We start from the raw sequence: 57671 nt of genomic DNA on the forward strand, positions 1-57671 counted from the left end.
CTAAAGTTGTGTTGTACTTTAATATTGAGAAATCTAATGTCTTTAATGAAGAAGAAAAAGAACGTTTAAAAGCATTTTTCAAAAACAGAATAAATAAACAAGGGGTTTTAATACTGAATTCTGGAGAAAGTCGGAGCCAGTTTAGAAACAAAGCACTGGTGACACAACGTTGTTTAGAACTCATTGAAGAAGGTTTAAAGCCAGAAGAAGAAAGAAAAACAACTAAAGTACCAAAAGCTGTAAAGCGAAAGCGTTTAGAAAATAAACGTAAAAATTCTGAAAAAAAGACCAATAGGAAACCACCTAAGGTTGATTGATAATCTTTAAATCATTTGAGATTTGAGTTCGATTATTACTATACCCATAAGGTTTTTGAAACCTTGCAGGATATTCCTGTCTAACACTAGGCGTTGATAGTTAGTTGGTTGTAAAGTGAAGTTAATCGAAACTGAGCTTCTAAGTGACAATAGTACTTCACTTAAAAAATAATTCATCAGTATTCATTTGCCATTATTTATTTCTAGATTATATTTGCACTGTTCTCAAAAAAGGGGTGCTTTTTTAAGTATGCAGTCCCAAGTATACACAGTCTACAGTTTTACTGATGACTGTTTATTTGCTGTCAACTGCTCACTGATAAGGCTGAGATCATACCCATTGAACCTAGAACAGGTAATGCTGTTTAGGAAGCGAGCGTTAAGAAATGCCTAGTTGGCATTTCTAGCGAGTGCGATTAGGTCATCAATGTTGGTTTTTACTTCTGAATCTAAAATGACCTAATTTATTCACTTTTAGTATTCAAATAAAAATCAAGATTGACTTTATCTTATGCTTGCAATGCTCAATTAATCAATTATTAATAAAGAATAATGACCTCTTTTTATTCGATTATTTTATTTAATCGTAATGAAAAATGTATTCAATAATCTCTCAAAAAATAGTTGGCAGAGATTAACAACAGTTATCTTTTTACTATCCTTTTGTTCATCATTCGGACAAAAAAAAGAGCAAGATTCAACCAAGGTTGAAAAACTAGACGAAGTTTTAGTAAAGTCTGTTCGTGTAAAAGAAAAAGCACCAATCACGCATTCAAACGTAACAAAAAAAGAAATTGCAAAACGAAACTTAGGTCAAGACATACCTATTTTACTCAACTTTTTGCCTTCTGTAGTCACTACATCAGATGCTGGTGCGGGAGTAGGTTATACGGGCATTAGAGTGCGAGGTGTAAGCCCGCTTTCTACCAATATTACTATTAATGGAATTCCCTATAACGATGCGGAATCTTTAGGAACGTTTTGGGTCAATCTTGGCGATTTTGCATCTTCTGTAGAGAGTTTGCAATTGCAACGTGGTGTAGGTACATCTACCAATGGTTCTGGGGCGTTTGGTGCCAGTATTAATGTATTAACAGATGCCGTTTCAAAAGAAGCTTCAGGTGAAATTTCTAATTCTTTTGGGAGTTTCAATACCAGAAAGCATACAGTGAAATTTAGCACAGGTTTAATGAACGACCACTTTGAGATTGCTGGTCGCTTATCTAATATTGCATCAGACGGCTACATAGATAGAGCTTCAGCAGATCTCAAATCATATTTTCTTCAAGGTGCTTATGTAGACGGAAATACCTTGATTAAGGCTATCGTTTTTGGTGGTAATGAAGTGACGTATCAAGCGTGGAATGGTATCACTGCAGAGCAACTTAGAGAAGATCGTACGTTTAATCCGTCTGGTGAGTATACTGACGACGATGGAAACACTCAATTTTACGATAATGAAGTGGATAATTACAGCCAAGATCATTATCAGTTACACTGGAATCAGAAGTACAACAACAACTGGTCAACTACCCTAGGTCTTAACTACACTTATGGTCGCGGTTATTTTGAACAATTTAGAGAAGATGACGATTTTTCTACTTACGGTTTTGAAGAATTAACAGTAAACGGTGAAGTGGTGAATGAGACAGATTTGATTCGTCGTCGTTGGCTAGATAATGATTTTTATGTTATCAATGCTAGTGCCAATTATAGAAACGATGAGCTCGATATGATTTTTGGAGGTTCCTTTAGTCATTATGACGGTGATCATTTTGGTGAAGTCATTTGGGCAGAATTTGCCAGTCAAAGTGATATTAGAGATCGCTATTACGATGGTAATAGTTTAAAAAATGATTTATCAGTTTTTACAAAGGCTAACTATCAATTAAACGATAAGTTAAGTTTGTATGGTGATTTGCAAGTGCGTAATGTGACTTACAAAACTTATGGAAATACTTCAGATCTAGTAGATTTTGAAGTTGATAAAAAGTTTACATTTTTTAATCCAAAAGCTGGTGTTACTTACGAATTGAACAATTCTAACAGTTTTTACTTTTCTTATGCTAGAGCCAATAGAGAACCAAACAGAACTGATTTTGAAAGTGATAATGATATTAAACCAGAGCAATTGAATGATTTTGAATTAGGATGGAGGCATAAAAAAGGAAACTTTGTTTTTAATGCTAACGCCTATTATATGTTGTATAATCAACAATTGGTGCTTTCAGGTAGATTAGACGATGTAGGTAATCCTATAAGAACAAATAGTGGAGAAAGTTATCGATTAGGTTTGGAGTTAGAAGCAGTGATTCCTGTTACTTCTAAGTTTACCCTTCAACCTAATATGACACTGAGTTCTAATAAAAATACAGAGACAATTGTATCAATAGATGGAAGGTTTCAAAACTTAGGTAGTACAGATATTTCTTTCTCTCCGGAGATAGTTGCTGCCAATGCTATTGTGTTTCGACCTATCAAAGATCTTCAAATGTCTTTATTAAGTAAATATGTAGGTGAGCAATTTATGGGTAATACTGAGAATCCTGAGTCTAAGTTAGACAGCTTTTTTGTTAATGATTTTAATGTTACATACACGATGTCATTCGAAGGAAATGAAGCAAATGAAGAATCCAAACCGTTCTTTAAATCTATTGTTTTTACCGGTCTAGTCAACAATATTTTTAACGAAAAGTATGTGTCCAATGGGTATTTTGGATCTTTCGATTTTGAAGATTCTGATAGTCCCACAGGAATTTCAACAGGTTTTTTCTCAGGATTTTACCCACAAGCAACGACAAATTTCTTAGCCGGAGTGACTTTAAATTTTTAATTAGTAACCAAAAAGGTATTGTTTCCTAAATTATCAACTCGGTAAGGTTGTAAGGTGCAAGGTTCTGTATTGCCATCAAGACCAACACCAGTAGATAGGCTATACCTGTTTTCATCATCGCAACCACAAACTACAATATCAAATTCACCAGTATCGGTTAATGTTGAGCACGCTCCAGGGGCATGACTTGGGTCTGCTGCATCCCATGCGAGAAGTGTAGATGAGTTAAGTCTCCATAGCCAAATACCATTGTTTCCTTGGTTAGGTACATATACACCATTGCTGGTAGACTGTAGCTGGTTAAATTGAGGTAAATTAGTATTTACTGTTAGATTTACACCAGCATCAAATAAGAAGTTACATCGGTTTCTATTATCATCGTCTCCACTACACGTAAATAAAAGAACAGATAGAATTATAAATAGCTTTTTATTGCAAAATTTCATGGCTCAATTTACGATTATTTATACTATAACGTAAATATTTTATATATTTGCATAGTAATCTCGTTGGCGCGAGATTTTTTGTTTACGCTGAACTCGTTTCAGCGTCTTTTGTATATACAAAAACGAACGAATTATGAGTAAAGTATCTTACTACACCGCAGAAGGGTTAAAAAAATTAAGGGAGGAATTAAACCAGTTAAAGGATGTTGAACGTCCAAAAGCATCGCAGGCTATAGCCGAAGCTAGAGATAAAGGGGATTTGAGTGAAAATGCAGAATACGATGCAGCAAAAGAAGCCCAAGGTATGTTAGAAATGCGGATTTCTAAAATGGAAGAAACTTTAGCTAATGCTAGAGTTATTGATGAATCTCAATTAGACACTTCAAAAGTATTGGCATTATCTATTGTTAAGATTAAGAATCAGAATAATGGTATGGAAATGACCTACACTTTAGTGGCAGAAAGTGAAGCTGATTTGGCTGCAGGTAAAATTTCAGTGAATTCTCCAATAGGCAAAGGCTTATTAGGAAAATCTGTTGGAGATACTGCCGAAATACAAGTGCCCAATGGTATTATGAAGTTTGATATATTGGAGATTTCTAGATAAAGTTAACAAATGGATCACACTGAACTCAGTTGTAGTTCTTTTAAAAATGATTACATGAAAAAAGATTCCTTTCTCAAGGAATCTTTTTATCTTTATAGGATAATCTTCAATTTATGGCCACACTTTTTACCAAAATAATTAATGGTGAAATCCCATCATACAAAGTAGCTGAATCGGAAGATTTTTACGCATTTTTAGACATCAACCCAAATTCCAAAGGTCATACACTTTGCATACCAAAAAAGGAGGTTGATAAAATTTTCGATTTAGATGAAGCTACCTATACGGGCTTAATGCAATTTTCAAGACGTGTTGCCGTTGCTATCGAAAACGCTGTGCCTTGCGAACGGGTTGGTATGTCAGTTATTGGCTTAGAAGTGCCTCATGTACATGTACATTTAATTCCGTTGCACACCATGGAAAATGCACGTTTTACACACAAAGAAAAATTAAGTCCTTCTGAGTTTGAAACTATAGCCAAAAAAATAGCTTCATATTTGTAGTTAAAGGGATATAATACCCATTGCAACCAGTACAATAAACACTGCAATAATTATATCTAAAAGAATAATTATCCAAGCCAAAGGTTTCAATTTTATGGATTTAGACTTTGGTTGTATGGCACGTTTTTGATAATCAACAACGCGGTCAATATCTTCAGTCCACTGTATTGGATAAATAGGCGTATCGCAATTGTAGCAATGGATATCGTAAAGCGTGTCGTTAGTTATGGCCTTGTAAAAAGTGTTTTCAGTAAATTTTTGTTTAAACGTAATTTGTAACCCATCTGTAGAATAACATTCTGGGCAATTATTGTTAAGTTTGGCTTCTTTGAGTGTAAAGTATTTTGATGAACCCATATTCAAATTTAAAATAAATTTTTCACACTTCTAAATCCCATCAAAGGGACAATATTTTCAGTAAGTTTTGTAGATGAACGCTTCAGGACATTTAAGGGTTTTTGTAGTTTGTTAAAAAACGCTACTTTAATGCCTATTGAGTTTTTAAACTTATTTGAATAGTTGTGCCTTTGCCAATCTCAGAACTAAGTACCTTTATTTTCCCGTTGTGGTAATCTTCAATAATACGCTTAGCTAACGAAAGTCCAAGTCCCCAACCACGTTTTTTTGTGGTATAACCCGGTTCGAAAATTTTGTTGAATTGATTCTTGGGAATCCCTTTACCTGTATCGGAAATATTAATATATACCTGTTTTTCATCAGAATAAATATTAAGCTTTAAATTTCCCTTTCCTTTCATGGCATCAATGGCATTTTTAACCAAATTCTCAATGGTCCAACTAAAAAGTTGAGAGTTGAGGTCAACCATAATGGCTTTTTTAGGACTTATGAGTTCAAAATGGATAAGTTTAGACGAACGCGATTTTAGATAATCAAAAGAAGATTGTGTTGCCTCAACAATATCTAATTGCTTCAAGGTTGGTGCAGAACCAATTTTGCTGAATCGTTCGGTTATGGTTTGCAATCGGTCTATGTCTTTTTCAATTTCTACAATGTAATCTGGGTTAATGTTTTCGGATTTTAAAATCTCGGTCCAACCTACTAATGATGATAACGGAGTACCAATTTGGTGAGCGGTCTCTTTTGCCATACCTGTCCAGAGCTTATTCTGCTCTGCATTTTTAGAACTTCTATAAAAGAAATATACCACAGCGGCAAAGAGAATTATTATCAATAATAAAGCTAGAGGATAATATTTTAACTTGTTAAGCAATGGAGAGTTACCATAATACAACTTCCCTTTTTCGTTATTAGGTAAATCGACTTCAATAGGTTCATTTTGAGAAATGAGTCTATTAATAAAACGAATTAACTCTTTCGGGTTTTTAAGTATTACAGAATCTATATTTCTTTCATTTCGAATTTTGTTATCCTTATCTAACAAAACCATCGGAATAGTAACTGTGGTATCTATTACTATTCGTTCTGCAATTGAGTTTAATTCTACGTTATCTTGATAAAAATATTTATTGTATTCTGGGTAAGCTAATGTCCATGTTTCCATTTTCTTTCGCTCTTCAGCCTTAAATTTTTGAAAAAAGGAATATGTATTCCAAAGTATGGAGGAGACAATGATAAATGAGGATAATATAATAATCCAACGGATTACATTTCTGTTTGTGCTAAATGTCATTGGCTAATGTAATTTTTTAAATATAATGTAAAACTGTTGATAATATTGTGCTTATATCAACAAAACACTTTCAATAGAATACCAATATAATTATATTTGTTAAAAATCAGTTGATTAGATGATTTCCTTCGACCCAAAAGAACTTTCCACAGGCAGATTGCACGGTTATTTATTAAGTGCCGTGGCACCTAGACCAATTGCGTTTGCAAGCACTATGGATGCTAATGGCAATCCTAATTTGTCGCCTTTTAGCTTCTTTAATGTATTTAGTGCCAACCCACCTATTATGATATTTTCTCCAGCCAGACGTGTTAGGGACAATACAATAAAACATACTTTAGAGAATGTAGAAGCTGTAAAGGAAGTGGTCATTAATGTGGTTAACTATGATATTGTTCATCAAATGTCCTTGAGCAGTACGGAATATCCTGAGGATGTCAATGAATTTGAAAAAACGGGATTAACAATGTTGCCATCAGATATGGTAAAACCGTTTAGAGTGGCAGAATCTCCAGTACAGTTTGAATGTAAAGTTAACGATATTATACACTTAGGAACTGAAGGTGGTGCAGGGAACTTGGTAATATGTGAGGTGGTTAAACTCCACATTGCAGACGAAGTAATGAATGCAGATAACACCATAAATCAAGAAGCATTGGATTTAGTGGCAAGAGCAGGAGGTAGTTATTATAGTAGAGCAAAAAAAGGATTTTTTGAAATACCAAAACCATTACGAACCTTGGGAATTGGTGTTGATAGCTTACCAGAGCATGTAAGAAATAGTATGATTTTAACAGGGAATAATCTCGGAATGCTAGCTAATGTTGAAGCCTTGCCTAGTGAGGAAGAAGTCAATCAATTTATAAAAGATATCAGTAAACGCTATCCCGAAATAGAAACGGCATCGCATAGAGAAAAACATAAAATAGCACGAAATTATTTAAGCTACGGAGACGTGGAAAGTGCATGGAAGTTATTACTTTCGTAGCTCAAAAAAGAACATAAATTTAAATTATATAGATTAAGACAAAATGGAAGTACAAGGACGAATTAAGCTGATTGGTGAGACGCAAACCTTTGGGAATAATGGATTTAGAAAAAGAGAAATCGTGGTGACTACAGAAGAGCAATATCCACAACATATTATGGTAGAGTTTGTTCAGGATAAAACAGATTTGTTGAATAATTACCAAGTAGGTCAACAGGTTAAAATTAGCATTAACCTTAGGGGACGTGAGTGGGTTAATCCACAAGGGGAAACCAAATATTTTAACTCTATACAAGGTTGGAGAATAGAAGCCTTGCAATCTGAAGCACCAAGTGGAGACATGCCACCAGTACCACCTACTGAGGCATTTGAGCCAGTAAATGATTTAAACGAAGACGAACACGACGATTTACCGTTTTAACGTTTAAAATAGGAAGAAGAAACTTAAAGACTTGTTTTTATGAAAGGCAAGTCTTTTTTAATGAAAAAGTCCCAATGGTTAGTTGGGACTTAGTATTTTGGTTTTAGGTTTTGATCTTTATAAACAAATTAAAAAAAAGCAATGATGAACAAAATTTATCATATAAAGATCAAAACAAATATTAAAAAAAAACTTAGGCTATCAAAGCACAGCACTATATTTAACAGTAAAAATCGCTTAAATAGTTAATTAATGCACTTTTTAACTCAAAAAATAGAGTTTCCTGACCTGTCTGAAGCCACAAGTGAAGGTTTATTGGCTGTTGGAGGAGATTTATCTTCAGAACGCCTTCTTCATGCGTATAAGAATGGAATTTTCCCCTGGTTTGATACAGACGAACCTATACTTTGGTGGTCGCCAGATCCTCGTTTTGTAATATTTCCTGAAGCGTTAAAGGTCTCAAAAAGTATGAAACAGATATTAAGAGGAAATAAATTTAAAGTTACGGTAAATAAAAGTTTTGATGCCGTAATAGAAAATTGTGCCAAAGCCAAGCGAGAAGGTCAAATGGGTACTTGGCTTACTGACGATATGATTAATGCCTACATTTCACTTCATAAGCTGGGTTATGCAAAATCTGTTGAAGTATGGGAAAATGATGAGTTGGTTGGTGGTCTATACGGAGTGGATTTAGGAAATAGAGTATTTTGTGGAGAAAGTATGTTTGCTAAGGTAAGTAATGCCAGTAAAGTCGGTTTTATAACTTTTGTACAAAACTCAGATTATAAGCTTATTGATTGCCAATTACATACAAAACATTTGGAGAGCCTTGGAGGCAAGCATATTTCTCGGCAAGAGTTTGTAAAGTTTCTCTAAACCTCATTATATCTAAAACAAGAGACTTCATGGTCATTGACCATACCTGTGGCTTGCATGTGTGCGTACATCACTGTTGTGCCAACAAATTTAAAACCTCGCTTTTTTAAATCTTTGCTAATCGCATCGCTAAGTGGAGTATTTGCAGGTGCTTTTTTGTAATCTTTAAAATTATTTTTAATGGGCTTGCCATCTACAAAAGCCCATATATATTTAGAAAACGACCCAAATTCATCTTGAATTTTCATAAAAGCCTGAGCATTGGTAATCGTCGCATTTACTTTTAATTTGTTTCTAATAATACCTTTATCTTGAAGTAATTTGTCAACTTTATTTTGCTTATAGTTTGCGATTTTTTTATAGTCAAAATTATCAAACGCCTTTCTAAAGTTTTCACGTTTTCTCAATACAGTAATCCAGCTTAAGCCAGCCTGAAAGGTTTCGAGGATTAAAAACTCAAACAAGGTGTCATCATCATATATAGGTACTCCCCATTCTTCGTCATGGTATGTTTCGTAAAGAGGATCACCAACACACCAACCACATCTTTGTTTTTCCATCTTGTAAGTTTTTAAATTTTGTACTACTAATAAGTTTTTAAATTTTGTACTACTAAGGTAACAAATGTCACATAATTTGTAGTTGTTCAACACTAATTTTGTATTATGGAAACAGTAAAGCAACCTATGGTAAATAAAATAATTTCAGAGAGTATAGAAAAATCTATTAATTATCAAGATTATCGCAATTTGGTTACAAGGCTAGTTGAAGAAAATTCAACAACGGGAAATGAAAAAACCGAAGCTTTGGTCAATTATACAAGGCTTAATGATAAGCGTATGAAGCGTTGGGATAAAACGATAAAACTTTCTGAAGAAGCTAAAGTTAAGATTCAGGGTTTTGATAAAAACGTAACCTGGTTGGTCATTACCGAAAGTTGGTGTGGTGATGCGGCACATGTAATGCCTGTGATTAATAAAGTTGCAGCGCTTAACGCTACTATTGATTACAGAATTGTACTTAGAGATGAAAATGATGAACTGATGAACCAGTTTTTAACCAATGGTGGGAGAGCGATTCCGAAGTTAATTATGATAGACAATACTACTGATGAAGTTATAAATACCTTTGGCCCAAGACCATCAGTTGCTACGAATATGGTCAATGTATACAAAGCAAAGCATGGACAATTGTCTCAAGAATTTAAAGAAGATTTACAACGTTGGTATAATAAAGATAAAGGACAATCTATTATAGAAGATTTGTTGAATTTATTGGTTTAAGTGGTCAATACGTTGCGCAGAGCTTTTCACTTTAGGAACAAACTTAGCGCTTACCTTTAAACAAAAAAGTAATAGTGCCTATCTGTTCTTGTCTATCAGAACGATTAAACTGAACATCTTTAGCGTATTCCATAGCCCGATCAATTAAACACTGGTCGCTAGAATTAGACGAACCATTAACCGAAGCATCAGTTACTTTTCCTATACTATTGACCCAAATGTTAACTACAATTTTACCGCCATTTTCGCAAAGATATCTTGGAATATCATAATCTTCCATAATTCTACCTTTAAGAGAATACGTAAGTGTACTTTTAGTTTTGGCATGTTCATCTGCAATTTTTTGGTTGTCCTTTCGCTTTTTTAGTTTTTCCTGTAGGCTTTTGTAGGATAGCGTTTCGTCAGAATTTAATGCATACGCATTACCATTAGCATAAGATTTATTCAAGCTTGTTTCTTCTTGTATTTCATTGGTTTTAGCTTCTTCCAAGGCTTTTGTGGTACGTTCAAAATCATTGGCGCTAACGGTCTTAAAGTTGCGCATCATCTCTTTGTATTCTTGGTCTTCGTTAAATGCTTTATTGGTCGAGGTAGCAGTTGGGTCTTCGATTTTTTCAAGTTCTTCTTCAGATACTTCAGGTTCTGGTTCAATCTCATAATAGCTTTCAGTGATGAGATCTCCTTGTTGCTTTAGTTGGATACTGAACAAGGCAAGAACCACAGTTCCTGTAAGAAGAAATGTGACGATAGCTGCTTTGTATTTTTCAATTATATTCAAGTTAAGATATATTTTACAACACTAAAGATATACGAATATAACAATGAAAAAGATTAAATCGTACTCTTGAACCCGTGTTGAATCATTGTTTAAGAGGAAGAGCTGTAATAAAATCATCAGGGGTCATAGCATCTTCAACCCTAAAATCACCAATGCGTGTACGGCGTAATTCCGATAAATGCGCACCAGAGTTTAGGGCTTTTCCAAAGTTGTGTGCTAAAGATCGAATATAGGTGCCTTTACTGCAAACTACTCTAAATTTTAATTCCACACCGTTTGTGCTAGGCAAAGCTGAGGTATTGATTTCGGTGATTTCAAATAATTTGATTTCTACTGGACGTGACTTTATCTCTACGTTTTCGCCAGCACGGGCAAATTCATACAAACGCTTTCCATCCTTTTTAATGGCTGAAAAAACTGGAGGAAATTGCTCAATCTTGCCAATGAATTGTTTTGTGGTTTTATGAATGAAGTCTTCTGTAATGTGCTCAGTAGGAAATGTAGCATCAATTTCAGTTTCTAAATCATAGGATGGTGTTGTGCTTCCCAATACAAAAGTACCTGTATATTCTTTTTCCTGACCTTGAAAAGTGTTAATCTGTTTGGTCATTTTGCCTGTGCAAATCACTAATAATCCTGTGGCCAAAGGATCTAATGTACCAGCATGTCCGACTTTTATTTTTTTAATTGAAAAGGCTTGCCTAATGGCCCAACGTAATTTGTTTACTGCCTGAAAGGATGTCCAAGTTAAGGGTTTGTCAATGAGCAGGACTTGCCCATTTTTAAAATCGTCTCCAGTTTTCATTTATAAAAAAGTGACCAGATTATAGCAATGACACCCACAATAATGCAATAGATCGCAAAGTAGGTGAGTTTACTTTGCTTAACGAGTTTAATCATCCAAGTGCAAGCAAACAAACCTGAAATAAAAGCTGCAATAAAACCAACGCTTAGATAGGTGAAGTTAGTACTCGTGTAATCTATTTCACCAGCTAAAATATCTTTGGCAATTTTACCAAAAATAAGTGGTATCACCATTAAAAACGAAAACCGAGCAGCTTTGATCTTATCGATTCCTAAAAGTACTGAAGTTGATATCGTGGCACCTGACCGTGATATACCAGGTAGCATCGCAACACCTTGTGCAACACCTATGATTAAAGCATCTTTTAAGCCTACTTTTTTATGTGTGCGTTTGGCTCTGTCTGCTAAGAATAATAAAATTGCTGTAACAATGAGCATACTACCTACCAATAAAATATTATTCCCAAAAAGTTCTTCAAAAACACGTTCGTATTTATAACCTATAATTACCGCCGGAATCATGGAAACAATAATTTTTACAGAAAACTTAGCTTCTTCGGTCCACATTCTTGTAGAAATAGCTTTAAACAATCCGCTAAAAATCTCTACGATGTCCTTTCTAAAGATAACTATAGTGCTCAGCGCAGTTGCAAAGTGTAGAATCACAGTGAATAGTAAGCTTTCTTTAGGCATGGCATTACTGCCTAAAATAGCTTTGCCAAGTTCTAAATGACCGCTAGATGAAACAGGTAAAAACTCTGTAAGTCCTTGGACAATTCCTAAAATAACCGCGTCTAAAATTTCCATGAGGCAAAAATATCACTTAGTATAGTGATCTGCGGCAAATGTAAGTAAAAAGAATGTTATTTTTTTGAGCCTTTATCTGGATTTAAAAGAATGGCATAAACCTGAATCCCAAAGCCTATCAATACAAGTGTTGGTGCTAGCCTAATACGCCTCTTACTAAATATTGAAGGGTCAAATACATTAGGGTCCTCACTGCCTCCTCCTGCCATTAGTATAAAACCAATAACAATAAAAGCTAAACCAATAAACAACCATTTATAGTTTTTCTTTCCGAAGATAAATTCGGCCTTAGATGCTGCTTTACGTTTTTGTTCTCCCATAATATTTCCTGTATAGGCAGGAATCTTTTAGTTAGTACTAAATTCAGTATAAAGAATTTGGTCTTCAAGAGCCAATTGTGCAATGTGCTTTGAAGTTCCAAAAAGCAATTTTGGTAAATGCAAAGTAACAGTTTTATTTAAAACTTTTGCGTTAAGAGAATCTAAATTTAAGCCCGACTCAATTCCTCTATTGATATAATAGGTATTTCCCATACCAGTTTTAAATTGAATATCAAATGTTGGGCCTGCAATAAGCGTGTCAATTTTTGCAGTTACAATTTCACATTCATGGGGCTCTGGTTTATAAATTACACATGACTTAAAAAAGAAGAATGGTACTAAAATCAAAACCAAAATAATAAGAATAGCATTTTTAACAGGTTTTTGCATGCTTGGCGGTTTTGAATACTAACGAAATTTATAAGAATATATTTTTAACCCAAGACCCTAATAGTACAACTGATCTGTTTTCAAATTCAAGAAACGTTGCGTCGCAATAAAGGTACTGATCCAAGTAATCACAATGCCCAAGAAAAAGATGCCAACAAACAGTACAATAATCATTACCGTGTTTCTAAGTAATTCTAACTCTGGGAAGGTAAGATCTAAATAATAGAGTACAATTGACATACCTATTAAGGCTACAATTGCACCAATGATACCAAGTTGAACACTTTTCCAAACAAATGGCTTTCGAATAAAACTTTTGGTAGCACCAACCATTTGCATGGTTTTTATGATAAATCGTTTGGAATATACAGCTAATCTAATTGAGCTATTGATTAAGAGTACAGCAATCAAAGTAAACAATCCACTAATAATCAACACCCAAAGTGTAATTTTTTTTACGTTGTCATTCATTAATTCAACCAAGTCATTATCATAACGTATTTCTTCAATAAATGCCTTATTAGAGAGATTATCTGTAATTTCGGTAAGCTGTTCTGTAGTGACGTAATCGGCTTTTAAGTAAACATCAATAGAGTTTTTTAATGGATTGTAACCCACAAAATCCATAAAGTCCTCACCGGTTTCTGCTTTCATAAATTCAGCCGCTTCCTCTTTAGAGACATATTTCGCTTCCTTAGTGTAATCTGCCATCGCCAAACTCTTTTTAAGCTGATTGACCTCAACCTCTTTAGCCGTATCGTTTAAGTAAATGGTCATTACCACTTGTTCTTTAAAGTGATCGGCTACTTTTTTAGAGTTAATGACCAATAAACCTAAGCAACCCAAAAGGAACAGGACCAAAGCGATACTAATTACAACTGAAATGTAAGAAGATATCAACTTACGCTTTTGGTATTTGTCAAACGATGATGCCATATATAACAGATTAATGCTGTAAAAATAAAAAAGAAATTGCTTAACTAGAACAATACAACGTTTAGTTTTTTATTGTGTTGTAATACTACTAAATTTGCAGCTTATTTCAAGGTAAATTCGAAGATGAGATACAACTTTAACGACATAGAAAAAAAGTGGCAAGACAAATGGGCACAAAATGAAACTTTTAAGGCTTCTAATAAAAGTGATAAACCAAAATATTATGTTTTGGATATGTTTCCTTACCCAAGTGGTGCTGGTCTTCATGTTGGACATCCGTTGGGTTACATTGCGAGTGATATCTATGCGCGTTACAAACGCCACAAAGGTTTTAATGTGTTGCATCCTCAAGGCTATGATAGTTTTGGATTGCCAGCAGAGCAATATGCCATACAGACAGGTCAACATCCTGCGGTAACGACAGAAGCAAATATAAAAACCTATCGCCGTCAGTTAGATCAAATCGGGTTTTCGTTCGATTGGAGTAGAGAAGTACGTACCTCAAATCCTGAATATTATAAATGGACACAATGGATTTTTATTCAATTGTTTGAATCGTATTACTGCAAGGATTCTGATATGGCAAGACCTGTTTCAGAGTTGGTTGAAGTGTTTAAGACTGAAGGAAATACAAGAATTAATGCCGCTTGTGATGATGATGTTGAATTATTTACTGCTGAAGATTGGAATGCGTACACATCAGAACAACAACAGGAAATTCTTTTAAAATATAGATTAACCTATTTAGCTGAAACTGAAGTGAACTGGTGTCCTGCATTAGGAACCGTTTTAGCCAATGACGAAATTGTAAATGGTGTGTCTGAACGTGGTGGCCATCCAGTAATTCGTAAAAAAATGACCCAATGGAGTATGCGAATTTCTGCCTATGCAGAACGTTTGCTTCAAGGTTTAGATACTATTGATTGGACTGATGCTCTTAAGGATATTCAAAAGAACTGGATAGGGAAGTCCGTTGGTGCTTCGGTGACCTTTAATGTCATTCCGACAGAGCAAAGCGATGAGGAATCTCATACTATTTCCGTTTTCACAACACGCCCTGATACGATATTCGGTGTGTCATTCATGACCCTTGCACCAGAACACGAGCTCGTAGCTAAAATCACAACACCAGAACAAAAAGCTGAGGTTGATGCTTATACCGAAGCTACAGCAAAACGTAGTGAACGCGATCGTATGGCAGATGTTAAAACCATTTCTGGAGTATTTACAGGAGCCTATGCCGAACATCCGTTTACAAAAGAACCCATTCCCATTTGGATTGGTGATTATGTATTGGCAAGCTACGGGACAGGTGCGGTAATGGCTGTACCATGTGGTGATCAGCGCGATTATGGTTTTGCAAAGCATTTTAATATTCCGATTCCAAATATATTTGATGGCGTAGATATTTCTGAAGAAGCTTTCGACTCTAAAGACAATGTAAAGATTGCCAACAGTGATTTCCTCAACGGATTTAATTATAAAAAAGCCACGAAACGTGCCATTTACGAGTTAGAGCAAATCGGACAAGGTGAAGGGAAAACCAATTACCGTTTACGTGATGCTGTGTTTTCAAGGCAACGGTATTGGGGTGAACCATTTCCAGTATATTATGTCAATGGTATGCCACAAATGATAGATGCAGAACATTTGCCGTTAACACTACCTGAAGTAGAAAAGTATTTACCAACAGAAGAAGGTGAGCCGCCTCTAGGTAGAGCGGATGTTTGGGCTTGGGATACAAAGAATAATAAAGTAGTTTCTAATGAGGTGCTTCGACAAGCTCAGCATGATCAAACGAATGATAATGTCATTCCGACAGAGCGCAGCGACGAGGAATCTCATAACGGAGTCTACCCTTTAGAACTCAACACCATGCCAGGTTGGGCAGGCAGTTCTTGGTATTTCTTCCGTTATATGGAAGAACAAGCTAAACGAGATGAAGCTTTTGCTACTGAAGACGCACTTAAGTATTGGGAAAATGTAGATTTATATATTGGAGGTAGCGAGCATGCGACAGGGCATTTGTTATATTCACGCTTCTGGGTAAAGTTTTTATATGATCGCGGCTTTGTTGGTATAGATGAACCTTTTAAAAAGCTGATTAACCAAGGGATGATTTTGGGGACGAGTGCTTTCATTTATAAAATAGAACCAATCATTACCTATTACGGGGAAAATGTTAATAGAGGAAAACCACTTGAGGAAATCTCTGATGAGTTATGTGTTGGGGATTATTTTATCTCAAAATCTTTTATTGATAAGGAAGAGACATACCCTTTATATGGTGAAGTGCAATTTCATAATGAAGAACTACAATTAAGATTTAAAGAAATTTTCTTACAAAGGTTTAAAGGATTCACCTTTTCAGATGGAAATGATTATGCACAGAGATTTATAGATAATATTGAAAAATTTGAAGTTGATGGAATTTTTGCTTGTAAAAGACAGGTTGATATTTCACTGCTTGAAGGCTCATCTGACTATCTAGATATTGATGCAATTAAACAAGACACAAGATATTCTGATTGGAAAGATGCTGAATTTATAAAGGAAGATGACAAGTTTTTGACATTGAGAGAGCCAGAAAAAATGTCCAAATCCAAATACAATGTCGTCAATCCAGATGATATTGTAGAACAATACGGTGCAGACAGCCTAAGGCTCTACGAAATGTTTTTAGGGCCATTAGAGCAATACAAGCCTTGGAATACCGCTGGTATTACCGGTGTACATGGCTTCCTAAAAAAATTATGGAAGTTATTCCACCAAGGAGAAAATGGTGAGTTCTACGTAAACCCTTCCCCTCTGGGGAAGTCGGAAGGGGCTGAGAGTTTAAAAACACTTCATAAAACCATTAAGAAAGTAGAAGAAGATATTGAGAATTTCTCGTTCAATACATCGGTGTCTACGTTTATGATTGCCGTAAACGAGTTAACAGCACAGAAGTGTACGAGCAAAGACATCTTACAACCATTATTGGTTTTAATTTCACCTTATGCACCGCATATTGCAGAGGAGTTATGGGAAAAGCTTGGGCACTCAGAATCTATTTCTACAGCACCGTTTCCAAAATTTGAAGCAAGTCATTTGGTGGAGAGTTCTAAGAACTATCCAATTTCATTTAATGGTAAAATGCGCTTTACTATGGAATTACCGTTAGATATGGACAAAGATGAAATAGAAAAAACAGTTTTAGCAAACGAAAAAACTCAAGAACAATTACAAGGACGTACACCTAAAAAGGTTATTGTGGTGCCGGGTAAAATTGTAAATATTGTTGGATAACACTTATAACAAGTCAAATTATGAAGAAATTAGTTCTGATTATCACTTTTATGGCATTAATGCTTTCCTGTTCGAGTGATGATGATAGTAATACAGATAACATTGTTGGGCAATGGCAAATGATAGAACGTTACGAATCTGATGTTGAAGTCGAAGTAGGATGTTCTCAATATTATTATTCAGAATTTAAAAGTAATAATCAACTTTCAGCAGACTATATTGATTTTGATAATACACCTGCAGAATGTACAACAGTTACATTTGAAATATTGCTTTGGAGAAAATCTGGTAATGACTATGAAATATACGTTAATCCAGATGAAATTATATCGGTAGCTTATTTTGATGGAGATAACTTGGTGATTGAATCAAATATGCTAAATAGGAGAAGCGTGTATCAAAAACTACAATAACTGATATGATAAAGCTAAAAAGAAATGATAAAATAGGATTGTTTTTCTTTGTAGCTTTTGTTATTAGTTCATCTTTAATTTGGTTATTTGAAGAACGTTTTACCAAGGAGCAATGGAGAACTAATCCATCTCAACGTTATCAAATGGTAGACGACCTTATTGAGTCTCAAATCCTCATTGGCAAAACTAAAGGTAAAGTTATTTTATTATTGGGAGAACCGTATTCAAGCTCAACAATCGAAAAGGATATCTTTATATATAGACTTGGAGATCAACCAAGTTTTTTTAAATCGAGGAGAGAACATTTACTTATAATTTTTGTCAATCAAAAGGTAGATAAAGTGACTTTGGCTTTAGAGTGACTTAACATTAAATTCAATACTTCTGAAATCTCATTTTCACTTCATCGAAAGTTTGCTTCATTCATCTATTGTCGTATTTATTTGAAAATGAGGTGTATATTATAAATTCTTCAAAATGAAGCCTTCAAAATAATAATTCCGTAAAAATACCTTCAAATGACACTTCAAATTTGGATAGATGGATATTTTAATGGTATTTCATACTGCTATTAATCACAAAAACTATCAAATGAAAATTGGAGTCCCAAAAGAAATCAAGAACAATGAAAACCGAGTTGGTATGACACCAGCGGGAGTTTACGAACTCGTTAAAAACAATCATACAGTATTTGTTCAAAAAGACGCAGGTTTTGGAAGCGGTTTTTTTGACCAAGATTATAAGGATGTTGGCGCAATTGTTTTAGATACTATTGAAGAAGTGTATGCATCAGCTAGTATGATTGTAAAGGTAAAAGAACCCATTACTGAAGAGTATCCGCTTATAAAATCGCATCATGTGGTTTTTACATATTTCCATTTTGCGTCGAGTGAACCTTTAACAAGAGCTATGCTAAATAGTGAATCCGTATGTATCGCATACGAGACCGTGGAGGATGAAGATGGCTCATTGCCCTTATTAACACCTATGTCTGAAGTGGCCGGTAGAATGGCAATTCAGCAAGGTGCAAAGTATTTAGAAAAACCGATCAAAGGGAGAGGTGTCTTGTTGGGAGGTGTTCCTGGGGTGCCACCAGGAAAAGTATTAGTGCTTGGCGCAGGAACAGTAGGTATACAAGCGGCAAAAATGGCAGCAGGTTTGGGTGCGCATGTCACTATTATGGATATAAATATGAAACAATTACGTTATGTCAATGACGTAATGCCAAACCATGTTGTTACCGAATTTTCTAGTGAATTCAATATTAGAAAACGCATCCAAGATCACGATTTAATTATTGGGGGTGTTTTAATTAAAGGGGCAAAGGCCCCAAAATTAATCACTCGAGATATGTTGAAAGCGATGCGACCAGGAACTGTTGTAGTTGATGTTGCTGTGGATCAAGGAGGTTGTATTGAAACAACAAAAGCTACTACGCACGAAAATCCGACATATATTATAGATGATGTGGTACACTATTGTGTAGCAAATATGCCAGGTGCTGTGCCATATACATCGACTTTAGCGTTAACCAATGTTACTTTGCCTTATGTATTGCGATTAGCTAATCAAGGTTGGGAATTGGCATGTGCTAAAGACAAATCCCTTAGAAAAGGGCTTAATATTGTCAAAGGTAAGATTGTCTATGAAGAAATCGCCGAAGCTTTTAATTGGTCCGTAGATGCTATGTAAATTATGATACTGACAAAATTTCTTAACTTTAATTTGGCGTACTATTTGCTATATGTTTAGTAGATTTACACTATTAAAATTTAAAAAATTATGTTAGGATATTATATATTAATCGGTGCGATTGCACTGGTAAGTTGGTTGGTAAGCAGTACGCTTAAGCGAAAGTTTGCTAAATACTCTAAAATACAATTGCGTAATGGCTTAAGCGGTCGCGAGATTGCAGAAAAAATGTTATCAGATAATGGCATTTATGATGTTGAAGTGATTTCTACTCCGGGTCAGTTAACAGATCATTATAATCCAAAAAACAAAACAGTTAACCTTAGTGAAGCGGTTTACAACCAACGTAATGCTGCGGCTGCTGCTGTTGCTGCTCACGAAGTCGGTCATGCGGTACAACATGCACAAGCTTACAGTTATTTACAAATGCGTTCTCAATTAGTGCCAATTGTTAGTGTGACTTCTGGTATGTCGCAATGGGTTGTTATTGGTGGATTAGTATTAGGTGCTGCTGCAGGTGTAGGAATCGGCTATTGGGTTGCCGTTGCTGGATTGGCCATGATGGGTTTTGCCACATTATTCAGTTTTATTACTTTACCCGTAGAATACGATGCAAGTCATAGAGCGTTAGCTTGGTTAAAAGCTAAGAACATGGTAACACCAGACGAATATAAAGGTTCTGAAGATGCTTTAAAATGGGCTGCTAGGACCTATTTGGTAGCTGCTATTGGTGCTTTGGCATCATTATTATACTGGGCATTACAAGTATTTGGAGGCAGAGATTAGGCATATTGAACTAAAAAATTAAAAAAAGCTCTGAGAATTCAGAGCTTTTTTATGTCTTATATATAGAAAATACTTACATTTATAAATCTAAACTAAATTAAAATTATGGAAAACCAGCTACCAAATCAATTACCTGAACAAGAACACAACAAAGTATTAGTGGCTAGCCTATCTAATATTGAGCGTGTTGCATTTTACAAAAAAACTTACAGTCATGTCGCTGGTGGTGTATTAGTGTTTATTCTTTTTGAATATCTATTACTGCAAAGTGATACTGTGGTGGAGTTTATGTTATCGATGACCGAAGGCTATAAGTGGCTATTAATGTTAGGCGGATTTATGTTAGCTACAAATTATGCTGAAAGTATGGCTTTACGGACTACTGATAAAAGCAAGCAATACCTTGCCTATGGCATATACATATTTTTTGAAGCCTTAATTTTTGTACCGCTTATTTACATAGCAGCTTATTACATGGAGTCAGGTCCAGAAATCCTTAATCAAGCTGCGATTGTAACATTAACATTGTTTACTGGATTGTCAGCTGCAGTTTTAGTAACCAAAAAGGATTTTTCGTTTTTAAAAACAGGATTAACCATTGGGTTTTTTATTGCCATTGGACTAATTGTTGCAGGAACTTTATTTGGCTTTAATTTGGGGCTATGGTTTTCAGTTGGTATGTGTTTACTCGCTGGTGGTTCAATTTTATATCAAACCTCTAATATGGTCAGCAAATATGGGGTAGAAGACTATATCCCAGCTGCTTTAGGATTATTTGCCTCATTAATGTTATTGTTTTGGTATGTTTTGAGAATATTTATGTCCAGAGATTAGTTTGTGTAAACTAAATAAGAAAATAAAAGCTCTGAGAATTCAGAGCTTTTTCGTTTACCTATATTTTAATCTGTCGATTAATCTGTTCTTGCAATGAAATAAAAGTCTCTGTGCGCGAAACGCCTTTTATGGTTTGTATTTCAGAATTGAGAACATGCATTAAGTGTTCATTATCCTTGGATAAAATCTTAATAAAGATACTCCAATGGCCTGTAGTGTAATGACATTCTATGACTTCTGGAATTTTTTTCAATTGTTTTACAGCTTCAGGATTACTAACAGCTTTATCTAAATAAACTCCCACAAAAGCCATAGTGGTATAACCCAATACCTTTGGATTTATGATGAATTTTGAACCTGCCAAAAGCCCAGACTTTTCAAGTTTTTTGAGACGTTGATGAATCGCGGCACCAGATATACCAACATTACGAGCAATTTCGAGAATGGGAGTTCTGGCATCCTCCATTAAAGCCCTAAGTATCTTTTTATCAATACCATCAATATAAATGCCTTTATCGCTAATTTTCATTAAAATTATTTTTTCATTTTATCCTAAACTTATTTCAGGATCTCTCAAAATGGAAATCGTATGGTTGTAATTTATAAGTTAAAAATAATAAATAGATTTCAAATTGAAATTTTTAGTTCATGCATTTAGAGGATTATAACCTAAATAAGGAACTTCTTTTTCATTGAAAACTACACCGTAAGTTTCTAACTCATCTAAAATTGGTGTGTACACTTCTTTTGTAATAGGAATTTGTACTCCCGGCGTTTTTATTTTACCATTTAAAATAGCCAATGTAGCCATAGCAACTGGTAATCCCACGGTTTTTGCCATAGCTGTATATGTTTGGTCTTCACCAACTACAACCATGGTGGCATCGATCTGGTGCTTTTCACCATTGAGTTCATAACCAAATTTATGATACATTACAATCATATCTTTGTCGTCTTCGCTAAGTGTCCAGCTATCCATCAAAATTTTCTGGAGAATTTGAGCTGGAGTCGCCTTATCGAGTTCTACCATTTTTTCAGCATTAAAGATGTCGAGTTCTAAAAATTTATCCCAAACCATATCATCCTGATCAATTTTAAGAGCGTGTCTAAACTTCAGTTCTACAGAATCCGTTGGGCTATAAGGCAAAAATGCATTAACAAAATCACGATAGCTCATGTTGGCACTATCTTCAATAGTATAGCTATCGTCTGTCATACCTAACTGAACAAAAACATGCCATGCTCTACTAAAACCAACGCGCCTCATAGTACCTCTATAAAGGGTTCGTGCATGGTCTAAGCCATACACATGTTGGTATTTAAGTGAGTCTCGGTTGGCATAAGCTTCAAAACGCCCATAACCATCAATATCTAAAAATTCTGTACGCCTAAATAAACGATCATAAGGAATATACTTAAACTGATTTTCCTGTAAAAACTTGGCAGCACCTCCTTGTCCAGCAACCACAACATTTCTAGGGTTCCAGGTAAATTTATAGTTCCAGAGGTTGTTGTCACTTTCAGGTGCGACCAAACCACCGGTAAACGATTCAAACAAAATCATTTTTCCGCCTTTATCCCTAATTTGGTCAATCACTTGCATAGCACTCATATGATCTATACCGGGATCTACACCAATTTCATTCATAAAAATAAGACCATTAGCTTTAGCATCATCGTCTAAGTTTTGCATTTCTTCGCTAATATAAGATGCTGTAACCATATGCTTTTTGTATGTGATACAATCTTTAGCAACTTCAATATGAAAACGTGCAGGTAACATAGATATAACAATGTCAGCGCTTTTTATGGCTGTACTTCGAGAATCTGCATCAAAAACATCTAAGTGTATGATGTTAATTTTTGAAGAATTGCCAACTAATTTTTTAGCATTGTCAACATTGAGATCTCCAATGGTAATTTCTAAGTTTTCAGATGGGGATTTATCTATTAAATACTTTATGAGGTATGATGACGATTTTCCGGCACCAATGATTAAAATCTTTCGCATTATAACTAATTTTGTAAAGCACGAATGTAATAAATACAACAACCATTAAAAACCTAAACTTAACTTTAATATGAACAAAAAACTTATAATTACAGGCGCAATTTTAGGAATATTAGGTATTGTTTTAGGGGCTTTTGCAGCACACGGTTTAGAGACATTGGTAAATGCAGATGCCATTAAATCTTTTGAAACGGGAGTGCGCTATCAAATGTATCATGCTTTTTTGTTTTTAATTCTGGGAGGAACTTCCTTTGTGAGTTTAAAACATAAGAAAGTAATTTTTTATTTGGTATTAATTGGACTGATTTTCTTTTCGGGTTCAATATATGGGTTGGCAACCAACGAACTTTCGGGTTTTGATTTTAAATCTATTGCACTCATAACACCTATTGGCGGATTATCGTTAATTATGGCATGGGTCGTCCTATTAATCGATATATTGAAGACAAAGGTCGATTAATGGTAATCTTCAATGCTTTTTTAAAATAAAGTTATAATTTTGCGTCCTAAACAACTCGAAAAAATTATGGTAAACCATACACAATCAACGAAAACGATTTCGTTAGATGATTACGGTATTAAAAATGCTAAGGTTCATTATCAGCTAGAACCTAAAAAACTTCAGGCCATTACCTTAGAAAAAGGAATGGGTAAAGAAACGTCTAACGGAACTTTGGCAATCAATACAGGTAAATTTACAGGTCGCTCACCAGAAGATCGATTCTTGGTAAAGGATGATTATACCAAAGATCGTATTTGGTGGGGAAAATCTAACAAGCCAATTTCATCAGAGAATTTTGATTTTTTACAAAGCGAAATAAAAAACTACCTAAGTGGTAAAGAAGTATTTGTAAGAGATGGCTATGTATGTGCAGACCCTAATTATAAAATGAATGTTAGAACCGTGACGGAATATCCATGGTCTAATATGTTTATATATAATATGTTTTTAAGGCCTTCTGAAGATGAGCTAAAGAATTTTGAAGAAGAATGGTTGGTGCTTTGTGCGCCTGGGTATGAATGCCCAAATCCAGAAGAACATGGTTTAAGACAGGGCAATTTTTCAATACTTAATTTCACTAAAAAAGTGGCTTTAGTAGGAGGCTCTGCCTATACTGGAGAAATGAAGAAAGGTATTTTTACAGCATTGAATTTTATTTTGCCTGTAGAACGGAGTGTACTTCCTATGCATTGTTCTGCAAATGTTGGTGAAAATGGCGAGACGGCTATTTTCTTCGGTTTATCGGGCACGGGAAAAACAACCTTGTCAACAGATCAAAGCCGTAAATTAATAGGAGATGATGAACATGGTTGGACGGCAGAAAATACAGTGTTTAATTTTGAAGGAGGTTGCTATGCTAAAGCGATCAACTTATCCCAAGACCAAGAACCCGAAATTTATGGAGCAATTAAGCCAGGTGCCATACTCGAAAATATAATTATGGACGACAATGGCAACGTTGATTTTGCAGATACTTCCATAACACAAAATACAAGAGTAAGTTACCCTATTTACCACATAGAAAATATTAAAATACCGTCTATTGGTAAAAATCCTAAGAATATTTTTTTCCTTACGGCTGATGCTTTTGGTGTATTGCCTCCGATCTCAAAATTAACACCAGCTCAGGCAGCATACCACTTTATATCAGGATATACCGCAAAGGTTGCAGGAACGGAAGCTGGTGTAGTTGAACCACAACCATCCTTCTCAGCATGTTTTGGTGCGCCTTTTATGCCATTGCATCCAACAGAATACGCAGATATGTTGAGCAAAAAGATGAAAGAAGCCGGAGTCAATGTTTGGTTAGTGAACACGGGTTGGACAGGCGGTCCTTACGGGGTAGGAACACGTATGAAGTTAAAATACACACGTGCAATGATTAATGCAGCATTGAATGGTGACTTAAAAGATTATACTTATGAAGATTATCATATTCATTCTGTATTTGGTGTAGCGCAGCCAAGATCATGTCCTGGTGTACCAACAGAAGTATTGAGTCCAAGAACAACATGGAACAATGACCAAGGTTATTATGAAATGGCGTTTAAATTGGCAAATTCGTTTAGGGAAAACTTTAAGAAGTTTGAGTCTTATGCTTCCGAAGAAATTAGACGTGGTGGTCCACAACGTTATGGGTTTTAAATTTTAAAAACTTAGAGAAACAAAAAAGCGATTCTAAATTTAGAATCGCTTTTTTTATGAGTCATTTTCAGAATTATTTCCCTTTATTCACTGCGTCAATATACTTCTGCAATGCCATAGTCATGGATGGAGTTTCTGGTGTTGGTGCAGCAATATCTACACGTAGCCCCTTTTCCTTAACGGCTTTAACCGTTGTGTTTCCAAACACAGCAATGCGTGTGTCTTTTTGTTCAAAATCTGGAAAATTATGGAAAAGTGATTCTATACCAGAAGGGCTAAAGAATACTAAAATATCGTAATACACATTTGCCAAATCCGATAAATCACTGATTACCGTTTTGTAAAATGTAGCTTGCGTCCAGTTAACGTTTAGGTTGTCTAAAGTTTCTGGTATTATAGGTTTTACTTTATCTGTAGTAGGTAATAAAAATGTTTCGTCCTTATACTTTTTAATCAAAGGAGTTAAGTCCGCAAAAGTACGCTTACCAACATAGATTTTACGCTTTCTGTAAACTACATATTTCTGCAAGTAGTAAGCTACGGCTTCAGATTGGCAGAAGTATTTCATTGAGTCTGGCACTTTAAAGCGCATTTCATCAGCTACTCTAAAGAAGTGGTCCACAGAGTTTCTACTCGTTAATATAATAGCTGTAAACTTACTAAGATCTATCTTTTGTTGTCTGATATCCTTAGCTGAGACACCTTCTACATGAATAAAAGGTCTAAAGTCAACTTTAACTTTTTGTTTTTCTTGCAAGTCAAAGTACGGAGAGTTCTCTATTTTAGGCTCTGGTTGCGATACTAAAATCGTTTTCACTTTCATATGTAAACCCCTTTGTTTTAAGCGTTATACTCACTAATGACCTTATATAAAAGCACATAAGGTGCAATTTCGAGAGCGCAAAGATACAATAAAAAATAAAAAAAATTGGGATTTAGTGTTTTTTGATAGTTTTTAAATGAAGTTATAAAGCCAATACCATTGATTAAACAAACCACTGAGAATACTATAATTATAATAATCTTGGTAAAATTTTCGGTATATAATAAAAACAGATTGGCCACCAAAAAAACCAAACCAGAATAATTTTTAAAAGTAGTTTTTTGAAACAGATAATTATCAACTACAGAGTCTATTTCAAAAAGGCTACCAATGAGACGCTCCAATAGGATTTTAATTATGATAATAGTAGAAACTGCAAGAAGTAATTTTAAGAACGTTATTAACTCAAAATCTAGAGGTGAAATAAAAGTAGAGTAGCTAAAAAATAAAAATATACTTCCTGAAATCACCAAATTAATAAAAAGAAAACCATCGAATATGTCAACAAATTTTTGATCTTTTGTGTAGATTTTAAGATACTTAGAGTTCCCTATAACCGATAAAAAATCATTAAAACGCAATGTGTTTACATATTTAGCAATCACAACAGCTACTAATCCTAATAGGGTGAAAATGGTAAACCATTCGTGGGTAATGAAATTTCGCATACTACTAAATTATAAAGAAATGTAAGGTTAACATAAAAATCTTAAGAAACAAATAACAGTTTATAATCCGTTAAAAACTTTACTTTTGTTGAAATTTCTAAAAGTATCGCAAAAGCGTGTCTTAAAAGTATATAAATGACCGACGCACTTGTCATAATCCCTACATATAATGAGATAGAAAATGTTGAACTCATCATAAGAGCTGTATTTTCTCAGCAGAAAACGTTTCATGTTTTAGTGGTCGATGACAATTCACCAGACCAAACTGCAGAGAAAGTTAAGGGATTACAGCACGAATTTTCTGAGCAACTTTTTTTGTTAGAGCGTGATAAAAAAAATGGTTTGGGAATGGCATATATCGCAGGTTTTAAATGGGCTTTAGAAAAAACCTATGATTATATTTTTGAGATGGATGCCGATTTTTCGCACAACCCAAATGACCTTATAAAGCTCTATAATGCCTGTGCTAATGATGGAGCAGACGTTTCAGTAGGTTCAAGATACGTAAAAGGTATAACGGTTGTTAACTGGCCAATAGCCCGCATTATTTTATCTTATGGGGCTTCACGCTATGTAAGGTTAATAACACGTATGAAAGTGAAAGATTCTACAGCCGGATTTGTCTGTTATAAAAGAATAGTTTTAGAAACTATAAATTTGTCGAAGATAGAATTTGTGGGTTATGCATTTCAAATTGAAATGAAGTTTAAAGCCTATAAAAAAGGCTTTAAAATCGTAGAAATTCCTGTTATTTTTAAGGACAGAATAAGAGGGAAATCAAAAATGAGCGGAAGTATTATATCTGAAGCTATTTTTGGAGTTATCAGTTTAAAATTTAAAAGTTTATTTGCTAAACAGTGAAAATGAAAGGACAGACTATAATTAAAAATGCCAAGATTGTCAACGAGGGCAAAATTGTTGAAGGTGATATTCTTATTGAGAATGCTATAATTAAAGAGATTAACACTTCTATTAGTGTAAAATCTGCGGACATGACCGTTATTGATGCAGAAGGTAATTATGTATTACCGGGCATGATTGACGATCAGGTCCATTTTAGAGAACCAGGTTTAACACATAAGGCGAATATTGAAACCGAATCTAAAGCGGCACTGGCAGGCGGTATTACATCGTTTATTGAGATGCCCAACACCAATCCGCAAACAACTACAGTTGAAAAATTAGAAGATAAGTTTAGTATTGCAGCAAAGTCATCTCATGCCAATTATTCTTTTATGTTTGGTGGTACCAATGATAATTTGGATGAAATATTAAAAGTAAATCCAAAAACTGTAGCAGGCTTAAAATTATTCTTGGGGTCATCCACGGGAGATATGTTAGTTGATGACCCAGCAGTATTAGAAAGAATATTCTCGAGTACAGATATGGTCATTTCTGTGCATTGTGAAGATGAAGCCACTATAAGAACCAATTTAGCAAAATATAAGGCAGAATATGGTGATGATATCCCTATGGAAAAACACCCCATTATAAGAAGTGAGGAAGCATGTTATCTATCATCATCAAAAGCCATTGAACTTGCTAAAAAAACAGGAGCAAGATTGCATGTATTTCATTTATCTACAGGTAAGGAGACAAATTTATTTTCAAACAAAATACCATTAAAGGATAAAAAGATTACAGCGGAGGTTTGTATTCACCATTTATGGTTTTCGGACGAAGACTATGCTCAAAAAGGCAGCCATATCAAATGGAATCCTGCAGTAAAAACTTCAAAAGATAGAGATCAACTATGGGAGGCGTTATTAGATGATAGAATAGATGTCATTGCTACAGACCATGCACCACATACGCTCGAAGAAAAAAACAATCCTTACACCAGTGCACCGTCGGGTGGGCCATTAGTACAACATGCTCTAGTAGCATTGTTAGAAAAGCATCACCAAGGAAAAATTACAATTGAAAAAATTGTTGAAAAAGCGTGTCATAATCCCGCAATACTATTTGATGTTGAAAAGCGAGGCTATATTAAAGAAGGCTATTATGCAGATTTGGTTATTGCAGATTTAAATAGCCCCTGGACGGTGAATAAAGAAAACATTCTTTATAAATGTGGTTGGTCGCCTTTTGAGGGCAATACCTTTAAGAGTAGAATAACGCATACTTTTGTTAATGGACAATTGGCGTATAACAATTTTAAGGTCTTGGACGTTAAAGCAGGACAACGATTAACTTTTAATAGATGAGACATCTAGGTATTATATTTTTGCTAGCACTTTTGGTAACTGCTTGTAGTACAACTGAAAAGCCAAAAAAGCCAGACAATCTTATTCCTAAAGATAAAATGGAAAAGATTTTATACGACTTATATGTTATCACCGCTGCAAAAGGAGTTAATAAAAGATTGTTAGAAACTAATGGCTTTGAACCCGAAACTTATATACTAAATAAGTACGAAATTGACAGTACACAATTTGCAAATAGTAATGCTTTTTATGCTCATGATACTGAATCCTATAGACGTATTGTTGAAAATGTAAAGGCTAGATTGGAAAAAGAAAAAGAAGCACTTGAGGAATTGGAAAAAGTAGAAGGTGTAGCAGCTAAACGAAAAAGAGATTCTATAAGTAAGATTAAGCAAAAAACAAGGGATTCCATTAAAAATAAGTTAAAGAAAGTTGACACTACCAATATGGAATTACTGAAAAAACCTATATTCGATAAGACTTCTGTCTAAGATCTTTTAAGTATAGTTCACTAACATCTTTTATAGACTCATCAATAGATTTAAACTCAAAATTGAGCGTTTCCTTAAGTTTAGAGTTATCATATTTGCTAATGCTGACAGCTGACTTTGCCGTTTGTTTAGAAAGACTTCGTCTCGTGTTAAAAAGTTTGTGTTTAAGCCAATCCATTCGCCAAGCCAATCCCAATAACCAAGGTTTTGCCTCTCTTTTTGGAGGTTCTACACCCAAAGCTTTAGCGACTTTATATTGAAAGGTCTTGAAACTCAAATTCTCTGATACAAGAATAAACTTTTCATTTCTTATATCGCTATTTGTTAATTGAATCATGGCGTTAACGACATCAAAAACATCAACATAACCAAAAACACCATTAACGTAATAGCGCATGCCATTTTGTATTTGCCGAAAGAGATTGCCACTACTGCCGCCTTTCCAATAACCAGCACCTAAGATAATACCTGGGTTTATAATTACCGCATCCATACCTTCTTGTGTGCCTCTCCATACTTCGAGCTCTGCACCATATTTTGTTATAGCATAAACACTATTATCTGTTTCAGGGTTCCACTCAGTACTTTCCGTAATTAGTTTTTCAGGATTTTCGTGATGGCCAATAGCAGCTATAGAACTTACATAACACAACTTTTTAATTGAGTTGCTAATACAAAGGTTAACAATGTTTGCAGTCCCCTCAATATTTATTTTTCTTAATTGATGGTATTTGTCAGGTTCAAAAGAAACGAAAGCAGCACAATGGTAAACATGAGAGATACCTTTAAATGCTTTTTCGAGCTTTGGAATATTGTTAATATCGGCTTCAACCCATTCAATACGTTTGAATAAATCTTCAGCATCATCAGAAAAATAGGAAAATACGTGTACAACACGTTTTAAGGTTTTTTCCCTTCTGTAAATAGCACGGACTGTTTCGCCACTGCTCACTAACTTATAAAGTAAATGAGCACCCACTAATCCTGTTCCGCCTGTGACTAATATCATAGGTCAAATTTACGCTTTTTTAAAATTGTCTTTTGTCTTTTAAAGTGGAAACATATCTTTGCTGAAATCTAATCTGAAGATAACTATAATGGGAAAGAATTTTGTCGAAGAATTAAAATGGCGAGGTATGCTGCACGATAGCATGCCGGGAGTAGAAGAGCACTTAGCTGAAGCCATGCGAAGTGCGTATGTTGGCTTTGATCCAACTGCAGATTCTTTGCACATTGGTAACTTGGTGCCTATTATGTTATTGGCGCATTATCAACGCTGTGGGCACAAACCAGTGGCTTTGGTCGGCGGTGCCACAGGCATGATTGGTGATCCGTCAGGAAAATCTAGTGAGCGTAATCTTTTGGATGAAAACACATTGCGCCATAATCAGGAAGCTATTAAAAAACAATTGTCACATTTTTTAGATTTTGAAAGTAATGAAGCCAATGCTGCAGTTCTAGTGAACAATTACGATTGGATGAAAGAATTCTCCTTTTTAGAATTTATTAGAGATGTGGGTAAACATATCACGGTAAATTATATGATGGCTAAAGATTCAGTTAAAAATAGAATTTCTGGGGAATCTTCTAGCGACGGTATGAGCTTTACGGAGTTTACCTATCAGTTGGTACAAGGTTATGACTTTTTACATCTGTACAAAGCAAATGGTTGTACTATACAAATGGGAGGAAGCGACCAATGGGGAAATATCACTACAGGAACTGAACTTATTAGACGAATAGGTAACGGTAAAGGATTTGCTATTACATGCCCTTTAATTACGAAAAGTGATGGCTCTAAATTTGGAAAGTCCGAAGGCGGCAACGTATGGCTCGATGCCAATAGAACATCACCTTACAAATTTTATCAGTACTGGTTAAACTCAAGTGATGAAGATGCTGAGAAGTACATTAAAATTTTTACGTTTTTATCGCAAGACATAATAGAGAAATTGGTTGCTGAACATAAAGAAGCTCCACATTTAAGAGTACTTCAAAAACGATTGGCAGAAGAATTAGTTATTCTTGTGCATTCATATGATGATGTTAACAATGCTATCAAAGCTTCAAATATATTATTTAGTAAGTCATTTAAGGAAGATATTAAGATCTTGGACGAAAACACATTTTTAGATGTATTTGAAGGTGTGCCACAAGCCCAGATTACAAAAGCAGAATTTGATGAAGGTATGGATATGATTGGCGCATTGGCAGCTAAAACCAATTTTTTAAATTCTAACGGTGAGGCACGTAGAGCATTAAAGGAAAATTCGGTTTCTGTAAATAAAGAAAAAGTAAAGGAGGATTATAAGTTGTCTTCGGATGATTTAATAAATGATAAGTACATTATCTTAAATAAAGGAAAACGAAATACTTACATTATTAAGGTCATTTAAAATATAAAAAGACTTAGCAGGTCCAATAAACATATCTAAAAAAAGTGCCCAAAATTTCTTTTGGGCACATCTAACCAATCAATCATGAGGCCAAAATTAATTCTTCTTTCTCATAGAATTAACCAAACTTTATAGCCTCTATATTTAAGTCGGCTTTTTTCTGTAAACCTTTCACATCTTTTCCTAGCCCTTTTTTAATGTGTCATTCCCCCAAGCGTTATATAATAAATAGAGCTTTTCATCTCTAACCTCAAAAGTTTCGAGTCAATATCTACTTTTTTAGAACTTGTTGCAATAGTATGCACAATAGCCTCCATGTTACGGAATGAAGGCTTTTATATCAAAAAATTATACTTGATTTATAAAGTCATTAAATTACAGCCTCTAATATCAGAACTATCGAATCTTCCAATAATTTCAAATTGTCCATTGTCGTAAACCTTTCCTAAATCTTGTGTGGCAATAAAAGAACACGAATTAAGATTGGCTAGATCAATAACATTAACACCTCCGGTTTTGTTGGTCTGTTGAATTGTGAGTGCATCTTCAGTATCGCGCGTTAAAATTTTCATCCAAGGCGGGCACTCAAAAATACCGTTACCTTTGGAGTAGGCTTGACTTAAAAGCTCTGTCATACCATATTCGCTATGAATTTGGTCGACCCCAAAGCCAGATTTAAGAATGTTGTGCAGTTCTTGACGTATAATTTCTTTTCTTCTCCCTTTCATACCTCCAGTTTCCATAATAATGGTATGATTGAGATTAAATTGAAATTGCTCAACTAAGTCCAATAAAGCGAAAGATACACCAATGAGCAAGGTTTTTTGACCTTTAGCTTCAAGTTCATTCATAGTTTTTGCTAAATCTTCAAGATTATTTAAATAAAATCCACTTTCTGGATACTTAGATTTGCCAATTAAATCATTAACCATATAAATTAAGGAAGAACCATCCCGCTCTAGGTAAGAAGGCAATAAGGCTAGGATTACATAATTTTCAATGTTTCCATAAAAAAAATCGAAACCTTGTAAATAGCTACTTTCATAAAGTCCTAGGTCAGTTACCAAATGTTTGCTGGTTACACTTCCTGTTGTGCCAGAACTTGTAAAGGTCTTTTCTATGCGTTCTTCGGTACTTAATACTCGATGTGTTTTAAAAAACTGAATGGGTAAAAAAGGAATATCGCTAATCTGTTTTACTTCGGAGGGATGTTTGTAAAGCAAATCACAGAATGAGCGGTATACGCTATTGTTTTTAAACTGAAATCTAAAAATATCTAATGCCATAGCATCGAACTCTGACTCAGATTTTATATTAAAAATTGCAGCTTTAGAAATCATACCGTAAAAGTATGGAAAATAAAAAAGCGTAGCTTATTAGGCTACGCTTTCGTTATGTAAAAACAATTATTACTTAATCACTAATTTCTTAGTTGCAGAAGCATTGTTTTGTGTAATTTTTAAGATGTAAATACCAGTATTTAAATTAGATACATCTAAAGTGTTATTTGTAATCGTTGTGCTAAGCACTTGTTTTCCTAAGATATCATACCCTATAACAGAAATAGCTTCACTTTTAGATGAAGAAATAGTAATTTCTCCACCGTTTGTAGGATTTGGATAGATGGAAAAAGCAGTTGCTGTAAAATCACCATTAGAAAGTGTAGCATCATCATTCTCCAAACCAGGAGAAAATAAAGCTCCTCCGTTTCCTGTTATTGAAGAATGGTCAACAAAAGATCCTGTAAAGTCTGGAGCTCTACCAATAGATTGATTGTTGCCAGCATTACTATAGGTTAAAGATAAAACTTCAGTACCACCCCCATCTCTAATAGTAATTGTATCACCGCCGTTATTTAAACTTAACGGACCAGAGCTTACCAATACAGTTCCTGATATTCCTGTTGGTGTACCACCTCCAAAAACAGTTAAAAAGCTATTAGGTTGTAATATAGTACCTAAAGGGAATGTGTATCTTACTGATACAGCATCTTCAATAGTATAGTCAGATAGGTCAATTGCACTAGAGCTGTTATTATAAAACTCTATAAATTCGTCATCATTTGCATCTGCAGTGCCATCACCATTAGCGTCACCAACATTTCCTGCAGCATTACTTGGGTCTGCATTGACTTCGTTAATTAACAATGTTTCAGGATCACATTCTGCTGCTGGTACAGTGCCAGATATAGTTGTACCATCACAATCACCACCATTTATTGTTAAATCCCAAGCATCTCCCTCGGATAAACCAGTTATAGTAATTGTTCCATCGGCAAAGGCTGCAGGATCATCTCCAGAAATCGCTCCACTAGTGGTTGTTGTAACAGATGTAATCGTAGCTTCAGAACCTGTATAAGGAATATTTATTGTTACACCATCGTTATTGTCGCCATCTGTATTAGTAGCACAAGTATAAGATTCTGTTTGTAAAACTACATCACAAACTGCGCATGCAGATGTAGGTCTTACGCCTAAAGTTGGGCAAGTACCAAAAGCGGCTAATTCTACATTAGACACATCCCATGAAGAAAAACTACCATCTGAATCTAAATACTGTATTCCAATAAACACATCAGTTCCTGTTGCTGCAGATAAATCAATGTTATAAGATCCAGGATCTGAAATAACTTGAGCAGAAGTCCACGTAGCACCGTCTGGGCATAAACTACTGTAATCACTTGTATATTGTATATCTAAATCACTTCCATCAAAACCTTCAGCAGCATCAAAAATTAATGATAAATCACTTACGCCAGTCATATCTAATGGGCCGAATATTAGCCATGTATTAGATTCTTCCATACATCCGCCACCGCAGAAACCGTTCATGGAGTATGTACCAGAACTTTCAGACCATTCATCCATATCAGAGTTGCTAACAACAGTTACTAATTCAAACAATTCAGAGCCACCGCTTAAATCGAAACAAGTGTTAGGTATAGGGTCACATTCAGCAGAAGGTACAGTACCAGAGACTGAGATCATATCGCAATCGCCACCATTTAAAATAACATCCCAAGTATCACCTTCACTTAAACCAGTAATAACTATTGTTCCATCTACAAATGAAGCTGGGTTGTCACCGCCAACAGTACCACCACTTGTAGTAGTTACAGATGTAATACCAATATTACTGCCAGTATAAGGAACGTTTACATTAACACTATCATTATCGTCTCCAATAGTATTAGAATTACATGTGTAGGTTGCCGTTTGTAGAACAACACCACAAGCAGCGTTCTCTACTTTAAACGAAGTTGTAGTATAACCATCGCCAGAACCATTTTCATCGAACTCAAAACCTACAACTAAACTGGTAGCACCAGATACATCTAAGCTAGATACCGAATAAATAAGATCAGAGGAGAAGTCAGACATAACGGTTTCAACTCTAGATCCACCATCTAATATGTAGAAATAACTAAAAATATCACCATTAGCTCCTGTTACCTGAGTTATTGCAGAAATGTTGACGTTAGAAAATAATGAAACATCTATTGAGGCACTTTCAAAAATTCCTACACCTCCCCAATCATCTGAAACCAATGCGCCACCAGAAACACTAAATGAATTAGCTGTGCCATCAGTTGCAGGTTCAGTATCGTATCTTAATACCCAGTCATTTGGTGCAGCACCACCAGTTACAGAAGCTGGACCAGCAGCTGGGGGAGAAGCAGTAGTATGATCTGCAAAACCATCACCATCAGTTGAAAAATCTGCATCATATAATGTTTGTCCAAAAGACATAGCAGATATTAAAGTTGCAAATAATAAAAAGTAAAGTTTTTTCATAATTGATTTTTAAAAAATTAGACTGTAAATATAGTAACTATTAGTGAGTTTAAGCTGAGGTTTTTATCAACAATTGGCTTTTTTACAATAAGTTAACATGTTAATTATTAGAGCATTTTAATTTTCAATGGTTTAGAATTTTAATGTTAGAGAATTGTTATCATTTAATGAGAGTAGTTGCATAATAGAGATATATTTTATCTTTACGCAACCTTAAAATTAACTTAACAGTGAAAAAAAAGGATATTAAGATTTTATTAGTGGACGATGAGCCAGATATTTTGGAGATAGTTGGGTATAACTTATCATCTGAAGGTTATCAGGTCATTACGGGAGAAAATGGTATTCAAGCTATTGAAAAAGCCAAAAAGCACAAACCCCATTTAATTATATTGGATGTCATGATGCCAGATATGGATGGCATTGAAGCCTGTGAGCGTATACGACAAGATTCTAAACTCAACAGTACCATTATTACATTTTTAACAGCTAGAGGTGAGGACTACTCACAAATGGCTGGTTTCGATGCAGGTGCAGATGACTATATTACAAAACCAATTAAGCCGAAAGTACTTGTTAGTAAAGTTAAGGCACTATTAAGAAGACTCAAAGAAACTGAAAGCACAAATGATGCTATTAAAATTGGGGATTTGGTTATTAACAGAGAAGAATACAAAATAACAAAGAAGGGAGAAGAAATAATATTGCCTAGAAAAGAGTTTGAATTGTTATCTTTGTTGGCAACCAAGCCTGGTAAAGTTTTTAAGCGCGAAGAGATTTTGGATAAAGTTTGGGGTAATGAAGTGGTTGTAGGTGGAAGAACCATTGACGTACACATTAGAAAACTTCGCGAAAAAATAGGAGATAAATCTTTTAAAACCGTTAAGGGCGTTGGGTACAAGTTTGTAGACTAATGCAGAAGAAAAATTTAAAGAAAACATACAAGTTTGCAATTAGAACTTCGTTGTATGTTACGTTATTTGCAACACTCCTAGTGGGTGTTTTTTTATATTATTACCATACATTTAATTGGCAGGTAATTCTCTTTCCTGTAATTTGCTTTCCTCTATGTTTTCTCATTGTGCAATATAGGGTGGAGCGTTTTATCTATAGACGTGTTAAAAAAATCTATGATGATCTAACGCTTTTGGAATCCACAAGTCTGAGGCAGCAACCCATAACAACAGATATGGGAACATTGACCAAAGAGATTGATAAATACGCCAGAGATAAAAAGATTGAAATCGAAACTTTAAAGGTAAGAGAAGAGTACCGTAAAGAGTTTATTGGCAATGTATCTCATGAGTTAAAAACACCTTTGTTTACTGTGCAAGGTTATATTGATACGCTTTTAGATGGAGGGATTAATGATGAAAAACTCAAAAAAAAATACTTAAACAGAGCCAGTAAAGGAGTAGAACGACTGACATATATTATAAAGGATTTAGACATGATCACTAAGCTCGAAGTAGGTGACCTAAGTCTAAATAAAGAACACTTCGATATTGTTGAGTTGGTGAAAAATGTATTTGAGCTCTTTGAAATGAAAGCTGCAAAGAAAAGAATAACACTAACGTTTGATATTGATTACCCAAAACCCATAATAGTACATGCGGATGTAGAGCGCATCCAGCAAGTACTGACCAATTTAATTGTTAATTCTATTAAATATGGAAGGGAAAATGGAACAACGGAGATCAGTATAGAAAATTTAATAAAAAGTAAAGTTATTATACGAGTTACGGATAATGGTGAAGGTATAAGTAAAGAAAACTTACCACGTCTGTTTGAACGTTTTTATAGAGTCGATAAAAGTGGCTCTCGTAAAGAAGGAGGTTCTGGTTTGGGGCTTTCTATTGTTAAGCACATTATCGAAGCTCACGAAGAAAAAATGTATGTAGAAAGTGAGCTCGGCGTTGGTAGCGAATTTTCCTTTACATTAGAAAAGGCTGAATAATTTCTTATAATTTATCTCGTACTGAAAATTATTAAAACCTGAATAATCTTTAATATCATTTAGCATTTTTATCTCAAAGGCATCTTGTTTGCAACTAGGCGCAATACCTTCAGAACTAAATTTTTCAGAAAGATATTCTTGTTCAAACTGACCTGGTGTAGGTATTAAGAATGCTTTCTTTTCAAGTTTGGCGTAATCCATAATCGACGTGTAACCCGATCTACTTAAAACCATTTCACTTTCATTCAAAGCAATTTCGAGTTCTTGGCTTGTCATAAAATTATAGATTGATATATTTTCTTTTTCAACTTTGAGCTGTTCTGCTTCAATGATGCCTTTTACAAAACAGACTTTTCCATCATAAGATTGTAGTTCATTGAGTAGCTTTTCTTGTAAATAAGTGCGTTGCGGTTCTGGTCCAGACAGTACAACGAGAAGGTCATATTTTTTTTGAAGATTAAATTTTTTAAATCGACTTAAAGGTCCAATATATTTTACTGATGGCTGGTAATTTTCTGTGTGCCCCAAGTCCCCACTTAAATTATTGGTACCCATGCGATGGTCTGGGACCCAACATTCTTCAAATTTAGAAATAATGTTCTGGTGCAACTTACTGCTAAGCCAAGTAGTGCCGCCGCTCAAAACCCGCAGTTGGTGTGTTATAAAAACTGAGGGAATAGCATTGTGCCTTACGCCAAAGCGATTATCAGAAATAATACCTGAAATATGCTTGGTCTCAACTAAGCTTTCAACGACTTTTCTCTCTCTTTTTATGGTCTTTAAAAGGTGAGGAGAATCCCTGAGGAGTTTCAATTTAAAACCATTCGCTTTTTTAGAATATGTAATATTGTAAGACGGTAATTCTAAAGCTTGAAGATATGGAAATTCTTTTTTTAATAATTGTAAAGCACCACCATCACTTGCAATTACAGGTTCAAAATAGTGTTCTCTTAAAGCATTTATAATAGGAATGCATCGTGTGGCGTGACCTAGTCCCCAATTGAGTGGTGCAACTAAAATTCGTTTATCGTGTTGAGCTTGTTTCAGTATGTTTTTATTTTACATATCCATATAAGAAACAAAGATAAACCTAAAATGTTTCCTTAATTTTACCGAATTATTAAATGAGCTCAAAAAGTGTTAAAAACGTGGGAAGTAAAAACAAACTCAAACGATTTAAAGAAAATGAAACCTTTGCTAATGTGTTTCAGCCCAAACGCGAGGAATTAACCGATGAAGATTATCCGCTTAAAGGCAATTGGAGAAAAGAATTCTTTAATAACGATAATCCATTAGTCTTAGAATTGGGCTGTGGAAAAGGGGAGTATACTGTTGGTTTGGCAAAGCGTTATCCAAATAAAAATTTCGTTGGTATAGATATTAAAGGGGCGCGATTTTGGAGAGGTGCAAAAACAGCACTAGAGGATAATATATCAAATGCAGCATTTTTAAGAACACAAATTGAATTGATTGATGGCGTTTTTGCCGAAAATGAAGTTGACGAAATCTGGATTACCTTTCCTGACCCACAAATAAAATACAAGCGTACAAAGCATCGCTTAACCAACCTTCAGTTTTTGGAGCGTTACAAAAAGGTGCTAAAACCCAATGGATTAATGCATTTAAAAACCGATAGTGAATTTATGCACGGTTATACACTGGGTCTGCTTCACGGTCTAGGTCATGATGTTTTATATGCCAATCATAATGTGTATAAATTAGAGGGCAGTCCAGAAGAAGTAACGGAAATTCAAACCTATTATGAAAACCAGTATTTAGAGAAAGACAAAGCAATTACGTATATTAGATTCAAAATCAACTAAAATTTTGAGCATCACAGTCGTTTTCTTCCTCGGGCTCTTTGTAGCACTCATTGGTGTAATTCCTCCAGGTTTGCTTAATATGACAGCCGCAAAGATAAGTCTAAAAGAAGGTCCTGGAAGAGGTATAACATTTTCATCTGGTGTATGTTTGGTTGTTTTTATTCAAACTTATGTAGCAGCAATTTTCGCAAGGTACTTGTCTAATCGTCCAGATATTGTCGAAATTCTGCAACGTGTAGCCTTTGTTATCTTTGTTTTAATCACCATTTACTTCTTGGTAGTTGCAAAAAACCAAAAAGAAACAAAAGTTGAGGCTGATGTTAGGAGCAAGAAAAGCCGCTTTTTTCATGGTGTATTTTTATCGGCACTTAATGTGTTTCCTATTCCTTATCAAGCCTATATGACCATAACACTAGCGTCATTTGGTTGGATGAATTTAGAACGTACCAGTATAATTACCTATGTTACGGGAGCTGCAATGGGAACTTTTGTAATGCTATATTTCTACATTTTCTTTTTTGAAAAAATAAAGAATAAAAAGTTTACTTCCCAAAAAAGTATGAACTATAGTATAGGGATTATTACAGGTATTGTTGCTTTAATAACACTAATAAATATTCTTAGAGAACTCTGATGAAACCTGAAACACTGGGATTTTTTGAGAAAGTGTACGAAGTTGCACGACTTATACCTTATGGCAGAGTAACAAGCTACGGAGCCATTGCAAAATATTTAGGGGCTGCAAAAAGTGCACGTATTGTTGGCTATGCCATGAATGGTTCAGGTGGGAAAGATGTGCCAGCGCATCGTGTGGTCAATAGAAAAGGTTTGTTGACTGGTAAACATCATTTCGATGGTACCAATTTAATGCAGCAATTACTCGAAAATGAAGGTGTAGAAGTTGTTGATAATCAAATTCAAAATTTGGAAACTGTGTTTTGGGATCCGGCGAAGGAACTTTAAATTAAACAATTTATTACGCCTCATTAACATATCTAATGGATTCGCTTCTGGATTTTTGTCTCTTATATATAAACCAAATCCAACCATTATACAATTCAATTTATCCGCTTCAAAATCTAAAGGTTTTGCAGTATCTTTGCATTTAGAATAAATCCAAATAAAAAGGAATATGAGGTTCATTTTTTTATCTCTTTTTTCTTTTCGATACATATGAAATTAAACAAACAAGATATACTAAACGCACTTAAAACCATAACGGCTCCTGGTGAAGGTGAGAATATGGTCGATAGCGGAGCGGTAACTAATGTTGTAACCTTTGCAGATGAGGTTATTGTAGATATTACGATTAAGAATCCTAGTCTACAAGCAAAGAAAAAAACGGAAGTAGAAATACTGCAAACTATTCATAGAAAGGTTTATGAAAAGGCGAAGATAAAAGTTAACGTAAAAGTTGATGCACCTGTTGCAAAGCCTAAAAATGAAATCAAGGGAAAGCCAATACCTGGTATTCAGAATATCATAGCAGTAGCTTCTGGTAAAGGAGGAGTGGGTAAATCTACAGTAACGGCTAATTTAGCAGTCACTTTAGCTAAAATGGGCTTTAAAGTAGGTGTTTTGGATGCGGACATATACGGGCCATCAATCCCTATAATGTTCGATGTTGCCAACGAAAGGCCATTATCGGTTAATATTGATGGCAAATCTAAAATGAAACCAGTTGAGAATTATGGAGTCAAAGTACTATCTATAGGCTTCTTTACTAAACCAGACCAAGCAGTCATTTGGCGAGGGCCAATGGCATCTAAAGCCCTAAACCAGATGATTTTTGATGCAGCTTGGGGCGAACTAGATTTTTTATTACTCGATTTACCTCCAGGTACAGGAGATATTCACTTAAGTATTATGCAAGCATTACCTATTACGGGTTCGGTTGTGGTAAGTACACCTCAAAATGTAGCACTAGCTGATGCAAAAAAGGGAGTGGCTATGTTTCAGCAAGATAGTATCAATGTTCCAGTTTTAGGAATCATTGAGAATATGGCGTATTTTACACCAGCTGAATTGCCAGAAAACAAATATTATATCTTTGGAAAAGAAGGGGCAAAGCATTTAGCAGAAGATTTGGATGTGCCTTTTTTAGGAGAGATACCTTTAATACAGAGTGTAAGAGAAGCAGGAGATGTTGGTCGACCAGCAGCCTTGCAAACGGCTTCACCTATTGAAGATGCTTTTAAAGAACTAACACGAAATGTCGTTCAGCAAGTTGTGGATAGAAATGAAAATCTACCAGCAACGGAAGCAATAAAAATTACAACAATGGCAGGTTGTTCTGCTATAAACAAAAAGTAAATGAGCTCAGAAGAACTTAAATTGAATGTGGAAAAAGCACTAGACGAAATTCGTCCATTTTTACAGAGTGATGGAGGGGATATTAATTTGTTATCAATCGATGACGGTAAATTCGTCAAGGTGCAACTTGTTGGAGCGTGTACATCTTGTAGTGTCAATCAGATGACCTTAAAATCTGGTGTAGAGATGACCATTAAAAAATATGCTCCACAAATAGAAAGTGTTATTAATGTTGAATAGTTAATGTGACTTTTATCACAATTTTCTTAGAATAACATTAGTAGTTTTGTGCAGAATATGATTAAAGACGACCTGCAAGGTTTTTAAAACCTTGTAGGTCTTTCAAAATAAATAAAATGAAGCCAGGGTATAATTAGGATTCCTGCCTTCTTAGTAACAAGATGATTACAACCGATATACTTATTATAGGAGCTGGCCCAACCGGGCTTTTTACTGTTTTTGAAGCGGGTCTATTAAAGCTAAAATGCCATTTAATTGATGCTTTACCGCAACCTGGCGGACAATGCTCTGAGATCTACCCGAAGAAACCTATTTACGATATTCCTGCATATCCAGAGATTTTGGCTGGTGATTTAACAGATAAGTTATTGGAGCAGTGTAAACAGTTTGAACCTGGTTTTACACTAGGCGAACGTGCAGAAACTATTGATAAGCAAGAAGACGGTACATTTATCGTTACCACTAATAAAGGTACTAAGCACCATGCTCCTGTTGTTGCCATTGCTGGCGGGCTTGGGAGTTTTGAACCACGTAAACCTTTAATTCACAACATAGCTGATTTTGAAGACAAAGGTGTTGAGTACATCATTAAAGATCCAGAAATGTATCGTAATAAAAGAGTGGTTATTGCTGGTGGTGGAGATTCTGCATTAGACTGGAGTATTTTTTTAAGTGATGTTGCTTCCGAAGTGACGTTAATACACAGAAGAAATGAGTTTCGTGGACATTTAGATTCTGTAGAGAAAGTACAAGAACTTAAAAATGCTGGCAAAATCAACTTAATTACTCCAGCAGAAGTAGTTGGTATAGTTGGTAATGATAAGGTTAAAGCAGTTGTTGTAAAACAGGCACAGCATATAGAAAAAGAATTTGAAGTAGAATGCGATCATTTTGTACCGCTTTTTGGCTTGTCACCTAAACTTGGCCCTATTGCTAACTGGGGTTTAGAGATTGAAAAGAATGCCATTAAAGTGAATAATGCCTTAGATTATCAAACTAATATTCCAGGGATATTTGCTATTGGTGATGTGAATACATACCCAGGGAAGTTAAAACTTATTCTTTGTGGATTTCATGAAGCCACATTGATGTGCCAAGCGGCATACCAAATTATAAATCCAGGGAAACGTTACGTATTAAAATATACAACAGTTAGTGGAGTAGATGGGTTTGATGGTACACGAAAAGAAGCTCCAAAAGCTGTTGTTAAAGCAATTGAATAATATCGTCAGTTCGAGTTTTTACTTTTTTTAGAAAAGTAAAAGTATCGAGAACAAGATACTTCTCGATATATTCCTCGTAAACTCGGAACACTCGAAGTCACAATTAAGTAATATGGATAATCAAGACATCAACATAACAATCATAGACAGGGAAGGTGTAACTCACAAAGTTGAAGCCCCTACCGATATGGCTATGAATCTCATGGAAGTTGTGCGCTCTTACGAGTTGGCTCCAGAGGGTACTATTGGTGTATGTGGTGGTATGGCGATGTGTGCATCTTGCCAGTGTTATGTGTTGAGTGAAACCGAATTGCCAGAAATGCAAGATGATGAGGAAGCGATGCTTTCGGAAGCATTTTATGTGAAAGACAATTCGCGTTTGGGTTGTCAAATTCAAATGACTCCAGAAATGGAAGGTTTAGAGGTTGAGTTGGCTCCTGAAAGTTAGTTTTTTGTCATTTAGAGCGGAAAAGAAGCATCTTAAAATGAGATTCCTCAATTGCACTTTATCTCGGAATAACTTTTATAATTCATTCCGTTTTATAATCCATCAAAGCAGTTGGCCCTTCCAACAAAAAGCGATCGATTTTTAATGTACCGTCCTCGGTAGTGACGATTTGCCATTTGATTAAAGCTATTTTTCCAGCTTCAATTTCAAGACCAGTTATGCTTCGCGGATGTACACAACTGCCGTCGTTAAAGTAGGCGATATCACCAGGCTCAGGGAATCGTGGTCTATGCGTGTGGCCTGTCACGGTAATTAGGTTATCATTTTCGGTAATCCATTTTTTGGTTCTGCGTTCTACTTTTATAAGCTCTTTATAGTTTTTTGCAGGACTCGTTGGGTCGGCTATTCCCATAACATTTAAAGGCTTCCAGAGAATACGGACCATAAAACGACTCCATTTCCAAAAAAGATAATTCCACCAATCGGCTTGGTGTCCATGGCATAGAAATAATTCTTGTCGGGTTTTGGTATGCTCTAGAACAATACCTTCATGATATTTTATATCACAAAACAATTCTACATCTTCACCAATTTTAGGATCAAAATAGGTAGATAGGTATTTATCCACATAATCAGGATGTCGATATACCATATCATGGTTTCCCCAAATCATATGCAAACGACTTTCGTCATGAAATTGCTTCATAAGTAGATACACATTTTTGTGGGCATGAAGTATTGATTCAAAAGAAAGGTTTTCCCATAATTCGTCACCATCACCAAGTTCACAATAACTAAATCCTTCAGTATAATAATGTTTTAAAGCATGAAAGTAAATATTTCTATTGTTGGCAAAATCGTCTGCAAAACTATTATCACCACGGTGGCAATCGCTAAACAAAATGAATTTTGAAGCATCATCGAACGGAATACGTTTGGCATTTTTATAAGCGCGATCTAATCTCGATTTTGATGACATAAAGTAAATGTAAACAAAAATGCCTTTCGATTATAGAAAGGCATTCTAATATATGTTTAATTATTTAACCGTTTGAATACGTTAAATAAATATGATTTACCACTATTTAAAGGCATTTAACCCAGTAATATCTAAGCCTGTAATTAGCAGGTGAATATCGTGAGTGCCTTCATAGGTAATAACACTTTCTAAGTTCATAGAGTGGCGCATTATACTGTATTCTCCCGTAATTCCCATACCACCAAGCATTTGTCTAGCTTCTCGAGCAATATTAATTGCCATATCTACATTATTACGCTTTGCCATTGAGATTTGAGCTGAGGTCGCGGTACCATTTTCGCGCATTACGCCTAGTCTCCAAGCTAGTAATTGTGCTTTTGTGATTTCTGTTATCATTTCGGCCAATTTCTTTTGTTGCAGTTGAAATTGCCCAATTGGTTTTCCAAATTGTATACGCTCTTTACTATATCTTAAAGCAGTATCATAACAATCCATTGCAGCACCAATGGCTCCCCAAGCAATACCAAAACGTGCTGAATCTAAACAGCCTAATGGCGCACCTAAACCAGATTTGTTTGGTAACAAGTTTTCTTTTGGTACTTTTACATTATCAAAAATAAGCTCACCTGTGGCAGAAGCTCTTAATGACCATTTGTTATGGGTCTCTGGAGTTGAGAACCCTTCCATGCCACGTTCTACAATTAACCCATGGATTCGACCTTCTTCATTTTTAGCCCAAACTACTGCGATTTGACAAAATGGGGAATTACTAATCCACATCTTGGCACCATTTAAGAGATAATGATCTCCCATATCTTTGTAGTTTGTGGTCATGCCACCAGGATTACTTCCATGGTCTGGCTCTGTTAAACCGAATGACCCTATCCACTCACCAGAAGCCAATTTTGGAAGGTATTTTTGACGTTGTGCTTCATTTCCATATTTCCAGATTGGGTACATTACCAAAGAGGATTGTACAGAAGCTGTGCTGCGTACACCGGAATCTCCACGCTCAATTTCTTGCATAATGAGACCATACGAGATCTGATCTAAGCCAGCTCCGCCATATTCTTCGGGAATGTAAGGTCCAAAAGCACCAATCTCTGCCAAACCTCCAATAATAGACTTAGGAAATTCTGCTTTTTGGGCAGCGTCTTCAATGATGGGTGAGACATCACGTTTTACCCATTCTCTTGCCGCATCTCGTACTAATTTGTGCTCTTCAGTTAGTAACTCGTCTAAGTTGTAATAATCTGGCGCTTCGAATAAATCTGGCTTCATTTGTAGTTGTTTTTTTAGATAAGCAAAAGTAACGAAAACGTTTGCATTGCCCAACTACTCAATTACATTTTCAAATAAAAATCTTTGGTAAGATTGGTGTAATCTTCTGTGTATTGGTGGCGAGCAGTTTCGATAACCAATTCCGAAATTTTGGTGTCTTGTTGAGTAAAGGCAAATTCTATTAAACTTCGCTTAATATCTGAGTTTGGATTCCCTTTAACATTAAGCATACGCTTAGGAAACAAACTGGCTGTAGAAGCTAATTCAATAAATCTTGATTCTTCTTTGTAAGGAATTACAACAGAAAACAGACCGTTTTGTGTAAGAAGGTTAGCCACAGCATAAATTAAATGTTCAAAAGGCATAGCGTCATTAAAGCGTGCTAAATCCCTGGCTTTACTGTCTGTTTTATAATCTTCGGAATAAAATGGTGGATTGCAAATGATGAGATCAAACTTATCTTCAACTTCTTCAACAAACTCAAGTAATGATGCATGGTAACAAAACAAGCGATCGTTCCAAGGTGAATTCTCGAAATTTTCCGAACACTGTTCATAAGCATTTTCGTGAATCTCTATAGCTTCTATTTGTTGCGCATCACTACGTTGTGCCAATATTAATGAGAGTATGCCTGTTCCCGCCCCAATATCGAGCACAGAAAAAGGATTGTTTTTAACAGAAGTCCAAGCTCCAAGTAAGACACCGTCAGTACCAATTTTCATGGCACAACGATTTTGATTGACAATGAATTGTTTGAATTTGAATTGATCTTTCATAATTGTTGTGTCATTGTGATGGCTTAGTACGTTGTAATCTCAATAATGAGATTCTTCACTTCGCCCTGCATGTCTACAAATATAAATCAATCAGCCCCTCGGGAGTATTCATTTCAATAGTTTTATGTTCTCTGTCCACATGCACTATAAATTCGTCATTCATGGGGATTAAGATTTCAGTTCCTTTCCGATCTACTTCAAATAGTGCTTGTGCTGTTGAATCGTTAATCGCCTTTATAATTCCCACTTCACCGAAAATAGTATCGCTTATAGTAAAACCTATCACTTCGTGATAATAAAATTTATTACCCTCTAGTTTCGGAAGCAATTCTAATGGAAGGTATAATTCCGTTTTAATCAGGGCATCTGCATCAGCTTCTGTATCTACATCTTCGAACTTTAAACGCAATAAATCAGATTTATGTAATTGAGAAGATTCGATAAAAAAGGGCACTAAATCACCTCTCAAATTTATAAATATAGCATCTAAATTATCATATAGATTAGGTTCGTCAGTGTCTAGCTTGGCTAAAAGCTCACCCTTAAAACTGTACTTCTTTACAATCTTCCCTAAATAAAAACAATCTTCTTTTTTCATGACAAATTTGTTCGTCATCCTGAACCTGTTTCAGGATCTTATTCTTTTTTTACAAAAAAACCCAGACACGATGGTCTGGGTTTAAAAGTATAAAAATAAACTTTTTATTCTTCTTCGCTAGAAGCTGTTGTTTCTTCGGTTGAAGCATCTTCTGCTACTTCTTCAGCAACTGGTGCCGCTGCCGCAATACGCGCTTCGTTCACCGCTTTTTCAGCTTCAAGTGCTTTAGCTTTAGCGTCGGCATCAGCTTTAGATAAACCATCAGCTTTTGCTTGAACCTTAGCTGCTTTTTCTTCTAACCAAGCGTTAAATTTCTTTTCTGCCTCTTCTTCAGTTAGAGCTCCTTTTCTAACACCGACAGCTAAATGCTTTTTTAGCATCGCGCCTTTGTAAGATAAAATGGCTTTGGCAGTGTCAGTTGGTTGCGCACCATTTTGCAACCATTTTACAGCTCCGTCAACATCTAATTCGATAGTTGCAGGATTTGTGTTTGGATTGTAAGCACCTAGTTTTTCTAAGTATTTACCATCTCTTTTAGCGCGAGAATCCGCTGCTACGATCCAGTAGTAAGGTTTTCCTTTTTTACCGTGTCTTTGTAATCTAATTTTTACAGGCATAATAATTAATTAGTGAGGTTCTCGACCTCTGTTATTAATGAGAACCTGCCGACATAACTAAACCTATGCCGCTCAGGCGGGCGCAAAGATAGTATATTTTTTTAATTTTCAGTACTTTCTCTCTTTTTAACTGAAAGAATTCCATTTTAACTAAAAGAAGTGGGTTCAATATGCTCGATAAAAAAAAATATTATACTTTTGGAACTCTTGTTTCGTTATATTTGGAACGGATAAAATTACCCTATATAAAATGAAAAGATTATTCCTTATATCCTTCGTTTTCTTAACGCTGTTTAGTTGTGGCGACGAAGTTCAATTTAATACGCCAGCTTTTCAAGGCGATCGTGCTAACCAACTTTGGCGTGCTAAATCATTTTCTGCCAGTATTGATGCTAATGGGTTTTTAACCATAACAGGAACCAATAATGTAGAAACCGTAAACCTTAGAGTGCCATCTGTGAGCGAAGGAACATATATACCAGGTGATGTTAACACTATTGAGGCAGAATATATCGATGGTTTCGGAACTGTATTTTCGACTAATAATAGACCAGACCCAAGTGTTTCCATTTATCCTGAATTGGGGGAAATTGTAATTGAAGAAATAGATGTAATAAATGGTAGATTCACAGGAACATTTAGATTTTTAGCCTTTGATGCTTCTGGTCTAAATTCCGTGGGCTATTCAAGAGGTATTTTCTTTAGAGTGCCTTTGGTTTCTGGTGCTATCCCGGCAAACCCTGTGACATGTATAGATAAGGAGATAGAATCTGAAGTTGCGCTTATGGCTTACGAGGCAACCTTTGATCCTAGTTTAGATTTTATAGATATTGATATGTACGAGGCTGCTTGTAGCGCATACAACATTGCACTGAACGAGCAGCGTAATTTTTGTGGTGATGTAGATGGAGACATCCAAACTATGATTAGTGATCTTGAAGGTTGTCAATTCACATGTGACCACGCAACAACCAATAGAGCAGAAGCTGAATCACAGTATAATGCAGCAACTATAGGGAATTACACTGAACTTTGTGCGCAATATCAATTCTACCTACAACAACAAATAGATATTTGTGGTGATGAAGATGGAAGTATTCAAGCAGAACTAGATAGCCTAGATTGTGGAGATGCTGACGGTGATGGTATCCCTAATGTGTTCGAAAACTTTGATGGTGATCCTGATGGGAATTTAGAAGATCCTGGTGATGACTCGGATGGCGATGGTATTTTTAACTACTTAGATCCAGATGATGATGGTGATGGTATTTTAACGCTATATGAGGCTAAAGATATGGATGGTAATCCAATTGATACAGATGGTGATGGTAATATGGATTATTTAGATAATGATGATGATGGTGATGGAACACTGACTATTAACGAAAATGCAGATCCAAATGCAGATGGAAATCCTGATGATGCAGTAGATACTGATGGGGACGGAGTTCCAGATTATTTACAAGCATAGATTAAAAAAACTACATTTTACGAAGGTGTTACTATAATTTAGTAGCGCCTTTTTTGTTAAGTGTTGTTAAATATTATTAAACCTTGTTAAAATACTTGACTTATGCTCTCTTATTCCTTATGTTATGTAGTGTTGGGATGTTAAACAATGCGCATCTGAAAACAAAGTATTGAAAATTTAAAATGAATTAAGAATATGAAGTACGAAAAAGAAATTTCAAACAAGTTAAACGAATTAATCGAAAAAAACATCAACGCCAAAGACGGTTATGCAAGAGCTATAGAGAAAGTTGATAATAGTGAAATAAAACGATTTTTTAAATCTAGAGCAGAGGAGCGAGCCGAATTTGTAAAAGAGTTAAGAAGTGAGGTTTGGAATAATGGTGAAATCCCCGAAAATTCAGGTAATATTACTGGTGAACTACACAGAAATTGGATGTCATTAAAGTCACTGTTTTCTTCAAATGATGAAGAAGCTATGTTAAATGAAACCATAAGAGGCGAAAAGTCCAGTTTAGAGGAATACAACGAAATATTATCAAACACCACATTGCCGCTCAATATTTCAAATCTTCTTAGAAAGCAAAGAAATACCATTGAGGCAACTATCAAGGAAGCCGAAAATTACGAAGTAGTTATGTCCTAATTACATTGTCAACATAAATTATATAGCCACGCGAAAGCGTGGTTTTTTGTTTACAACTGTTTATAAGTTCATTTTTTAAAAGTGCAAATTCTACGTAATTTTATAAGCTAACTTTTTATTAATTACAACTGTCATTTCGATTACGCTCAATGCAACAGTTCAGATTATAATAACACTATTTTTTCCTCTTTTGGGAATTTAAAAAGGGCTTTTTTATGTACTTAATTTTCGATACAGAAACTACAGGTTTACCAAAACGCTGGGACGCACCAATTACTGATACTGATAACTGGCCAAGAGCCATACAGATCGCATGGCAATTACACGATGCCATGGGTAATTGTATTGAGCATCAAGATTATTTAATCAAGCCAAAAGGTTTTAATATTCCTTATGATGCGGAAAAGATTCATGGAATTTCAACAGAATTAGCTCAAGAACAAGGTGTGCCATTAGAAGAAGTTTTGGAAAAGTTCAATATAGCATTATCTAAAACTAAATTTGTTGTTGGACAAAATGTAAAGTTCGATTTAAATATAATGGGAGCGGAATTTGTTAGAGGAGATATTGCAAATCCACTTCAAGAATTACCGGTTTTAGATACCTGTACAGAACACACCGCAAGTTTATGCCAGATACCAGGAGGTAGAGGAGGTAAATTTAAGTTACCAACCTTAACAGAACTTCATCAATATTTGTTTAATCAACCCTTTGCTGAAGCACATAATGCAACTGCGGATGTAGAGGCAACTACACGTTGTTTTTTAGAATTAATTAGAAAAGAACAATATACAGTTGAACAGCTTGATGTTCAGCCAGATTATTTTCAAAAGTTTTCAGAAGAAAACCCCGATACGATACAGCTTATTGGGTTAAAGCATATTAATCTTAAGCGCGAAAGTGCCAAGATTAACGAGCGACTTCAAAAGGAACAAACAGACGCTGTTCCGACAGAAACAAACAAAGAAGTTGCTGCACAATTAGTCGAGGTTGATTTTGTTCATCTGCACAACCATTCTCAATTTTCAATACTTCAATCTACAATCAGCATTAAAGATTTGGTTGCTGTTGCAGCCAAAGAAAATATGCCAGCGGTTGCGCTTACAGATCATGGGAATATGATGGGAGCGTTTCACTTTGTGAGTGCGGTTTCCAATCACAATAAAGCTGTAAAAGCACAACATACTCAAGCTGAAGAAACCGGTGAAGCGAAGAAAGGAAAATTGATAAAGCCTATTATTGGTTGTGAGTTTTTTGTTTGTGAAAACCATGAAGATAAAAACCGAAAAGATAACGGTTACCAAATCGTTCTTTTGGCAAAAAATAAGAAAGGGTATCACAATTTGGCGAAGTTATCATCAGCGGCCTTCACGGATGGATTTTATTACGTGCCAAGAATCGATAAAAAGTTAATAGAACAATACAAAGAAAACCTTATCTGCTTAACAGGAAATCTTTATGGTGAAGTTCCCAGCAAGGTTCTTAATATTGGCGAAAACCAAGCTGAAGAAGCTTTGCTATGGTGGAAAGATACCTTTGGGGATGATTTGTATATCGAATTAATGCGCCACAATCAAGAGGATGAAAATCGTGTCAACCAAGTATTGATTCAGTTTGCCAAAAAGCATAATGTAAAGTTAGTGGCGACAAATAACACCTATTACGTTGAGCAAGAAAATGCTAATGCACATGATATTTTACTTTGTGTAAAAGATGGTGAAAAACAGGCCACTCCAATTGGCCGTGGTCGCGGTTACCGTTATGGTTTGCCAAACCAAGAGTACTACTTTAAGTCTTCCGAAGAAATGAAGGCCTTATTTAGAGATATTCCTGAAGCTATAGTAAACATTCAAGAAGTGGTCGATAAGATTGAACCTTTTGAATTAGCCCGAGATGTTTTATTGCCAGCTTTTGATATTCCTAATGAATTTAAGCATGAAGATGATGAAGTCGATGGAGGAAAACGCGGTGAGAATGCCTATCTAAAACACCTTACTTACAAAGGTGCCAAAAAGCGTTATGGAGAGATTACACCAGAAATCAAAGAGCGTCTCGATTTTGAATTGAGTGTTATCGAGAACACAGGTTATCCAGGATATTTTTTAATTGTTGAAGATTTCATTCGCGAGGCACGAAACATGGATGTCTCTGTTGGGCCGGGTCGCGGTTCTGCGGCTGGTTCAGTAGTAGCATATTGCCTTTGGATTACCAACATAGATCCTATTAAGTACGACTTACTTTTTGAGCGTTTCTTAAATCCAGATCGTGTGAGTATGCCAGATATTGATATCGATTTTGATGATGAAGGTCGTGGCCGTGTTATGCAGTACGTTATTGATAAATACGGGGCCAATCAAGTAGCGCAAATTATCACTTATGGTACTATGGCGGCCAAATCTTCAATTCGTGATACAGCTCGTGTTTTAGATTTATCTCTCAGTGAAGCGGATCGTATTTCGAAGTTAATTCCGACAATGTCTAAACTCGGAAAGATATTTGGGCTCTCAGAAAAAGACTTAGCGAAGAAGTTTAGAGCTGAAGATTTAGAGAAAGTCAACGAGCTTTTAAATATTTCTGATGGTGAAGATCTACAAGCCGAAACCGTAAACCAAGCAAGGGTCTTGGAAGGTTCAGTACGTAATACTGGTATTCATGCCTGTGGTGTCATCATCACACCGGGAGATATTACCAATTATGTGCCTGTAGCAGTTGCAAAAGATTCCGATTTATATGTCACACAATTTGATAATTCAGTTGTCGAAAGTGCAGGATTGTTAAAGATGGACTTTTTAGGTTTAAAGACTTTAACTTTAATAAAAGATACAGTTAAAATCGTAAAAGCAAAGCATGGTATTGAATTGGACCCCGAAAACTTTCCATTAGATGATGAAGAAACCTATGCGTTGTTCCAGAGAGGTGAAACGGTTGGCATATTCCAATACGAATCGCCTGGAATGCAAAAGCATATGAAGCATTTAAAGCCCACGGTTTTTGACGATTTAATTGCCATGAACGCATTGTATCGTCCTGGACCAATGGAATATATCCCAAGCTTTATTAATCGTAAGCATGGTAAGGAAGAGATCATTTATGATTTACCAGAAATGGAAGAGTATCTCAAGGAAACTTACGGGATTACAGTGTATCAAGAGCAAGTGATGCTTCTGTCGCAAAAATTGGCAGATTTCACCAAAGGTGAAGCAGATGTTTTGCGTAAGGCAATGGGTAAGAAGCAGAAAGCCGTTTTGGATAAGATGAAACCAAAATTCATTGAGCAAGCTGCTGCAAAAGGTATGGACAAAGATAAACTTGAAAAGATTTGGAAAGATTGGGAAGCTTTTGCGAGTTATGCCTTTAATAAATCCCATTCAACATGTTATGCATGGATAGCCTATCAAACGGCTTATTTAAAAGCACATTATCCAGCAGAATATATGGCTGCTGTACTTTCTAATAATATGAACGACATTAAGTCCGTCACCTTCTTTATGGAAGAGTGTAAGCGTATGCGTTTACCTGTACTTGGGCCAAGTGTCAATGAAAGTTACTATAAGTTTTCGGTAAATAAAGATAATGCTGTTCGTTTCGGAATGGGTGCGATAAAAGGTGTGGGGCATGGAGCCGTAAAAACTATTGTTGAAAACCGAAAAGAAGATGGAAACTATAAATCCATTTTCGATTTGGCTAAGCGTATCGACTTACGTGCAGCCAATAAAAAAGCCTTTGAAGGTTTAGCAAACGCAGGTGGTTTCGATTGTTTTGAAGATACACACAGAGCGCAGTATTTTGCCCACTATGGTGACGGTATTACGTTTTTAGAAAAAGCAGTAAAATATGGTGCTAAGCATCAAGAAAATGAAAATTCGGCGCAAGTAAGTTTGTTTGGTGAAGCTAGTGGAGTCCAGATAGCAGAGCCTCAAGTACCTCCTTGTGAAGATTGGGGGACCATGGAAAAACTCTCTAGAGAGAAGGAAGTGGTTGGTATTTATATCTCGGGCCATCCGCTAGATGATTTTAAAATTGAAATGAAAACCTTCTGTAACGGAACGATTTCTGTGTTCAATGATTTAGAATCTATTGTAAATCGAGAGGTCACTTTTGGAGGAGTCGTTACCGATGTACAACACCGCGTTAGTAAGCAAGGGAAGGGTTGGGCATTATTCACTGTCGAAGATTATACGGACAGTTATGAGTTTAGAATATTTGGAGAAGACTATCTAAAGTTTAGGCACTTCTTTGTAATTAATTCGTTTGTATATGTAAGAGCATTTATAAAAGAAGGTTGGGTAAATAGAGATACAGGTAAAAAAGGCGACCCAAGAATTCAGTTTAATAGTTTTCAGTTACTGCACGATGTTATGGATACGTATGCGAAGAAGTTATCCATTCAATTAAATATTGAAGATTTAGAAGAGGATAAAATTTTGAATCTTCAAGATTTATTTAGAATGCACGATGGAAATAATACGCTTAACTTTTTAGTGTACGATAACGCTGAAAAATTGAAACTGACCATGCCAAGTAGGAAGCAAAAAGTGAAGATTTCTCAAGAACTTTTAAATGAGTTAGAAGAACAAGATGTAATGTACAAGTTGAATTAAAAAACCATTGTGCATTTTAAGTAGAAAACCTGATTACACTTTAGTTTGAATAATTTGAGGCATTAAATATTTATCAAGAATAATTTCATCAGTAAGAATCATAATTACTGATACTCAACTGAGTAAACAAGAAGTATGAATTTTTCTTATTTCAATCGAAAATCCGTTCAAAATGATGAATTTTATCAAAAAGCACTTTGGATTAATGATTTAATCACATATTGTTTCTAAATCTGGAAGCCTAAATTTATTTACTATCCAAATAACCACCCAACTTATCTAAAGAATCATCCCAAAATTGCGAATAGAATTGCATCCATTTATTCACTTCTTTTAAAGGTTTTGGGTCTGCGTAGCAAAACCGATTTCTACCTTCTTCTTGCATTTGTACCAAGCCAGCATCATTTAATATTTTAATATGCTTAGTTACTCCTTGTCGGCTCATGTCGAACTGATTAGAAATCTGTGTTATGGACAATGCTGAGGTAGCCAATACTAAGGCGTGAAAAATTTCACGCCTTGTAGGATCTGCAATGGCTTTAAATAGCTTATTAATATTATCCTGCATTAACTTCTTCTTTTAAATAGTCTATGAGTAAGTTAATACAATTGTCCCAGCCACCATTAAAGCTATTAAACATTTCTATAGCAGTTTCACCGGAATAATTTTCAATACCAGAGTGTTCCAAATATAATTTTGTGCCGTTTTCTACGGTTTCCAATTTCCACGAAACGGTTGTTTCTACTTTAGTGTCTGCTACAATCCAAGTATAAACTAATAGATATGGATTAGCTTCCTTTATGGTTCCACTTATGGTAGTGCATCCTTTTTCATTGGGCTCAGATGTGAAAACATAGCGATATCCTTTTTCTGCTTTAAAATCAGCTTGAATAAACCATGCTGAGATTTCTTCGGCCTTAGTAATTGCATTCCAGACTTGATCTATGGAATGATGAAATACTTTTTCTTTTGTGATTGTTTTTGTCATAATGTTCGATTTAGATCTATTAATACGCAACTATATGGTTGCTAAATTATAGAAAATAAATTTAATAAGCAACTAAAAAGTTGCATAATTAGTTTTAAGTTGCGCAAAGGATGGAACGGTTTGTCTGAGCTCCTCGAAGAGAGCGAGTAGTGACAGCCTGGTTTATGCACCCAAATATCTATTATATTGTCAGTCAATAATGTCATAATCAAATCAAATACTGCCAATGTAAGGTTTGGCATTTTTTTTGACTAATTTTGTGTAATTAAAGTAGAATACAATTAAAAATAAATATTATGGCATTAGAAATAACAGATGCAACATTTGAAGAAACAGTATTAAAGAGTGATAAACCAGTAATGGTAGATTTTTGGGCTGCTTGGTGCGGACCTTGCCGTATGGTTGGACCGATCATTGATGAAATTAGCACTGAGTACGATGGTAAGGCCATAGTTGGTAAGGTAGATGTTGATGCTAACCAAGAGTTTGCTGCCAAATATGGTGTAAGAAACATACCAACTGTATTGGTTTTTCAAAACGGTGAAGTTGTAGGTCGTCAAGTAGGCGTAGCACCTAAAAATGCTTATGCTGAAGCTATAGACGCACTTTTATAGAACAATACTGTAAAAGAAATGATAAAAGGTTTGCCTATACGGCAAACCTTTTTTAGTTTGGGCTATCAATATTAATTGTCTAGAAAAGGTCAACAGGTAGTATGGATTTACAATTAGAACTTAATAAAGTGGGTGGTTTTAAAAACCTAGAGTTGTTGGCCAAGCAAGTCGTTGAAGGCTTTATAGCTGGTATGCACAAAAGTCCTTTTCATGGGTTTTCAGCTGAATTTGCTGAGCATAAAATTTATAATCAAGGAGAAAGCACTAAGCATATCGATTGGAAATTATATGCAAAAACAGATCGACTATATACCAAACGCTATGACGAAGAAACAAACCTTCGTTGTCATTTGATATTGGACAATAGTAGTTCTATGCATTACCCAGAATCAGCAGGAACAACAATAGATAATTTAAATAAGATAGCATTTTCATCCTTGGCATGCGCCTCATTAATGCATATACTGAAAAAACAACGAGATGCTGTTGGACTAAGTATTTATAGTGATGATTATGATTTTTATTCACCAGAAAAAGGAAGCGAACGTCATCATCAAATGTTATTGGGAAAGTTGAGTGAAGCGGTTATGTCTAAACCAAAATCCAAAACGACCGAAACTTACAAGTATTTACATCAGATTGCAGAGAAAATCCACCGCCGGTCATTGATTTTTGTGTTTACAGATATGTTTCAAACCTCAGAGAATGATGAAAAGCTTTTTGAAGCACTAAGGCATTTAAAATATAATAAACACGAAGTGGTTCTCTTTCATGTTTTTGATAAGGCAAAGGAACTATCCTTTGATTTTGATAATAGACCAAAACGTTTTATTGACGTAGAGACAGGTGAATATCTAGATTTGTACGCAGATAACATTAAAGAAAATTACGAAAAAGCTGTAAAGCATTATTTTAATAATCTAAGAGTTAAGTGCGGTCAATACAGAATAAAATATGTTGAGGCTAACGTAAGTGCAGGTTTCAATCAAATACTTACCACTTATATGATAGAGCGTCAAAGATTTATGTAGATATAAAAATATTCGCAAAATAACTACTGCTTGTTGTTGATTTTGAGTTTGTAATACTACAATATATTACTATTTCATGTGAACTGTTGAATATAGTGTTGTTGACGTAAATAAATACCAGTAGATTAGGTGTATGTGTGTTTTATTAGTATTCAAATTGATCATAGAATATTTTAAGACATCAAATTTAGCAATGTGAAACTCCAGATAAACGTTGATTAGCTTCCTTACATCATTGATATTGTTAGACTATTGTCTTTATTTAGTATCTTTGGGAAAAAGCTATATCACTGATTTTGTTAGTAATTCGGTCGATTTAATTCTATGATTCCATTAAGCATACTGAAGAATGAAGACTCGCTTATTTATTATTCTTACATTTTTAGGTAGTAACCTGTTTGCTCAAAATAGTGAAACAGAAAATTGGTATTTTGGAGGTAGGGCTGGGTTAAATTTTGAAATAACTAATAATGATCCACAAGTATTATTAGATGGTATGATGTCTACACCATCAGGAAGTGCAGTTATTTCAGATTTGGAAGGTAATCTGCTTTTT

Annotated in this window: 60 protein-coding genes (2 of these 60 only partly in view); 35 read left to right on the top strand and 25 right to left on the bottom strand. The window is 35.2% G+C overall.

Annotated elements, in window-relative coordinates; all coding sequences use genetic code 11:
- Together arfB and KCG49_RS06775 are read left to right on the top strand one after the other, a co-directional pair.
- Window positions 1–317: the 3' portion of an alternative ribosome rescue aminoacyl-tRNA hydrolase ArfB gene (gene arfB / locus KCG49_RS06770; protein ID WP_218545426.1), read on the top strand. It extends 88 nt beyond the left edge of the window; only the last 317 of its 405 coding nucleotides appear in the window; the start codon falls outside the window, past its left edge; the stop codon is at window positions 315–317.
- Window positions 318–906: 589 nt separating this feature from the next.
- Complete coding sequence (locus KCG49_RS06775; RefSeq protein ID WP_218545427.1) at window positions 907–3150, top strand: TonB-dependent receptor; 2244 nt, start codon at window positions 907–909, stop codon at window positions 3148–3150.
- Here KCG49_RS06775 and KCG49_RS06780 read toward each other — a convergent pair.
- Window positions 3147–3596 (bottom strand): hypothetical protein, encoded by a 450-nt coding sequence (locus KCG49_RS06780; protein WP_218545428.1) that lies wholly within the window; start codon window positions 3594–3596, stop codon window positions 3147–3149. The two genes, KCG49_RS06775 and KCG49_RS06780, sit on opposite strands and share 4 nt — an antisense overlap.
- Before the next feature lie 133 nt (window positions 3597–3729).
- On the opposite strand from KCG49_RS06780, the gene greA reads away from it, so the two are divergent.
- Together greA and KCG49_RS06790 are read left to right on the top strand one after the other, a co-directional pair.
- Window positions 3730–4203 carry a transcription elongation factor GreA gene (gene greA, locus KCG49_RS06785; RefSeq protein WP_218545429.1) on the top strand — a complete coding sequence of 158 codons (474 nt, stop codon included), beginning with the start codon at window positions 3730–3732 and terminating at the stop codon, window positions 4201–4203.
- Window positions 4204–4316: 113 nt separating this feature from the next.
- On the top strand, window positions 4317–4706 hold the full coding sequence (locus KCG49_RS06790; protein ID WP_218545430.1) for an HIT family protein: 390 nt from the start codon (window positions 4317–4319) through the stop codon (window positions 4704–4706).
- On the opposite strand, the gene KCG49_RS06795 is transcribed toward KCG49_RS06790, so the two are convergent.
- Window positions 4707–5063, bottom strand: a complete 357-nt coding sequence (locus KCG49_RS06795) for a hypothetical protein (protein WP_218545431.1) — start codon at window positions 5061–5063, stop codon at window positions 4707–4709.
- A 133-nt stretch (window positions 5064–5196) separates the two neighbouring features.
- Window positions 5197–6357: a sensor histidine kinase gene (locus KCG49_RS06800; RefSeq protein ID WP_218545432.1), complete on the bottom strand. Its 1161-nt coding sequence runs from the start codon at window positions 6355–6357 to the stop codon at window positions 5197–5199.
- A gap of 118 nt (window positions 6358–6475) precedes the next feature.
- Between KCG49_RS06800 and KCG49_RS06805 the strand changes: the two genes are divergently transcribed.
- From KCG49_RS06805 to aat, 3 genes are all read left to right on the top strand, one after another.
- Window positions 6476–7345, top strand: coding sequence for a flavin reductase family protein (locus KCG49_RS06805; protein WP_218545433.1), 870 nt, complete (start codon window positions 6476–6478; stop codon window positions 7343–7345).
- A 43-nt stretch (window positions 7346–7388) separates the two neighbouring features.
- Window positions 7389–7766, top strand: coding sequence for a DUF3127 domain-containing protein (locus tag KCG49_RS06810; RefSeq protein WP_218545434.1), 378 nt, complete (start codon window positions 7389–7391; stop codon window positions 7764–7766).
- 252 nt (window positions 7767–8018) lie between these two features.
- Entirely contained in the window at window positions 8019–8642 is a 624-nt protein-coding gene (gene aat, locus KCG49_RS06815) for a leucyl/phenylalanyl-tRNA--protein transferase (protein ID WP_218545435.1), read from the top strand.
- Here aat and KCG49_RS06820 read toward each other — a convergent pair.
- Window positions 8639–9202 carry a DNA-3-methyladenine glycosylase I gene (locus KCG49_RS06820; protein ID WP_218545436.1) on the bottom strand — a complete coding sequence of 188 codons (564 nt, stop codon included), beginning with the start codon at window positions 9200–9202 and terminating at the stop codon, window positions 8639–8641. The genes aat and KCG49_RS06820 overlap by 4 nt on opposite strands.
- Before the next feature lie 105 nt (window positions 9203–9307).
- Between KCG49_RS06820 and KCG49_RS06825 the strand changes: the two genes are divergently transcribed.
- On the top strand, window positions 9308–9925 hold the full coding sequence (locus KCG49_RS06825; protein WP_218545437.1) for a thioredoxin family protein: 618 nt from the start codon (window positions 9308–9310) through the stop codon (window positions 9923–9925).
- 43 nt (window positions 9926–9968) lie between these two features.
- On the opposite strand, the gene KCG49_RS06830 is transcribed toward KCG49_RS06825, so the two are convergent.
- The 6 genes from KCG49_RS06830 to KCG49_RS06855 form a co-directional block, all read right to left on the bottom strand.
- On the bottom strand, window positions 9969–10703 hold the full coding sequence (locus KCG49_RS06830; RefSeq protein WP_218545438.1) for an energy transducer TonB family protein: 735 nt from the start codon (window positions 10701–10703) through the stop codon (window positions 9969–9971).
- An 82-nt stretch (window positions 10704–10785) separates the two neighbouring features.
- Entirely contained in the window at window positions 10786–11508 is a 723-nt protein-coding gene (gene truB / locus KCG49_RS06835) for a tRNA pseudouridine(55) synthase TruB (protein ID WP_218545439.1), read from the bottom strand.
- On the bottom strand, window positions 11505–12314 hold the full coding sequence (locus tag KCG49_RS06840) for an undecaprenyl-diphosphate phosphatase (RefSeq protein WP_218545440.1): 810 nt from the start codon (window positions 12312–12314) through the stop codon (window positions 11505–11507). The genes truB and KCG49_RS06840 overlap by 4 nt, the downstream gene beginning before the upstream one ends.
- Before the next feature lie 56 nt (window positions 12315–12370).
- Complete coding sequence (locus tag KCG49_RS06845; RefSeq protein WP_218545441.1) at window positions 12371–12634, bottom strand: DUF3098 domain-containing protein; 264 nt, start codon at window positions 12632–12634, stop codon at window positions 12371–12373.
- A gap of 27 nt (window positions 12635–12661) precedes the next feature.
- A complete protein-coding gene (locus KCG49_RS06850) occupies window positions 12662–13024 on the bottom strand; it encodes a hypothetical protein (protein WP_218545442.1) in 363 nt (120 codons plus the stop codon).
- Window positions 13025–13081: 57 nt separating this feature from the next.
- Window positions 13082–13960, bottom strand: a complete 879-nt coding sequence (locus KCG49_RS06855) for a cell division protein FtsX (protein ID WP_218545443.1) — start codon at window positions 13958–13960, stop codon at window positions 13082–13084.
- Between the two features lie 123 nt (window positions 13961–14083).
- On the opposite strand from KCG49_RS06855, the gene KCG49_RS06860 reads away from it, so the two are divergent.
- The 6 genes from KCG49_RS06860 (at window position 14084) to KCG49_RS06885 (ending at window position 20973) form a co-directional block, all read left to right on the top strand.
- Window positions 14084–17248: a leucine--tRNA ligase gene (locus KCG49_RS06860; RefSeq protein WP_218545444.1), complete on the top strand. Its 3165-nt coding sequence runs from the start codon at window positions 14084–14086 to the stop codon at window positions 17246–17248.
- A 20-nt stretch (window positions 17249–17268) separates the two neighbouring features.
- Window positions 17269–17661: a lipocalin-like domain-containing protein gene (locus tag KCG49_RS06865; RefSeq protein WP_218545445.1), complete on the top strand. Its 393-nt coding sequence runs from the start codon at window positions 17269–17271 to the stop codon at window positions 17659–17661.
- Window positions 17662–17666: 5 nt separating this feature from the next.
- The gene (locus KCG49_RS06870; RefSeq protein ID WP_218545446.1) at window positions 17667–18023 is read left to right on the top strand and encodes a hypothetical protein; all 357 of its coding nucleotides are present in this window, start codon (window positions 17667–17669) and stop codon (window positions 18021–18023) included.
- 229 nt (window positions 18024–18252) lie between these two features.
- On the top strand, window positions 18253–19353 hold the full coding sequence (gene ald / locus KCG49_RS06875; protein ID WP_218545447.1) for an alanine dehydrogenase: 1101 nt from the start codon (window positions 18253–18255) through the stop codon (window positions 19351–19353).
- A 90-nt stretch (window positions 19354–19443) separates the two neighbouring features.
- Complete coding sequence (locus KCG49_RS06880; RefSeq protein ID WP_218545448.1) at window positions 19444–20139, top strand: zinc metallopeptidase; 696 nt, start codon at window positions 19444–19446, stop codon at window positions 20137–20139.
- A gap of 105 nt (window positions 20140–20244) precedes the next feature.
- Window positions 20245–20973 (top strand): Bax inhibitor-1/YccA family protein, encoded by a 729-nt coding sequence (locus KCG49_RS06885; protein ID WP_218545449.1) that lies wholly within the window; start codon window positions 20245–20247, stop codon window positions 20971–20973.
- A gap of 58 nt (window positions 20974–21031) precedes the next feature.
- Here KCG49_RS06885 and KCG49_RS06890 read toward each other — a convergent pair whose 3' ends face one another.
- Together KCG49_RS06890 and KCG49_RS06895 are read right to left on the bottom strand one after the other, a co-directional pair.
- Entirely contained in the window at window positions 21032–21502 is a 471-nt protein-coding gene (locus tag KCG49_RS06890; protein WP_218545450.1) for an Lrp/AsnC ligand binding domain-containing protein, read from the bottom strand.
- Window positions 21503–21619: 117 nt separating this feature from the next.
- The gene (locus KCG49_RS06895; RefSeq protein ID WP_218545451.1) at window positions 21620–22984 is read right to left on the bottom strand and encodes a saccharopine dehydrogenase family protein; all 1365 of its coding nucleotides are present in this window, start codon (window positions 22982–22984) and stop codon (window positions 21620–21622) included.
- A 70-nt stretch (window positions 22985–23054) separates the two neighbouring features.
- Between KCG49_RS06895 and KCG49_RS06900 the strand changes: the two genes are divergently transcribed.
- Both KCG49_RS06900 and pckA read left to right on the top strand, forming a co-directional pair.
- Window positions 23055–23444 (top strand): DUF423 domain-containing protein, encoded by a 390-nt coding sequence (locus KCG49_RS06900; RefSeq protein WP_218545452.1) that lies wholly within the window; start codon window positions 23055–23057, stop codon window positions 23442–23444.
- Between the two features lie 66 nt (window positions 23445–23510).
- On the top strand, window positions 23511–25130 hold the full coding sequence (gene pckA, locus KCG49_RS06905; RefSeq protein ID WP_218545453.1) for a phosphoenolpyruvate carboxykinase (ATP): 1620 nt from the start codon (window positions 23511–23513) through the stop codon (window positions 25128–25130).
- Window positions 25131–25203: 73 nt separating this feature from the next.
- Here the strand turns inward: pckA and KCG49_RS06910 are convergent, their stop codons facing one another.
- Window positions 25204–25953: a uroporphyrinogen-III synthase gene (locus KCG49_RS06910; protein ID WP_218545454.1), complete on the bottom strand. Its 750-nt coding sequence runs from the start codon at window positions 25951–25953 to the stop codon at window positions 25204–25206.
- 17 nt (window positions 25954–25970) lie between these two features.
- Entirely contained in the window at window positions 25971–26621 is a 651-nt protein-coding gene (locus KCG49_RS06915; RefSeq protein WP_218545455.1) for a DUF4271 domain-containing protein, read from the bottom strand.
- Between the two features lie 135 nt (window positions 26622–26756).
- On the opposite strand from KCG49_RS06915, the gene KCG49_RS06920 reads away from it, so the two are divergent.
- From KCG49_RS06920 to KCG49_RS06930, 3 genes are read left to right on the top strand one after another with little or no spacing between them, the layout of a single operon-like run.
- Entirely contained in the window at window positions 26757–27482 is a 726-nt protein-coding gene (locus KCG49_RS06920; RefSeq protein ID WP_218545456.1) for a polyprenol monophosphomannose synthase, read from the top strand.
- A gap of 2 nt (window positions 27483–27484) precedes the next feature.
- Window positions 27485–28828, top strand: coding sequence for a dihydroorotase (locus KCG49_RS06925; RefSeq protein WP_218545457.1), 1344 nt, complete (start codon window positions 27485–27487; stop codon window positions 28826–28828).
- Window positions 28825–29319 carry a DUF4296 domain-containing protein gene (locus KCG49_RS06930; RefSeq protein ID WP_218545458.1) on the top strand — a complete coding sequence of 165 codons (495 nt, stop codon included), beginning with the start codon at window positions 28825–28827 and terminating at the stop codon, window positions 29317–29319. The genes KCG49_RS06925 and KCG49_RS06930 overlap by 4 nt, the downstream gene beginning before the upstream one ends.
- Here the strand turns inward: KCG49_RS06930 and KCG49_RS06935 are convergent.
- Entirely contained in the window at window positions 29294–30328 is a 1035-nt protein-coding gene (locus KCG49_RS06935) for an NAD-dependent epimerase/dehydratase family protein (protein ID WP_218545459.1), read from the bottom strand. The two genes, KCG49_RS06930 and KCG49_RS06935, sit on opposite strands and share 26 nt — an antisense overlap.
- Window positions 30329–30416: 88 nt before the next feature.
- Between KCG49_RS06935 and tyrS the strand changes: the two genes are divergently transcribed.
- Complete coding sequence (tyrS, locus tag KCG49_RS06940) at window positions 30417–31715, top strand: tyrosine--tRNA ligase (protein WP_218545460.1); 1299 nt, start codon at window positions 30417–30419, stop codon at window positions 31713–31715.
- Between the two features lie 359 nt (window positions 31716–32074).
- Here the strand turns inward: tyrS and KCG49_RS06945 are convergent, their stop codons facing one another.
- On the bottom strand, window positions 32075–33055 hold the full coding sequence (locus KCG49_RS06945) for a LuxE/PaaK family acyltransferase (protein WP_218545461.1): 981 nt from the start codon (window positions 33053–33055) through the stop codon (window positions 32075–32077).
- 69 nt (window positions 33056–33124) lie between these two features.
- Window positions 33125–35509, bottom strand: a complete 2385-nt coding sequence (locus KCG49_RS06950) for a T9SS type A sorting domain-containing protein (RefSeq protein WP_218545462.1) — start codon at window positions 35507–35509, stop codon at window positions 33125–33127.
- A gap of 230 nt (window positions 35510–35739) precedes the next feature.
- Between KCG49_RS06950 and KCG49_RS06955 the strand changes: the two genes are divergently transcribed.
- Window positions 35740–36423, top strand: a complete 684-nt coding sequence (locus KCG49_RS06955) for a response regulator transcription factor (protein WP_218545463.1) — start codon at window positions 35740–35742, stop codon at window positions 36421–36423.
- The gene (locus KCG49_RS06960) at window positions 36423–37466 is read left to right on the top strand and encodes a sensor histidine kinase (protein ID WP_218545464.1); all 1044 of its coding nucleotides are present in this window, start codon (window positions 36423–36425) and stop codon (window positions 37464–37466) included. Before KCG49_RS06955 ends, KCG49_RS06960 begins: the two co-directional genes overlap by 1 nt.
- Here the strand turns inward: KCG49_RS06960 and KCG49_RS06965 are convergent.
- Window positions 37449–38279, bottom strand: coding sequence for a glycosyltransferase (locus KCG49_RS06965; RefSeq protein ID WP_369680350.1), 831 nt, complete (start codon window positions 38277–38279; stop codon window positions 37449–37451). The genes KCG49_RS06960 and KCG49_RS06965 overlap by 18 nt on opposite strands.
- A 335-nt stretch (window positions 38280–38614) precedes the next feature.
- Between KCG49_RS06965 and trmB the strand changes: the two genes are divergently transcribed.
- From trmB to KCG49_RS07000, 7 genes are all read left to right on the top strand, one after another.
- Window positions 38615–39289 carry a tRNA (guanosine(46)-N7)-methyltransferase TrmB gene (gene trmB, locus KCG49_RS06970; protein WP_218545506.1) on the top strand — a complete coding sequence of 225 codons (675 nt, stop codon included), beginning with the start codon at window positions 38615–38617 and terminating at the stop codon, window positions 39287–39289.
- 4 nt (window positions 39290–39293) lie between these two features.
- Entirely contained in the window at window positions 39294–39923 is a 630-nt protein-coding gene (locus KCG49_RS06975) for a LysE family transporter (RefSeq protein ID WP_218545465.1), read from the top strand.
- Window positions 39923–40252: an MGMT family protein gene (locus tag KCG49_RS06980; RefSeq protein WP_218545466.1), complete on the top strand. Its 330-nt coding sequence runs from the start codon at window positions 39923–39925 to the stop codon at window positions 40250–40252. The genes KCG49_RS06975 and KCG49_RS06980 overlap by 1 nt, the downstream gene beginning before the upstream one ends.
- 210 nt (window positions 40253–40462) lie before the next feature.
- Window positions 40463–41602 (top strand): Mrp/NBP35 family ATP-binding protein, encoded by a 1140-nt coding sequence (locus KCG49_RS06985; RefSeq protein WP_218545467.1) that lies wholly within the window; start codon window positions 40463–40465, stop codon window positions 41600–41602.
- A complete protein-coding gene (locus KCG49_RS06990) occupies window positions 41603–41842 on the top strand; it encodes a NifU family protein (protein WP_218545468.1) in 240 nt (79 codons plus the stop codon).
- A gap of 161 nt (window positions 41843–42003) precedes the next feature.
- Window positions 42004–43065 carry an NAD(P)/FAD-dependent oxidoreductase gene (locus tag KCG49_RS06995; RefSeq protein ID WP_218545469.1) on the top strand — a complete coding sequence of 354 codons (1062 nt, stop codon included), beginning with the start codon at window positions 42004–42006 and terminating at the stop codon, window positions 43063–43065.
- Between the two features lie 112 nt (window positions 43066–43177).
- Window positions 43178–43513 carry a 2Fe-2S iron-sulfur cluster-binding family protein gene (locus KCG49_RS07000; protein ID WP_218545470.1) on the top strand — a complete coding sequence of 112 codons (336 nt, stop codon included), beginning with the start codon at window positions 43178–43180 and terminating at the stop codon, window positions 43511–43513.
- 82 nt (window positions 43514–43595) lie between these two features.
- Here the strand turns inward: KCG49_RS07000 and KCG49_RS07005 are convergent, their stop codons facing one another.
- From KCG49_RS07005 to KCG49_RS07025, 5 genes are all read right to left on the bottom strand, one after another.
- The gene (locus tag KCG49_RS07005; RefSeq protein WP_218545471.1) at window positions 43596–44492 is read right to left on the bottom strand and encodes a metallophosphoesterase family protein; all 897 of its coding nucleotides are present in this window, start codon (window positions 44490–44492) and stop codon (window positions 43596–43598) included.
- A 102-nt stretch (window positions 44493–44594) separates the two neighbouring features.
- The gene (locus tag KCG49_RS07010; protein WP_218545472.1) at window positions 44595–45773 is read right to left on the bottom strand and encodes an acyl-CoA dehydrogenase family protein; all 1179 of its coding nucleotides are present in this window, start codon (window positions 45771–45773) and stop codon (window positions 44595–44597) included.
- Between the two features lie 62 nt (window positions 45774–45835).
- Window positions 45836–46549, bottom strand: coding sequence for a tRNA1(Val) (adenine(37)-N6)-methyltransferase (locus tag KCG49_RS07015; RefSeq protein ID WP_218545473.1), 714 nt, complete (start codon window positions 46547–46549; stop codon window positions 45836–45838).
- Between the two features lie 73 nt (window positions 46550–46622).
- Window positions 46623–47147, bottom strand: coding sequence for a ribosome maturation factor RimM (gene rimM / locus KCG49_RS07020; RefSeq protein ID WP_218545474.1), 525 nt, complete (start codon window positions 47145–47147; stop codon window positions 46623–46625).
- 104 nt (window positions 47148–47251) lie between these two features.
- Window positions 47252–47764 carry a 30S ribosomal protein S16 gene (locus tag KCG49_RS07025; RefSeq protein ID WP_218545475.1) on the bottom strand — a complete coding sequence of 171 codons (513 nt, stop codon included), beginning with the start codon at window positions 47762–47764 and terminating at the stop codon, window positions 47252–47254.
- A 250-nt stretch (window positions 47765–48014) separates the two neighbouring features.
- Here KCG49_RS07025 and KCG49_RS07030 point away from each other — a divergent pair, with 250 nt between their 5' ends.
- The 3 genes from KCG49_RS07030 (at window position 48015) to dnaE (ending at window position 54481) form a co-directional block, all read left to right on the top strand.
- Window positions 48015–49235, top strand: a complete 1221-nt coding sequence (locus KCG49_RS07030; RefSeq protein WP_218545476.1) for a DUF6252 domain-containing protein — start codon at window positions 48015–48017, stop codon at window positions 49233–49235.
- Window positions 49236–49430: 195 nt separating this feature from the next.
- Window positions 49431–49880, top strand: coding sequence for a ferritin-like domain-containing protein (locus KCG49_RS07035; protein ID WP_218545477.1), 450 nt, complete (start codon window positions 49431–49433; stop codon window positions 49878–49880).
- 215 nt (window positions 49881–50095) lie between these two features.
- Complete coding sequence (dnaE, locus tag KCG49_RS07040; protein WP_218545478.1) at window positions 50096–54481, top strand: DNA polymerase III subunit alpha; 4386 nt, start codon at window positions 50096–50098, stop codon at window positions 54479–54481.
- A 247-nt stretch (window positions 54482–54728) separates the two neighbouring features.
- On the opposite strand, the gene KCG49_RS07045 is transcribed toward dnaE, so the two are convergent.
- On the bottom strand, window positions 54729–55049 hold the full coding sequence (locus KCG49_RS07045) for an ArsR/SmtB family transcription factor (RefSeq protein WP_218545479.1): 321 nt from the start codon (window positions 55047–55049) through the stop codon (window positions 54729–54731).
- Window positions 55039–55470 carry an SRPBCC family protein gene (locus KCG49_RS07050; RefSeq protein ID WP_218545480.1) on the bottom strand — a complete coding sequence of 144 codons (432 nt, stop codon included), beginning with the start codon at window positions 55468–55470 and terminating at the stop codon, window positions 55039–55041. Before KCG49_RS07050 ends, KCG49_RS07045 begins: the two co-directional genes overlap by 11 nt.
- A gap of 296 nt (window positions 55471–55766) precedes the next feature.
- Here KCG49_RS07050 and trxA point away from each other — a divergent pair, with 296 nt between their 5' ends.
- From trxA to KCG49_RS07065, 3 genes are all read left to right on the top strand, one after another.
- Window positions 55767–56084: a thioredoxin gene (gene trxA / locus KCG49_RS07055; RefSeq protein ID WP_218545481.1), complete on the top strand. Its 318-nt coding sequence runs from the start codon at window positions 55767–55769 to the stop codon at window positions 56082–56084.
- A gap of 101 nt (window positions 56085–56185) precedes the next feature.
- Window positions 56186–57115: a DUF58 domain-containing protein gene (locus KCG49_RS07060; RefSeq protein ID WP_218545482.1), complete on the top strand. Its 930-nt coding sequence runs from the start codon at window positions 56186–56188 to the stop codon at window positions 57113–57115.
- A 349-nt stretch (window positions 57116–57464) separates the two neighbouring features.
- A protein-coding gene (locus tag KCG49_RS07065; protein ID WP_218545483.1) for an FIDD domain-containing protein crosses the window boundary here: on the top strand, window positions 57465–57671 show its 5' end (the start). 2556 nt of this gene lie beyond the right edge of the window; the window shows 207 of its 2763 coding nt (coding positions 1–207); the start codon lies at window positions 57465–57467; its stop codon lies off the right edge, out of view.

It is taken from the genome of Winogradskyella luteola, assembly GCF_019203985.1.
In the GTDB taxonomy this organism is placed as follows: domain Bacteria; phylum Bacteroidota; class Bacteroidia; order Flavobacteriales; family Flavobacteriaceae; genus Winogradskyella; species Winogradskyella luteola.

Bases quoted from the DNA above. Each gene is read 5' to 3' on its own strand.
- KCG49_RS06775 (WP_218545427.1), top strand. From the start codon at position 907: ATGAAAAATGTATTCAATAATCTCTCAAAAAATAGTTGGCAGAGATTA.
- KCG49_RS06780 (WP_218545428.1), bottom strand. From the start codon at position 3,596: ATGAAATTTTGCAATAAAAAGCTATTTATAATTCTATCTGTTCTTTTA.
- greA (WP_218545429.1), top strand. From the start codon at position 3,730: ATGAGTAAAGTATCTTACTACACCGCAGAAGGGTTAAAAAAATTAAGG.
- KCG49_RS06790 (WP_218545430.1), top strand. From the start codon at position 4,317: ATGGCCACACTTTTTACCAAAATAATTAATGGTGAAATCCCATCATAC.
- KCG49_RS06795 (WP_218545431.1), bottom strand. From the start codon at position 5,063: ATGGGTTCATCAAAATACTTTACACTCAAAGAAGCCAAACTTAACAAT.
- KCG49_RS06800 (WP_218545432.1), bottom strand. From the start codon at position 6,357: ATGACATTTAGCACAAACAGAAATGTAATCCGTTGGATTATTATATTA.
- KCG49_RS06805 (WP_218545433.1), top strand. From the start codon at position 6,476: ATGATTTCCTTCGACCCAAAAGAACTTTCCACAGGCAGATTGCACGGT.
- KCG49_RS06810 (WP_218545434.1), top strand. From the start codon at position 7,389: ATGGAAGTACAAGGACGAATTAAGCTGATTGGTGAGACGCAAACCTTT.
- aat (WP_218545435.1), top strand. From the start codon at position 8,019: ATGCACTTTTTAACTCAAAAAATAGAGTTTCCTGACCTGTCTGAAGCC.
- KCG49_RS06820 (WP_218545436.1), bottom strand. From the start codon at position 9,202: ATGGAAAAACAAAGATGTGGTTGGTGTGTTGGTGATCCTCTTTACGAA.
- KCG49_RS06825 (WP_218545437.1), top strand. From the start codon at position 9,308: ATGGAAACAGTAAAGCAACCTATGGTAAATAAAATAATTTCAGAGAGT.
- truB (WP_218545439.1), bottom strand. From the start codon at position 11,508: ATGAAAACTGGAGACGATTTTAAAAATGGGCAAGTCCTGCTCATTGAC.
- KCG49_RS06840 (WP_218545440.1), bottom strand. From the start codon at position 12,314: ATGGAAATTTTAGACGCGGTTATTTTAGGAATTGTCCAAGGACTTACA.
- KCG49_RS06845 (WP_218545441.1), bottom strand. From the start codon at position 12,634: ATGGGAGAACAAAAACGTAAAGCAGCATCTAAGGCCGAATTTATCTTC.
- KCG49_RS06850 (WP_218545442.1), bottom strand. From the start codon at position 13,024: ATGCAAAAACCTGTTAAAAATGCTATTCTTATTATTTTGGTTTTGATT.
- KCG49_RS06855 (WP_218545443.1), bottom strand. From the start codon at position 13,960: ATGGCATCATCGTTTGACAAATACCAAAAGCGTAAGTTGATATCTTCT.
- KCG49_RS06860 (WP_218545444.1), top strand. From the start codon at position 14,084: ATGAGATACAACTTTAACGACATAGAAAAAAAGTGGCAAGACAAATGG.
- KCG49_RS06865 (WP_218545445.1), top strand. From the start codon at position 17,269: ATGAAGAAATTAGTTCTGATTATCACTTTTATGGCATTAATGCTTTCC.
- KCG49_RS06870 (WP_218545446.1), top strand. From the start codon at position 17,667: ATGATAAAGCTAAAAAGAAATGATAAAATAGGATTGTTTTTCTTTGTA.
- ald (WP_218545447.1), top strand. From the start codon at position 18,253: ATGAAAATTGGAGTCCCAAAAGAAATCAAGAACAATGAAAACCGAGTT.
- KCG49_RS06880 (WP_218545448.1), top strand. From the start codon at position 19,444: ATGTTAGGATATTATATATTAATCGGTGCGATTGCACTGGTAAGTTGG.
- KCG49_RS06885 (WP_218545449.1), top strand. From the start codon at position 20,245: ATGGAAAACCAGCTACCAAATCAATTACCTGAACAAGAACACAACAAA.
- KCG49_RS06890 (WP_218545450.1), bottom strand. From the start codon at position 21,502: ATGAAAATTAGCGATAAAGGCATTTATATTGATGGTATTGATAAAAAG.
- KCG49_RS06895 (WP_218545451.1), bottom strand. From the start codon at position 22,984: ATGCGAAAGATTTTAATCATTGGTGCCGGAAAATCGTCATCATACCTC.
- KCG49_RS06900 (WP_218545452.1), top strand. From the start codon at position 23,055: ATGAACAAAAAACTTATAATTACAGGCGCAATTTTAGGAATATTAGGT.
- pckA (WP_218545453.1), top strand. From the start codon at position 23,511: ATGGTAAACCATACACAATCAACGAAAACGATTTCGTTAGATGATTAC.
- KCG49_RS06910 (WP_218545454.1), bottom strand. From the start codon at position 25,953: ATGAAAGTGAAAACGATTTTAGTATCGCAACCAGAGCCTAAAATAGAG.
- KCG49_RS06915 (WP_218545455.1), bottom strand. From the start codon at position 26,621: ATGCGAAATTTCATTACCCACGAATGGTTTACCATTTTCACCCTATTA.
- KCG49_RS06920 (WP_218545456.1), top strand. From the start codon at position 26,757: ATGACCGACGCACTTGTCATAATCCCTACATATAATGAGATAGAAAAT.
- KCG49_RS06925 (WP_218545457.1), top strand. From the start codon at position 27,485: ATGAAAGGACAGACTATAATTAAAAATGCCAAGATTGTCAACGAGGGC.
- KCG49_RS06930 (WP_218545458.1), top strand. From the start codon at position 28,825: ATGAGACATCTAGGTATTATATTTTTGCTAGCACTTTTGGTAACTGCT.
- KCG49_RS06935 (WP_218545459.1), bottom strand. From the start codon at position 30,328: ATGATATTAGTCACAGGCGGAACAGGATTAGTGGGTGCTCATTTACTT.
- tyrS (WP_218545460.1), top strand. From the start codon at position 30,417: ATGGGAAAGAATTTTGTCGAAGAATTAAAATGGCGAGGTATGCTGCAC.
- KCG49_RS06945 (WP_218545461.1), bottom strand. From the start codon at position 33,055: ATGATTTCTAAAGCTGCAATTTTTAATATAAAATCTGAGTCAGAGTTC.
- KCG49_RS06950 (WP_218545462.1), bottom strand. From the start codon at position 35,509: ATGAAAAAACTTTACTTTTTATTATTTGCAACTTTAATATCTGCTATG.
- KCG49_RS06960 (WP_218545464.1), top strand. From the start codon at position 36,423: ATGCAGAAGAAAAATTTAAAGAAAACATACAAGTTTGCAATTAGAACT.
- KCG49_RS06980 (WP_218545466.1), top strand. From the start codon at position 39,923: ATGAAACCTGAAACACTGGGATTTTTTGAGAAAGTGTACGAAGTTGCA.
- KCG49_RS06985 (WP_218545467.1), top strand. From the start codon at position 40,463: ATGAAATTAAACAAACAAGATATACTAAACGCACTTAAAACCATAACG.
- KCG49_RS06990 (WP_218545468.1), top strand. From the start codon at position 41,603: ATGAGCTCAGAAGAACTTAAATTGAATGTGGAAAAAGCACTAGACGAA.
- KCG49_RS06995 (WP_218545469.1), top strand. From the start codon at position 42,004: ATGATTACAACCGATATACTTATTATAGGAGCTGGCCCAACCGGGCTT.
- KCG49_RS07000 (WP_218545470.1), top strand. From the start codon at position 43,178: ATGGATAATCAAGACATCAACATAACAATCATAGACAGGGAAGGTGTA.
- KCG49_RS07005 (WP_218545471.1), bottom strand. From the start codon at position 44,492: ATGTCATCAAAATCGAGATTAGATCGCGCTTATAAAAATGCCAAACGT.
- KCG49_RS07010 (WP_218545472.1), bottom strand. From the start codon at position 45,773: ATGAAGCCAGATTTATTCGAAGCGCCAGATTATTACAACTTAGACGAG.
- KCG49_RS07015 (WP_218545473.1), bottom strand. From the start codon at position 46,549: ATGAAAGATCAATTCAAATTCAAACAATTCATTGTCAATCAAAATCGT.
- rimM (WP_218545474.1), bottom strand. From the start codon at position 47,147: ATGAAAAAAGAAGATTGTTTTTATTTAGGGAAGATTGTAAAGAAGTAC.
- KCG49_RS07025 (WP_218545475.1), bottom strand. From the start codon at position 47,764: ATGCCTGTAAAAATTAGATTACAAAGACACGGTAAAAAAGGAAAACCT.
- KCG49_RS07030 (WP_218545476.1), top strand. From the start codon at position 48,015: ATGAAAAGATTATTCCTTATATCCTTCGTTTTCTTAACGCTGTTTAGT.
- KCG49_RS07035 (WP_218545477.1), top strand. From the start codon at position 49,431: ATGAAGTACGAAAAAGAAATTTCAAACAAGTTAAACGAATTAATCGAA.
- dnaE (WP_218545478.1), top strand. From the start codon at position 50,096: ATGTACTTAATTTTCGATACAGAAACTACAGGTTTACCAAAACGCTGG.
- KCG49_RS07045 (WP_218545479.1), bottom strand. From the start codon at position 55,049: ATGCAGGATAATATTAATAAGCTATTTAAAGCCATTGCAGATCCTACA.
- KCG49_RS07050 (WP_218545480.1), bottom strand. From the start codon at position 55,470: ATGACAAAAACAATCACAAAAGAAAAAGTATTTCATCATTCCATAGAT.
- trxA (WP_218545481.1), top strand. From the start codon at position 55,767: ATGGCATTAGAAATAACAGATGCAACATTTGAAGAAACAGTATTAAAG.
- KCG49_RS07060 (WP_218545482.1), top strand. From the start codon at position 56,186: ATGGATTTACAATTAGAACTTAATAAAGTGGGTGGTTTTAAAAACCTA.